Source organism: Bacteroidia bacterium (assembly GCA_026932145.1).
In the GTDB taxonomy this organism is placed as follows: domain Bacteria; phylum Bacteroidota; class Bacteroidia; order J057; family JAIXKT01; genus JAIXKT01.
On record JAIXKT010000039.1, the window covers coordinates 9,088 to 52,024 of the forward strand.

Genomic DNA, 42,937 nt, shown 5'->3' on the forward strand with positions numbered 1-42,937 from the left:
CTAGTTCATTTTTTTTGACATGGCTTTTGCGAGCTACTTTTACCTTTGTCCCAAAATGCTTTGTGGCATATTTAAGCACTGTGTTGTATTTAATATCCTTGTTAAACTCATTGGCTATCCATTCCTTGAGTTCAATATACCCTGCCAGTCCATTTTTAGGGTCATGCAGTTTCTCTTCCATTTTTTTATGCTCTTCCTTGGTGAACACTGATGGCTTTCCTGCTTTCCCTTTCCTACCATTATGTAGCAAGGTGTCCATACCTCCTTTTTTGTAGGCAGTGCGCCAATTGTGGATGCTTTGACTGCTGGCACCAATGGTATCCATCAACTCACGTTTAGAAATACCTTTACTGCCCGCCTCTTTCATCGCTACCAACATTTTGATGCGAGGTTGCATCATTAAAGACGATGATTTTAATGATTTTCTCAACTCAGTCAAACTTTCTGATACAGGAATATATAATGCAAATGACATAATGATTTATATTAAAGACCAAAAATAAAATAAAAAATCCAATATGCAAAATATTGGTCTTGTTTATTTTTCACTATCGTATAATAACACAAAATCGCTTGTAGAGTTCATAAAAGTAGAAGCCCCAAAAACAACTTGAAATATAGACTTTACAATCGTTTTGTGGACTTTTTTTGGTAGCAAAAATTTATGTAGGTTTGCCGATATGATTCACCGAGAGGGTTATTGGTACGTCTTTGTAAGTATTCTGGCAAGCGCAGCTATTATTTTCCTACTATTCAGGCAAACGACCGGTACGTCATACAAGTGGTTAGCATACCTTATTACATTGATTTGCTTGGTTCTGACGGGTTTGGTCCTGAATTTTTTCCGAAACCCTACTCGAACCGTTGTACAGAATCCTAAGCATATTTTAGCACCTTGCGATGGAAAAGTTGTTGTTCTTGAAGAGGTTATGGATAGTGTTTTTTTGAATCAGAAAGTTCGGCAAATCAGTATTTTTATGTCGCCGCTCAATGTGCACGTAAACCGTAACCCGATTAGCGGAGTAGTCAAATTTTTTCAGTATTACCCCGGAGAATACTTGGTTGCATGGCATCCTAAATCTTCCGAAAAAAATGAAAGGACGTATGCAGTTGTGGAAAATCAGCTCATGCAGGTTGCCTATAAGCAAATAGCCGGTGCCGTTGCCCGAAGAATCTGTTATTACATCAAAACCGGCGATACGGTACAACAAGGAGCAGAATTTGGGTTCATTAAATTTGGCTCCCGAATGGATATTTTAATCCCGCTACACGCAACCGTTAAGGTAAATCTAAACGAAAAAACAGTAGGCGGGCAAACTATTTTAGCAACAGTTGAATAATAAACTTACAATCAATTTATGAGTTTTCATTTTACCTCAGAGCAACTTAATCAGTATGATTTTTGGGAACTATCTACAACTTTTCAAGTTCCGATTTACCAAAGAGATTATATCTGGTCAGAAGGAAACCTTGACGATTTATTGTTTGGGTTTCTAAATAACACCGGTAATTCAAACTATTTAGGTGAAGTTTTATTGGAAAAAACGGAAGCTGGATTAACTATTTTGTATGGGCAACAAAAACTGATTTCTATTCAACTATTAGGTTGGGCTATTACCCAGTTATTAGAAGAATGGATTGAAGCTGGGCAGGATATTAGTAGCAATAAACAGCGTGTCGCTAAAATTCAGCATATCATCGGAACTCCGGAGCAACCTAAATTTAGATTTAACCAACATACGAATCCGTTTTATCATACCTACATTTGCAAAAAAGGGCATCCCGGCGCTTTAACCCGCTACAAACCGGTAGAGCAGTTATTATATCGTTTTTATGAGTATTTCTTAAAACGGTTAAAACTCCAAATCGTTAATAGCTCCCTGATGGATAGCCTTATTCAGCGAATACTGCATGAATCTTTTATTAGCATAACCGCTGTAAAAAGACAACGTGATGCTTACGACTTCCTGCTATCTCGCTTAGGAACAGAAGCGGATATTTCAGATTTATTAAAAAACCATTTATTAACTATTTTAGACCAATCTCGCCCTGATAGCTTAACTAAAGCAGACCAAATCTGGCAGCAGCTTTCCGGACAATTAAGTAATTTTGGTTTTACCGAATTTATTCGATTATATTGGTGTAGTTCAAGGAGTTACGTTCGGAAACAGCTGTTTTTTGATACTTTTTGCAGCCAAAGTTTATCTGCTGACCAAGTTTTGGAATTTTTGCAAGAGCTAAATATAGCTATGCAAAACTTTTCTTTTTATAGCTATAAAAAATCCACTAATGAAAAGGGATATTCTTTTTCTCATGCTTTTCGTACCTTAAAGCTATATCCTACGTTACCATTGTTATTAGCTGCTAAACAGCATCTTAACGAGGAAGAATTTGATAAATTAGCTAAAAATATTGTATCCATTGGGGTGCGTTATTGTATTATTTGCCATAGAAATCCCTATGAACTTGAGCAATCTTGTGCTGAAATTGCCTTAGATATTCGAAACGGTAAGCTTTCTAAAGCGTATGATGTTTTCCAATGCCTAAGACGTTTTTGGGTTCCGGACGAAATTTTTACCCATGATTTTGCCATCTGGACTATTGATACCCGAACCCACGCAGATATTGCAATATGGATACTTACTCAAATTGAGCTATACCTAAACCCAAATACTACTATCCAAAATGTTTATTTAGAGCATATCTTACCCGAAAATCCATCTTTTGTATGGAATTTACTATTTCAGCACCATACCGAAGAATGGATGTATCGTTTGGGAAATCTCTGCTTAACCGAAAAATATGATAGCTCTTGGAATGAACAAAATAGCTTTGAAGAAAAAGTAGAAACTTTCAAACAATCTAACTTCGTTTCTACCCAAAAAATTGGTGAGTATGAAGATTGGAAGCCCACAATCATCACTCACCGCCAACGTGAACTCGCCGAAACTGCCTGTCAAATATGGCGTAGTGGATACTAATCTTCATTCTAATAGCTGGAAAACAACATCTGTTGCTTAATTGCACTAAGTTATTTTGGGTACAACTGCCAACGGTAGCCAAGACCCACAGTAATTACATGGATAAATAAATTATCAGACCCAAAAAGCTGATACGTAGGAAACATTGGAAGCCTATAACCTGCATTAAATTCGATTGTATGGCGAGGCTGGTAAGTGTAACTAAAACTGGCTGATAAGTAAGAACTTATCAAAACAAATGTAGATTTATCCGGTATTTGTAGTTCTTTTACAGCATCCTTTCGGCCAAAGCCAATGCTGGTAAAAGCTGCATCATGGCTTAACAAGCGTCCAAGATAAATTCCCGTTCCAGCCTGTAATTGCCATTTTGGGAATATTGCAGCACAAATTCCCAAACCAGCAAAAAAAGATAGTTCATTGCGTGAAGCTGCAAATGCTCCTTTCAGAAAAGGATAGCCCATCTTTTGAGCTACTAAACTATCATTTTCTAAGGCAAAACGCAGATTGTTAACGCCTATTCCTGACTCCCAATAGGCCAATGAACCTATTTTTTGAAAAACTCCCACCGTAGTATTCCAGCCGAATTTAGGTGATTTAAGGTGATTTAAGCCTTGATTTTGGTAATGAGAAATACAACTATTCTGGGCCAAAGTTACCCGAAGCTGAATACTATTTTGGCCATAACAATAGCAACAAGTTAAATTGTAAATAAAATAGCCCCAAAAATAGTACTTTAAAAAAATCATTTTTATAACGGGCTTTTTTTAAATAGAATCGGCCACGTAAACGTGGCCGATTCTGCTGAATTGTATTTTTGTTAGTATTTAGCGATTCTTTGGGTGAATTTTTCAGTGCCGTTATTTATTTGGAGGAAATATACCCCTGCCGGAACTGTAGAAATATCTAACCCTAAAGATTGAACTCCTATTTCATTACCAGCCCAGCTTAGGTGCTCATGGCCAATCAAGTCCAAAAGCTGAATTTGGTAAACTCCATTGGAATTAAATTGTACGGTTAGGAAGTCATGCGCCGGATTGGGATATGCCAGAACAGCTACTTCGGTATTTTCTGTTTTAGAATTTGAGGTGCTAAATGTTGCTGTTTGTGTCCATAGGCTAATTTGGTTTTGGCAGAATTGGCGAATTGTGTATTCATAAGAACTATTTGGTTTTAAGCCAGTTAGGTTTAGGGTGTTGGAGTTTGTTCTGCCAAGGAGCCATAAACCGCCTGCTTTACGGTATCTTACATAAGCACTATCTGCAGCTGAAAAGTTTGTCCAAGAGATAGTAGCGGTGGTTGGGGTTATGTTAGAAACCTGCACTCCTTTAACGGGCTTACAAACAAATGTAGTGGTAAAATTCTGGCCATATACATCGGGCATTGCTGTTCCGCCACAAAAAACTCGCATACGCCAACGGTAAGTTGTGTTTTCAACCAAATTGTAAATCCGAATGGAATCTACATCAGTCCATTTTCTACGATACCACTGGCTTGTTCCATTTACTTGAAAATAGACATACACGCTATCCGGTGTCAGTGTTCCATTAGGGTAGTCCCAGTCTAAGGTAGCCGCAGTGGTGCCAATATTTCTTGTTGATAAATTGATTGCTGTTGGGCATACTGCTGCGGGGGTTCCGGTTACGGTAATTTCATCAACAGAAAAAGGAGAATCATCACCGTCAGAAGAACTAACGAACAAAAACCCAAAACGAAGATTCGGTTGGTTGTCTAAAGAAGCGTCTGTTAATGATTCTGATGTCCAATCTGTTACGCCATAATAATCAGCACTAAAAGGTAGCCATGAGTTTCCGTTATCTAAACTATAGTAAACTGCTGCTCGGGAATTAGCTGAACCATTATTCAGATACCAGAAATTCAGCGTAACGTTACTGTATCCTGTGGTGCTAATATCTGGAGTCGTTGCAAAATGCCAGCCTTCGGTTGCACAAAACATACCATCTACTGCCTGAAAATTCGCATTTTCAATGCCGTTAGAACTCGCTAAATCACTGGTAATGTGGAGGTAATTACTATTTGGGAAATTGGTTATTCCGGAAGGTTGGTCAGGAGTATCTGAAATCGTTACCGGAAAAAAACCGTATAGCAAAAACGTGCCTCCTTGAAATACATTGTTTACATAGAAAGAGTTGCAGTCTGTCCCTGTTGAATTTCCGTCCACAACTGTGGCAACATTCAAATCCATAGAGTTACCTGACTCAAAGTTTTCTTGGTATAAAACGGACTGCGCAAAAGCAAAATTTGTCAGCAAGGCTAACGTAGTAGCATAAAGTAATTTTCTCATAGTTTAATTTATTGCATTGCAAATATACTATCTTTTATGAGAAATAAAAGTAATTTGTGATTTTCAGGCCAGAAACTTAACTAATTAGATAATTTAGAACCCATCTTTGGATAAGTCTGTTTCACATTTGCCGAAGGGTTAAGCACACAAGATTGGGTTATTTGATAAATCGAATAAAACTCTTCTTCTGGAGTAAAGAAAAATGTTTTGGCTTGTATCGGAATTTTTATCCAAAGTTTTGCCTTTGAACTATCTGGTTTTAAGTAATATACAGATTCTGAGAAGGGGCCAGAGATGAACCAATCTCCAGAATTTAAGATAAAAGCCTGTTGGTGAGCTGCCATTGGCGGGTAAACTGGCAGTTGCCACAAGTAATCTTTCAGTCCTAAAACTAACTCTACTTCGCAGGTTACAATTTTGGGGTTATTATTGATAATCGCGGAACTATTGACTGAGTTAAATTTTTCATCCAAAAAATACTTGACTTTTGTATTACCGTAGCCCTCATAAAAATAGGACGCTGTCCAGTGTAAAATCATCGGAAGTGTTCGCTGAGAGATTATTAAAAAAACTGTAAGAAGTAGTACATATTTGATTATCCGGTTTTTATTTGATAGATAGTTTTTTAGAAACCGTAACCAAGGTGCTAAACCAATACTTGCTGCCGGCAATAACCACAATCCAAAACGGTCATAGCCTGCTGATAATAAGAACATTAATCCCAATAAAGTTTGTATTACAGCTAAATCCCGAATGATTATTTTGCGTTGTGCCCAATATTCTACCCATAATGCAGCCGTTCCAAAGATAAGTACCGGTTTAAACAATAAAAAATGTACAGAACTTAGAGAAAAAGTGTAAAATTCATCTTTATAGCCAAATTTATTTTGCCAGTATTCTAAAAAAGTAGCTATATCAGTTCCAAACAATCCTATATAAAAAACAATCCAAGCAATTATCCAAGAGGTGATTACCCATAGTTCACGATTGCTACGGCCTGAGCAAAATAGCCACCGAAAGAGTGCTAGGCCAAATAATGGAAACAAAAAATATTCTTTAGAAAATATTGATAAAACTCCCCAAATAGTCGCCGTCCAATATATTTTTTTAGGTTGAGAGAACGCCCAAACGGTTAATAAGAGGTAAGCTATGCCGGGAATTTCCCCTAAATAACGTGCTCCATAGTTTAAAAATTGAACGGAAAATAGCAGCACTGCAATCACCAAAACTACTATATCTAACTTAGAACGGCGGAATAGATATGCTACAAAAATAATCAGAAAACTATGTAAAGTAACCCATAGCCGAGCAGCTACAGCCGGTAAAAATCCTATCTTGATAAGAAATGCTACCGGAAAATGAAGTGTAGGACCTACGGTAACAAATAATGAATGGGGAATAACATTCAGCGGGGTTTCCGGAAAACCCCAAATACCCGTTTTAGATAGCGTTATAGCCGCCAGCAAATGCCCAGAATCATCATAACCCCAAGGCAAAATAATGGATAACCCTGCAAAAACAAGCAATATCCCGATTAAAGCTGTATGGTAATAACTAACTTTGCCCAATAAATATCTGATGTTTAACATCCATCCACATAAGCAATTTATCTGGATGTTATGCTTGGAAACAAGGTATCATCTCCCGGATAGCGTGCTAAGTGTTTCCAAATAACACTACCCTCTTTCAGCAAAAAAGTTCCAGATAATATGGAAGGGTCGGTTTGCTTTTTGGGAAAATAGCCTTTTAAGAAGAAAGAGATACCCGTCAGCCACATCTTGAAATTTAAAAATGAAGCCCAAGTTATTTTTTGTATTCCAAATAACTGATACAATTTTTGTTCTGTATCAGCGATATGTAATGAATTCGGAAAATGTTCTTGAAAAAAAGCCTGCCCGTTTGATACACTATCAAAGTGAACAAATAGCAATGGAGGTAAATTCTGCTTTTGCTGCGCAGTTTTGTACAATCTATCAACTAACCCTCGGCAGTAAATGCAGCCCAAATCTCTTAAAAAGTGAATGATTACTACTTGATGAACAGCCAAAGCCTGTTTTAAGGTAGCGCTTCCCGCCCAAGAAGTTTCCACTAAGATATTGCTATTATCAGAGATATTTTGGTTGACTTGCTGAATAGATATTGTGTTTTCGTTATTTTCCAAGACTATTATTGATTTTAGAAATGCTTAGGGTTTCTTCGTTCTTAGAGGTTTCCACGTAGTGCTTGTTCTCTTTCGATGGCTTCGAAGAGTGCCTTAAAATTTCCTTTTCCAAAAGATTTAGCGCCTTTTCGCTGAATAATTTCATAAAATAGTGTTGGACGGTCTTCTACGGGTTTTGTAAATAGCTGTAAAAGATAGCCTTCATCGTCTCTATCTACCAATATTTTCAGTTCACGTAGGATTTTAATATCTTCGTCAATATTTCCTACGCGGTCAATTAGGGAGTCATAATAAGAGGCGGGGACTTCCAGAAACTCTACTCCACGGCTTTTGAGTGCTTGAATAGTCGTTATGATGTTATCGGTAGCCAAAGCCAAATGTTGAACGCCCGACCCTCGATAAAACTCAATAAACTCTTCTATTTGGGATTTTTTCTTTCCTTCTGCCGGCTCATTGATGGGGAATTTAATTCTGCCATTGCCATTAGACATAACTTTACTCATCAGGGCGGTGTATTCTGTGGAAATATCTTTGTCGTCAAAAGAAATTATTTGGCTAAAGCCCATACATTGCGCATAGAAGTTAGCCCAGATATTCATTTCATTCCAGCCAACGTTACCTACGCAGTGATCTACATACAGTAAGCCAACGGAGGGCGGGTTATACGTTGGTTTCCAAGCGACAAAGCCGGGTAAAAATACTCCTTGGTAGTTTTTTCTTTCTACAAAATAGTGTAAGGTTTCTCCGTAGGTGTGGATTGCTGATAAAACCACTTCGCCGAAGTTATCAGTTTGTTTAGTAGGTGCAAGATATGGTTTTGCGCCGCGTTTTGTAGTCTGGTGAAAAGCGTCAGTAGCGTCATCAACCCACATTGCGATGGTTTTTACGCCGTCTCCATGTTCATGAATATGTTGGGCAATTTCGCTATCCGGGCTTAATGGAGTTGTTAAAACCAATGTTATTTTGCCCTGCCGAAGCACGTAAGATACCTTATCCCGATTTCCCGTTTCCGGGCCAAGATAGGCAATTGCCTGAAAACCAAAGGCTGAACGATAATAATATGATGCCTGCTTTGCATTTCCTACATAAAATTCAACGTAATCTGTTCCGTTTATAGGCAAAAAATCGTGATTAAGTGTATTTGAAGAATCTGGTCTAAGCGTTTCCATAGCGCAAAGTTACACACAAAAGCGATGTTATCTTTACAAGACCCCAACTTTGTTTAGTTCGATTCTAAATAGCAACTTTTTATTGTTTAAACGCACGGCAGTTCTTTAGTGTAATTTTGTGTAGGTTTGCAGATATGGAGTCGGAACGTTTGAGCCGAAATATTATCGCAATTATTATTGTAGCGGCATTGGGTTACTTCGTGGATATTTACGACTTAGTGTTATTTGCAATCGTTCGGGTAGAAAGCCTAAAAGCCATCGGAATAGCCGGTAAAGGATTAACGGATACAGGGATTCTGCTGATGGATGCGCAGATGATTGGATTATTATGCGGCGGGCTGCTCTGGGGTGTCTTAGGTGATAAAAGAGGAAGATTATCGGTTTTATTTGGCTCAATATTTCTATACTCGGTAGCTAATATTTTGAATGCTTTTGTGCAAAATGTGCCTCAATATGCGATTTTACGGTTTATTGCCGGCGTTGGGTTAGCCGGTGAGTTGGGTGCCGGAATCACACTGATAGCCGAAGTTATGCCGAAAGAACATCGCGGTTATGGCGCAACCATAGTAGCAACAGTTGGCTTGTTAGGCGCAATCTTAGCCGGATATATTGGTAATAATTACGATTTTAGAACTTGTTATGTCATCGGTGGCGTTATGGGCGTTATACTGCTGCTCTTACGAATCGGCGTAACTGAATCCAATATGTTCAAGAAAATACACCAGCATAACACTGTCCAAAAAGGAAGTATCCGATTACTTTTCTCTAATAAAGACCGTGTCAAACGGTATATAACTTGTATTTTGATTGGCTTACCTATTTGGTATGCCGTAGGAATTTTGGTAACGTTAAGTCCTGAGTTTGGGCATTTTATGGAAATTCAGGGGGAAGTCAAAACCGGCACTGCTATCATGTACACTTATTCCGGTTTAGCCCTTGGCGACCTTATCTGTGGCCTACTGAGCCAATTTCTTAAAAGCCGTAAAAAAGCTGTTTTGCTCTATATGCTGCTTTCAGTTTTAACAATAGCTTGGTTTTTAACCCTAAGAGGCGTAAGCAGTGATGCTTTTTATTGGATGTATTTTGTCATTGGCTTATGTGCCGGTTATTGGGCTATTTTCGTTACCATAGCTTCGGAACAATTTGGCACGAATCTGCGGGCTACTGTAACCACCTCCGTTCCCAACTTTGTGCGCGGTGCAGTTGTGCCTATCACACTGTTATTCAACTTATTTAGAAATACTTTACAATATGACTTGGTACTTTCTGCCCTTGGAGTAGCAATCGTTGTATTTGCATTATCGCTGTGGGCATTATCGCAGATGAGAGAAACCTTTGGAATAGACTTAAACTATCTTGAAGGTAATGATTCAGCTTTAACTGTTGATAAAAAGTAATACTTCCTTTTTTGAAATACTGCTAATTTCGGCAATGATTCAAACAATATACTCAAGCTCAGATTTCAGTTGGATAGATATTTTTAACCCACAAGATTCTGATTTAAAGGATATTGGTGGCCGATACAAAATTCATTCTCTACTGATAGAAGACATTTTAGCACCGCATCATCTTCCCAAGTTTGAGCGAACGGAGTCTTTGTTTTTTAGTATTTTTCGGGCTGTGGATGAAAATGCCCCTCATGATGCCTATACTGTTCAGTCTATTACCCGCAAAATAGTATTCATCTGGAATGACCAGTTTTTAATTACCGTTCGCCGGAGTAAGCAACCTTTTTTAGATAGCTTTATCGAAAGCTGGCAGAAAAAAAATGATATTACGTCTAAGGTTTCCCCTGAAAATATTTTATCAAGCATCTTTTTAGCTATTTTAGAAACCTATGAGCCTATTTTGAACCTTGCAGATACCTTTATAGAGGAAACTGAATCTTTAATTTTTCAATCCAAACAATCTCTGGCTGTCGTTGAAAAATTATATACATTTCGTTCCAGAATAAATGCTATCCGCAGAATTTTGCGCATGACAATGGACAGCCTCCACAAAATAAACACTCAATATCCCTTTCAATCAACAGTTTATAACAATTTAATAGAGGAAACCGATCATTTGCTTGCAAAATCTGATGAGCTAAAAGAAGATTCTATCCAGTTAGTTAATATGTATCTATCTATATCCAGCCACCATTCTAATGAAATCACGAAGGTCTTAACCCTTTTTTCTGCATTTTTTTTACCGGTAACTTTTATTGCGGGGATTTACGGTATGAACTTTGAATTTATGCCTGAACTCAAGCAACCTTGGGGTTATGGTTTTATTTGGTTCATCATGGTTTTAGTTACTGTAATCATTTTCAGTTGGTTTAAACGAAATAAATGGATTTAACAATGTATCCAGAATGGCATAATGACAACGAAACCGGCTGGATTGAAGTAATCTGCGGGAGTATGTTTTCCGGCAAAACGGAGGAGCTTATCCGTAGGATGCGCCGAGCACAGATAGCCAAACAGCCCGCTGTTTTGTTTAAACCGGCTATTGACATCCGCTATGATAAAGAAGACATCGTATCTCATAACAACAACCGCATACCCTCCAAGCCAGTTACCAGCGCCCAGCAAATTTGGATGCTCTCCGGTAACGCCAAAGTAATAGGCATAGACGAAGGCCAATTCTTTGATGAACAAATTGTGGATGTAGCTAACCGGTTGGCAAATAACGGAAAAAGAGTAATTATCGCCGGCTTAGACATGGACTATTTGGGTAAGCCCTTCGGGCAAATGCCGTACCTGATGGCTATAGCCGAATTTGTTACCAAAGTCCACGCAATTTGCCCCAAAACAGGCCAGCTCGCCCACTACTCCTTCCGAAAAACAGCCCTAAACGAACAAGTCGTCCTGGGAGAACAAGACATCTATGAACCACTCTCCCGAAAAGCCTACCTGAAAGAAATGGAAACGAAAAATAAATTGTAAAAACCAACTCTTTAAGCAGTATTTGGTTTTTTGCTAATAACAAAAAGTATTATCTTTGGAAAAATTAATTGTTAATGAAAATTAGCGATAAACTTCACGAAATGCTGAATGAGCAAATTGCAAATGAATTATATTCCTGCAATCTGTACTTATCAATGGCCTCCTACTTTTTAGATTTAGAACTCAACGGATTTGCAAACTTTTTCCTAGTTCAGGTAGAAGAAGAAAACTTTCATGCCATGAGACAATTTAAATACCTCCATGACGTAGATGGCAAACTCATCTTACGCGCCATAGAAGCTCCCCAAACCGGCTTTAAATCAATCAAAAACGTTTTTGAAATCACAATGGAGCATGAAAAAAAAGTAACAAAATCAATCAACAAAATGATTCAGCAAGCCGTAAAAGAGAACGATTTTGCCACACATACCTTTTTACAATGGTTTGTAACAGAGCAGGTTGAAGAAGAAGCTACGGTAAAAAATATCCTCAAAAAAATAGAAATGGTAGCCGATAATTCCAGTGCTTTATATTTGCTAAACGAAGAATTAAGTAGAAGAACTTTTCAAAAACCAGCCCTATGAGCTTAACAGAAAACCCGATTCCGCCTTCCGAGCTGATTATCAACCCGAACGGTAGCATTTATCACTTAGGATTAGTTCCTGACCAATTAGCTGACAAAATAATTTTGGTAGGAGACCCCGAAAGAGTACCCAAAGTTTCTAAGTTTTTCTCCTCCATTGAATTTAAAATGAGTAGGCGAGAGTTCGTTATCCATACCGGGATGTATCAAGGCCACCGAGTTACGGTACTTTCTACCGGAATGGGAACGGATAATATAGATATTGCTATTACAGAATTAGATGCGTTGGTAAATATAGATTTTCAAACTCGCTTGCTAAAATCGAATCATACACAATTAAAGATATTACGTTTAGGGACTTGCGGGGGTGTTCAGCCCGAAGTGCCGTTAGGCAGTTTTGTGCTTAGTGAATATGCTTGCGGCTTAGATGGTCTTGCTTATTACTATTGTCTTAACTCAGAATCAGATGAGCAGCAACTGAATGACAGCTTTCGGCAGTTTTTACAACAGCAGTTTCAGTTTGATTTTATAACGCCGTATTCTGTTCGGAAAACAGCACAATTTAGCATTGCCGGCGACCACTTCAAGGGGATTACGCTCACAGCAGACGGCTTCTATGGCCCTCAATCTCGCCAACTCCGCTTGAAACCACGCCTCGACGATATACCCAAAAATATATCCACGTTTCGTTTTGGGGAACTAAAATTTTTGAATATCGAAATGGAGACTGCCGGCATCTTATTGATGAGCAGACTTTTAGGGCATCAAGCAGCTTCGCTTTCCATGATATTAGCAAACCGGCAGCTAAAGCAATTCTTTCATGATTCAGCACCTACCATTGACCGCCTCATCGAAGTCGGCCTAAATTCAATCATCCAGTAATTACTTTAAATTAGTAATCCATACATTTTTTGCTAAAATTAAACTATTTTTTCAAAAAATGTATGGATTATTTTGTATTTTTGGAATATGGATACGTTTGATTACTCTAAGTTTCAGTCAAAGCCGGCCTTTTCATCACCAGCATTTTTGCCTATTCCGGTTGAAATGCCGCTCAAAATATCCCGCGACCGAACTCCCTTAAAAATAGGTGTTCCTAAAGAAACAGCGTTTCAAGAGATGCGGATTCCACTAACGCCGGGGTCTGTTGGGGTGCTTGTAGCAAATGGACACTTAGTTTATGTAGAGCATAATGCCGGAGTAGGCTCTAATTTTCCAGATAATGCCTACAGCGAAGTAGGAGCCGTCATTTGCTACACACAAGAACAGCTATATACTTCTGCAGATATTATCGTTAAAATAGAACCATTAACGAGCAAAGAAATAGAGTTTTTGCAGCCACGCAAAATCATAATCTCTGCCTTAAATATGGGCACAACTCAGCGAGAATATATCCAAGCACTGATTGACAAGAACATTACAGCCATCGCATTTGAGTTTATGCAAAGTGAGGATGGTAGTTTACCTATTGTACGTATGATTTCCGAAATAGCCGGCATTGCTTCTATCCAGATAGCGGCGGAGTTGCTATCGCGAAATACTCAAGGGAATGGACTACTACTTGGGGGAATTACCGGTGTACCTCCTGCCCGTGTAACTATCATTGGTGCCGGAAATGTTGGTATTAACGCTGCCCGCACTGCTTTGGGTATGGGCGCATTTGTGCGGGTCTTTGACTCAGAAGTACACATGCTACGCCGGTTAGAGCATGAACTCGGCCAAAAAGTATTTACCTGCATTACCCAACAAGATTATATTGCAGAAGCTATCAAAAACTCAGATGTTGTGATTGGAGCTATCCACAAAGGCGGCCAACGAACGCCGCATATCGTAACCGAAGAAATGGTGAGTTCTATGGATAACGGGTCAGTAATCATAGACGTTTCCATAGACCAAGGCGGTTGCATTGAAACCAGTGAACCCACTAACCACGCCAGACCTACTTTTATCAAACACGGAGTTATTCATTATTGTGTACCAAACATCACATCGCGTGTGGCCAGAACAGCTTCCGCAGCAATCAGTAATATTTTAGGCCCACTCATTCTAAAAATCGGAAATGCCGGAGGAATAACCCGAGTCATTGCTCAAGATTCCACCATAAGACGCGGCCTTTATATCTATCTTAGGCATATTACCCAGCGATCCTTAGCAACTCATATCGGCTCAGAATATAAAGACATTGACTTATTGATTGCAACCAACATATAGTTTCAGAATATATGGCATAATTTATGCCGTATAACATATAAAATAGAACTAAACACGTTTCTCGATTGTAGTATAGGTTGAAGATTAATTTAAACAAAAAATGTCATTTTCTTTATCGTCTTTACCGTATCAATACGATGCATTAGAACCTTATGTAGATGCACGTACAATGGAGATTCACCACAGCAAACATCATAATGCGTATATCACAAACTTAAATAACGCATTGGAGGCTCATCCGCAGCTTCAGCAACAGGATTTAGCAACCTTAGTTTCTGATATTCAGGCTTTACCGGAAAGTATTCGTACTGCTGTGCGAAATAATGGTGGAGGCCACTGGAATCATACATTTTTTTGGAGTATCCTAACTCCAACTTCTACTAAAAAACCCGTTGGTAAATTAGCCTCAGCTATTGACTATACATTTGGTTCTTTTGAAAGCCTTCAAGATAAATTCACCAAAGCTGCTATGGGTAGGTTCGGATCCGGCTGGGCTTGGCTAATTCGTAAACCTAATGGAGAGTTGGTAATAACATCTACCCCAAATCAAGATTCACCAATTATGAATATTGCAGAAGTAGGCGGAACCCCCATTCTTGGCTTAGATGTGTGGGAACACGCATATTATCTAAATTACCAAAATAGAAGGGCTGATTACGTCAATGCTTGGTGGAATATTGTGAATTGGGAGGCTGCGGAAAATCTCTTTGCTGCTAAATCTTAATAAAAGCACATTACTAAGCCTTTACCAAATCCGGGTACTGAATCCGCTTGTGGTGAATATTTAGAACTATCCTTAAAATTTCTTCTTTAACTTTGGAAAGTTCTTTAAATGTAATACTTGAATCAACTAATTGATTATCAGAAATTTTGTAAGACACAATTTTTTGGACTAACTCTTCAATTTGTTCAGCCGTAGGGTTGTTCATGGCGCGGGAGGCAGCTTCAACAGAATCGGCTATCATCAAGATAGCCATTTCCTTAGTAGTTGGTAGGGGACCTTTGTAGCGAAAAGAATATTCTGGAACTACGACCCCTGTGTCATTCTTGATGTAGTTACGATAAAAATATTCTACGCGGGAGGTTCCATGGTGTGTTTGGATAAATTCGATAATTTCGGTTGGCATATTATAGTCTTGGGCTATTTTTACGCCGTCAGCTATATGGCTGATAATAATTTCTGCACTCTCTTGCGGGCTTAAATAACTGTGCGGATTGTAGCCACCTTGTTGATTTTCACTAAAATACTCGGGATTATTCATTTTCCCAATATCGTGAAATAATGCGCCAACTTTTACCTTTAAGCTATTTGCACCGATGCAGCGAGCAGAAGCCTCCGCAATGTTAGCAACCTGCAAACTATGCTGATATGTGCCGGGAGCTTTAATAGCTAACTCTCTCAGTATGGGATGGTTCGTATCTAATAACTCTATGTATGTTAAATCTGATGTAAAACTAAATATTTTTTCAAAAAGATAAATTATAGGATAGGCTGTTTGGGTTAAAATAACATTTAAGGCAAAAACAACCAGATTTGAATAATTAATAGCTGAAAATCGTCCATGTATATAAAGTTCATATCCAAGGTAAGTAAGACAATAGACCAGAATCATCAAGAATGATAGGTTGAATAGCTGCGAACGTTTACTAAGTACCTTTAAATTATAAACTGCCACTGTTCCTACACAGGCTTGTATAAAAAAGAACTCAAAGCCGCCTGAAATAATAATTCCCCCCAATAGGGCGACAAAAGTATTCGCAAAAAAACCAATGCGCTCATCCAAAAAAATGGTAATCATAATGGGGGCTATACACAGCGGCGCAGCATAAAATAGATTGATGTTAAAGTCCTTAACAAAAACCTGTGTGAGCTGAGAAATCCCAATCAAGATTAAAGTCATTAGCAATAGCGTTGCATAGATAAAAATCAAGCGATTATTTTGATGATAAACCTCGTAACGACTTGTAAATAAAAACAATAACAAAAGGGATGTTAAAACTGTAACCAATATTAGATGCCCTAAAAAAGAAAGCCAAACGCTGTATGGGCCACTTCTATACTCTTGTTCGTTCTCCAGAGAACGCAATATGTATCCCATTTCTGCGGTTGTTCTTTGCCCATTAGCTACGATTAATTGTCCTTTATGAATTTTTCCCTCAAATTTAGATACTGCATTGATGGCTACTTGGCGCTCTTCTTCGTATAAAACTTGGTTATAGGAATAATTTGGCTGGCAATATTTACGTAAAAGTTCTTGGATAAATTGAGCAGCTCGCGAATTAATTGAGGTAATAGTGGTATTTATCTCTTTTTCGATTTTAAAATTATCATATAATAAAGCTATTTCTACAACTTTTTCGTGGGATTCTATGATTCGTAGGGATGCAAATAAGCCATTTAGTTCAGATTTTGGGACATCAATGTAGCCTACTTCGTATATATTATCAAAGAGTTCAAGGGATTTTTTTCGGAGAGAATCTAATAAGGATTCAGGGTTAGACGAAGCCGAAATAACCGTTTTAAAGTCATCAATATCAATAGTTGGTATGTTTAAATTTAGCCGTTTTTCAACCTCATGTTCTGATAGTCCTTGTTTTAAGTCTTTTTGTATCTGAATCAGTGCTTGGAAATAATGGTCTATTTGGGCTCGATTTTGCTCTATTTGTATTGGAATTTTAATAAATACCGGATAAACACTTTCTAAGGCTGCTTGTTTATCACGCTCATAGCTAGCATCGTCTTTTCGGATAGAGAAATCAAAGGGTGCAACTAAATCCGGAGATTGCCATACTTTGCCAATTTCAAAATGAAAAATATTTCTGCTGCCACGAGGTAATAACAGCGAAATAGTTAAGATAAAGATAATGGATAAAATCCACCTACCACGAACCTCGTGCTGGTTTAGTAAATCAACGATTTTGGTTATTCGGGATAAAATTTTCCGTAAGGAACTCACTATCTATAATATTCCACACAAAAGTAAGTAGTTTGGTTTAGATTTTCAATAAAAAGCTATGGGAATAGATTTTGAAAAAAAACAAATCGTTATTCTCCGGGATGATATTTTTTGACGGCGTTTTTCCAGATAGTTTCTTTATCTAAGGTCATGGGTTTGCGTTGGTTTCGGGAAAACAATGGTAATTGGTCGCTATAATGTGGGCTATCGGGATGCCAAGAACTCCCAAAAGGAAGTATTGAGCTGATTTCTGGGCCTTTTTCGGTAAATCTTACCAATTGAATGTAGGTTTCGCCGCCAATCACTTCATAAAATCCTTTGGGGTTTAGCTTGGTGTATGTTGCCTGAATGACTTCCGGTAATCCGGCAATAGCCTTAGTTTGGTCTCCGTGTTTTACCCTTTGCAGCATCCCAAATTCCGGTGTAAGTGTTTTAAAATGAGCTAAAAGCCATTTTTGGGCTTGACGCATACTATTGACAATTTCTGCTTCGGTAAGAATAGTTCCTTCTTCTACATCTTTGAAAACTAACTTTTTTTCTTTAAATAAAGGCGCAAATGTACACGTTACGATAGCCGCATTTTTGTTGTTTACATCACCACTCATATCCCAGCCTTGAGCTATTTCTATTGCATCGCGAATATCCGGGTATTTATTGGGGTCTAATTTCCGAATAACTTCAAAGGTTTTATCCATTCCTCCATTTTTGGGATATTTGGTGTCATACTTAATTCGTTCAAATTCTTGGAATGAAATTTTTTGGTTTGTCAATAATAGTTCTCTTGACCGTAAGTCTCTGTTATTCTGGTGATTCCAGTCCATAGAGCAGGTGTGGTCATAGCGGGTAGAATCCGGGTTAGATTCTGGGCAGGTTACGTGAAATGGGGAGTTGTTGGTGTTGTAAATCAGTCCACAAGGAGGGTTTTCTACCGTAGGAAGTTCGTCAATAGAGTAATAATCAAGCCATTTTGTAGCCGAAGTATCACCGGGTAAAGCCTTTACCCAGTTGTAGTTAGGGTTTCTTTTGGGAAGTAATCCGTTAAATTTATAGAAGATATTGCCGGCTTTATCCGCATAGATGAAGTTAAACAGCGGGATTCCTTGTAGCGTTAGGGCTTTTTTGAACTCAGATAGATTTTTTGCTTTTCCCATTTCATACCATTGCTGGCTGGATAATATAATTCTACCGTGTGGAAAACGGAGGGCAAAGATTCCTTTTTTGTTGTTAATTGCGGGGCCGTACTCACACCAGTAGGCTTTTTTGTGAACTTTTATGGTAACTCCGGCTATTTTTACTTTTAAGGGTATTTTTCTAACCTCAAAATCTTTCCAAACGCCGTCATATTTGTACTGGTTTTTGTTTTTCGGGTTAATTACCATTCGATAAATATCTACGTAATCCGGCCAGTTAAAGGTAGTAGCCCAGCCTAAGTTGGGGTTAGTTCCTAATCCGGGGGTTACTGCACCCGGGAAAACGCCACCTAAGATATTCAACCCCTCATCGCTCATCAGGTGAGTTTCATGCCAAACGAAAGGGCCATCTACCGGAATATGCGGATTGATAGCCAGATAAGTAGCTCCATCTGTCGTTTTATTTTGATTTACGGCGAAGCCGTTTGAGCCTAACTGAGGGGAAAAAACAAAGTCATCCGGCTTGTTTTTCAAAATACATTGCAATGCACTACCAGTGCCGACCATACCTACCAGTACAGCGTAAGTTCCTGTTAAAATGTCTTCTTCTTCTATCGGAAAGAGTTTGGGTAATAGCCATTCTTTGGGGTGCTTTTGGGCATAGTCATTTACTCCGGCGGTGTAGGCTGCTAATAATTTTTCGTATTCCGGTGATAATAAATTTCTATATTCCCGAACGGTTTCTCGGGCTTTTATAAAGGCAACGAAGAAATCAAAACCTGCTCCTTCTTTGCCTTCTAAGATTCCGAGTTTTCCTTTTGCCAAAGCAACCATGTGCTGAATCCGGTTAAAGTCATCTTCACAATGAGTCCAAGCATGGCCGTATGCAGCACCGGCATCCGTAGGCGCATGAATATGCGGAACGCCAAAACTATCCCGAACTATGGTTATACTCTTAACATCAATAGATTGTGAATAGCTATAATAACTAACTGAATAAAAAGCTATTGTAAGGAAAAATAAGTAAATTGGTTTCACATGCCAAACTTACATAAAAAATATTGTTTCTTCAAAGCACTTAGGCTTTTGGAATACAAAAGGCTACTTTGTAGGTGCTAACAGCGATTTAATCAACCCAGTATAATCCCAATTGCCACCGTACCAACAACCATCATAAGAAAAAATCAACTTTAAATTATAGACAATAAAAATAAAAAGTAATGAATATAATAGAATCCTATACCGGTGGTTAGAAAGTTTATCCATAAAAATCCCGAATGGAAGTGAAAAAAGAGCGTAATATTCTACGTAAGGCCGGCAACCATAAGAACAGCCGTAGGTCCAGTCATGCCACGAAGCAAAAATGTAGGATAGCAGCAAAAAGTACCCCGCCATTAATAAAGACAGTTTTAAACGTAACTTCCAAATTCCAATAACCCCAATTACAAGCAAAATCACCATCGGATTAAAGATAAACAGTCCATTATTCGTTGAAAACCAGAGATTCAGTAGCTTGGGATTATATTTATTGATAAAACTTTCTGCTTCATAAGAATACACCAAATAATGACCATAGGCATATTTCCAGTAAATAAATTGAGGAATCAAGACAAACAAACCTGCTATAAAAGCAATTATGAAGCGATTTAAGTATAGCTTAAAATCACGTAATTGAACGTTAGTTACGATAAAATAACAAGGTAAAAAAATAATATTCATTGGCCTAACGGCAACAATTAAACCCGAAACTAAGCCAAATAATATAGCAGATGTTGTTTTTTTCTTTGGCTCAAAAATATCTCTTGATAAATTTAAAAATGCTGCAAATAAGAAAAAAGAATAAATATGCGACATTCCGGTATCTATTACTGAGTAATACAAAATATTGGTTCCCAAATAGGTACATAATATTGATAAAAATGCAGTGCGGATTTTTACGTAGTTAGTTAGAAAATTAAACAGAAGTATAAGAGCGCAAAATGAATAAAATACCGCAGCTATGTCAATTGCTTTCTGATAAATCAGGGAAAATCCATCCGGCGAGTGATGTAATAATTTTGCCAGAATATGGCTGCCTATAAAAAAAGGGAGTTGCATCAAGGCTACTCCATAGCTATATTTTGTTTTAATTTTTCCTTGTTGAACCAAAAATCCTTTACCGGTTTTGGCTTCAATTTCCGCAGGTAGTTTTTCTGCCTGAAAGTCATAGATAAAAAATGCCGGTAAATAAATGTAGTATCCTGCCTTATCTGCCCAAATTTCACTGTGGTAGGTAAAAACCTCAGCCTTATTATGCCTATTTAAGGTCAAAAAGACTAAGGAGGCAAATAGCAATAGTAAACTGATTATAGTGGTAATATTTTTGGATACTAATTTCATAGCCACGAAAGTACTGGTTTTAGAGAAACCAAATTGTGTAAATTAGTCAATTTCACTATTATACAAAATTATCGTTTATAGCATCTGCTATAAATGCCGTAAGCCAGATGCCTCTTTTGGGTTTAAGATAAAAATTTGGGGTTTAGAAAAACTTATTTAAGGATTGAAGTAGATTCTTCAATTTTTGTAATCAGTTGTTCTTTTATCCAAGGTTTTTTTAGGTAAACATATAGATTAGCATAGTCAAAGGCGTTTTGGACGGCAGCGTCATCAACTTGGCCGGAGAGTAAAATTTTGGCAGTTTGGGGATATCTTTCGTGTATATTGATCAAAAACTCATCTCCTTTTATTCCGGGCATTAGCCAATCAGAAATCACAAGATGAAGGTTTAAGCCACTTTCTTTCAGATAATCAATTACTTCCCATGCTTCATCAACGCTTTCGGCTACTTCATATACAAAATTATCTCCAAAAGCTTCGTACATTTGGTCAAGTAAGGTATCTAAGATAATTTTTTCATCATCAACACACAGGATTACTTTCTTTGCCATTAGCTTAGGTTAATTTAGTATTGGTAAAACAATTTGGAAAGAGGTATTTCCGGGTTGTGAGGTTACGTTAATAGTTCCGTTATGTCTATGGATAATTTTGGAGCAAATGCTTAGCCCTAATCCTGTTCCTTCGCCTTGCTGTTTAGTTGTAAAGAACGGGTCAAATATGCGATTGATAATTTCTGGTGAAATTCCGGGGCCGTTATCTGAAAATGAAATATAGATATTTTCATTTTCTTGCTTCGTAGAAATGGCTATTTTACCCTTGTTTTGCATTGCTTGTAAAGAGTTGTGCAGCAAATTTGTCCAGACTTGGCTGAGTTCGTCAGGATAACCACTTAATTTAGGAACTTGGTGGTTAAAATCAATAGAAACTGCTACTCCTTGCCTTAGTTGGCTTTGATAAATAGTGAGTACATTTTCAATATTTTCTTGAATACTAAATTCGGTTGGGATGTCTGCGTCTATTGTTTTGTAGGAGTAGCTTTTTAAGGCATATACAATTTTCTGGGTTTTGGCTACGGCAACTTCTATATTGTGGATATTTGCATAAACTCTACCGAGGTTAGTTGCGTATTCTGCGAGTATTAGGGTATTTTGGGATAGTAAAAGCGGTTTTACCTGAGCTACTTCATCAATCGTGATTCTTGACCGAACAAACCTTGGAGCTAAGGTTGTAGCTTCGGCGATGTTCCATTCTTGAAAGAGTTTCGTCATTTCTTGTATCTGGGCTCTTTCTTCACGGGTAGAAACGGGTATCCAATCTTTACTGCAAAAAGATAATAATTTTTCAAAGTAAGGTTCGATTTCTGGCGTTAATGCTTCAAAGATTGCTTTTTGGCTACTTACAATTTCTGGAATTGCACGGGATAGAAAATTAGCTACTCCTTTTACTGCGCCAATAGGAGTATTGATTTCGTGCGCAATTCCGGCAACCAAATTCCCTAATGTAGCCATCTTTTCAATATGAATTAGTTGATTTTGAGTGGTTTTTAATTCTTCATAGGCGTTTTCTAACTCAATTTTTTGGGTAACTAAGGTTTGGTTAGCATCTGTTAGTTCTTTGCCACTGATTTCCATAGAACGCTCTAAGCGTTCTTGGGTTTCTTCATAATGCTGATATGTCTCGCTAATTGCTTCAAAAAGAGGCTCATATTTCTGCGCAACTTTGGGAGAGTCCCCTAAATTCTTTTTTATTTGTCTCTGTAAAAGCTTGTGAAGCAACATATTCTTTAAGTGGGCAAAAATAACTAAGTTTAAAATGCTTTCCTATGTTATTTCTGTAAATAATTTATTTTAAAAAAAATAGTCGTAGCTTAAAAACTATTGAAACAAAATCAGAAACTACCGTAAAAACATCGGTTGTACAAAGGATTTAGCAAGGAGTATGAATATTTATTTTGAAAAGCAGCAAACTGCGTTCAAGTAATAATTATGATTACGTCATTTGTTTGGGTGATATTTTCTATTGTTTAGCTTTCAAGTATTTGTAATTTAGCCAAATGAATCAGGAAACGGCTTTTGAGGCTGATATTTCGCCTGAGTTGCAGCCTACTCGGCAAGCGGATAGGACGTGGCGTTGGTGGAGTTTGGCAGCATTATGGGTTGGAATGTCCGTTTGTATTCCAACGTACTTATTGGGTTCTTATATGATTCAGGGAGGGCTTTTGTGGTGGGAGTCCTTGTTAATCATTGCGTTGGCTAATATTGTTATTGCATTTCCGATGACCTTGAATGCCCATGCAGGTACTCGGTTTGGGATTTCGTTTCCGGTAGCGGCACGGGCAGCTTTTGGCTATCGGGGCGTTCATCTACCGGCACTCTTGCGGGCTTTGGTAGCCTGCGGCTGGTTCGGTGTCCAAACATGGGTTGGCGGATTAGCCATAGACTCAATCATTACCACTATACTTGGATTACCCACTGAAAGCAGCCTAACCATTTCTAAATTCATCTCCTTTGGGATTTTCTGGTGTATGAATGTTTATTTTATCTGGAAAGGAACAGAAAGTATTAAGTGGTTAGAAATCATCTCGGCACCGGTTCTGTTGGTGTTAGGAATGGTCTTAATCGGCTGGGGCTGGCAACATGCCGGAGGCTTCTCTAAGGTGTTAGATGCTGGCTATCTTTTTCAAAAACAGCCTATTGCAAAATTAACAGATTCAACATTGCAGTTAAATTTGCTCAAAAATGAATCTGGTAAAAACCGGGCTACCCAGTTTAGGGTTCAATATCAACAGGATAATTATCAACAAACAACTCTTTGGCAGCCGATTGCCGAAAATGCCCAAATCACGTTACCGGCTGAACGTTTTCAGCATGAAATTGCCGTTCAAGTCTGCGGCTACGATACTACCCGCCAAAGTTCATGGTTTACGATCCAAAAGACCAATACAATATCTACGCAAACTTCGGTTTGGGAATATCTGATGTGGCTAAACGCAATGATTGGATTTTGGGCAACTATGGCACTGAGTATCAGCGATATTTCAAGATTTGCATATTCTCAAAAAGACCAATTTTATGGCCAAATAGCCGGTTTACCGACCACCATGACCTTGTATTCTTTTGTTGGAATTTTTGTAACCTATGCGGCAGTGCTTATTTTTCAGGATATATTTTTTGCCCAAGATGCTCCTTGGGATCCCGTCTCATTGATAGCTAAGATTAACTCTCCGGTTGTTATCATCGTTGCACAAATATTGATTTTGATAGCTACTTTAAGTACCAATATTGCAGCAAACATCATCGCACCGGCTAATGCAATTGCTAATTTTTGGGGTAGAAAAATGCCTATTCGAAAAGCGGGGCTGATAGCCGCTATCTTGGGAATCTTAGCCTGCCCTTGGTGGTTGATTTCTGAAATCAGCAGTATCTTACTGATAATCAGCGCAGCACTTGGCCCCGCATTGGGAATCTTACTCTGTGATTATTGGATTATTCGCAAAACAAACCTGCAAATAGACGCACTATACCAAAAACAAGGTCAATATTGGTACCAAAATGGCTGGAATATTGCCGCCTTAAAGGCAAATATGATTGGAGTCTTCATCGCTCTGATAGGATATTGGTTTGCTCCGTTGCAAGTATTATATCAAGTTTCTTGGTTCAGCGGCAGCATCAGCGCAGCAGTTATTTACTGGTGGCTTATGCAGAAGACAATTCAGCAACCGAAAACATGAAACGGCTAAAATACTGCTTCCAAATATTTTTTATATCAGTAATATCTTGTTTTTCATATAGTTGTAAAAATACTACGAATCAAGATGAGCGGGTATTTCGGTTTAATATGCCGTATAATCTGCCGTCTTTAGACCCGGCTTACGCCCGCGACCAAGCCACAACATGGATGACCACCCAGTTATTTTCCGGCTTAGTAGAGTTAGATTCCAGTCTGCAAATAGTTCCGCTATTAGCTAAACGGTGGGAAATTTTGGATAATGGACTTAGGTATAAATTTATATTACGCTCCGATGTCTTTTTTCATGAACACGCCATTTGGCAAGGCACTCCTCCAAAACTAACTGCCCACGATGTAGTATATTCTTTTACCCGAATATGTAACCCCAAAACTGCTTCTCCCGGACTTTGGATATTTCAGGATAAAATTCAGGGGTTTTCAGCATATTATCAAGGTAAAGAAAATATTATTAGCGGCTTCCGTGCAGATAACGACACTACATTTATCATTGAATTAGTAAAGCCTTTTCCACCGTTATTATCTTTATTAGCAATGCCTTATGCTTACATCGTTCCTAAAGCTGCGGTAGAAAAATTTGGTAAAGATTTTAGAATTAACCCAATAGGGACAGGCCCATTTTGCTTCAAATATTGGGAAGAAAGCAGACAATTAATCTTATTGCGCAATGAACATTATTTTGAGGTTGAGCAGAATCAGCGAATCCCCTATCTATCAGCCATAGAAGTCCGGTTTATCCCAAGCCGACTAACTGCTTTTCATGAGTTTTGCCGAGGTAATTTTGACTTTCATAACGGCTTAGACCCATCATTCAAAGATGAACTACTGAGCAGCAACGGCGAGATTCAGCCTGCATTTAAAAACCGGTTTCAGATAACCATATCCCCACAATTAAACACAGAATACTTGGCAATATTGCAAAACGATACCTCCAAAAATACCGAATTACAAAATGTTTTGGTACGAAAAGCAATTTCATATTCTATTGATAGAGAGGGAATTGTGCGGTATTTATTGAATGGAATCGGGACTCCGGCTCATGCTGGTTTTTTGCCCTTGGGAATGCCGGGCTTTGATAGCAGCACCGTCGTTGGATACCGATACAACCCAGAAAAATCAAAGGAATTATTGCAAGAAGCAGGCTATCCGGAGGGAAAAGGATTACCGGTTTTTCCGATTGCGACCAACCCAAACTACTTGGCAATGGCAGAGTTTATCCAACGAAACTTAGCCGACATCGGAATCCGAACTACTATCAACTTATTAGAAAGTGCTACCCTGCGGGAACAACTGGGGAAACAGCAGGTTCCTATGTGGCGCGCCAGTTGGATTGCAGATTATCCCGACCCAGAAAACTATTTAGCATTATTTTACTCCCCAAACTTTGCCCCCAAAGGCCCAAATACAACCCACTTTAAAGACCCAAACCTTGATTCCCTGTATCAGCAAGCATTAAACGAAACATCGTTTGAAAAAAGAATCAAATTATACCAACAGCAGGAAAAAATTATTATAGAAAACTGCCCTGCAATATTTCTCTATTATGACAAAATCCTGAGATTAACCCAACCCAATATTACCGGATTATCTGTAAATCCAATCAATTTACTTGTTTTAAAAAAAGTACGCAAGCAAAAACCAATAAAAAGATGATTGGCTATGGTTTAGAAAAAATGAAAGTGAAGCGATTTAAACTTTTTTACTTTCTACTACTTGAAAAATAACCCGACCCAAAAATTTAGGTTGTGGTTCAGAAAGTATGATGAAGTTTTGGGGAATAAGGACTAACTCTATCGCTTATGCCGAAAGTCAAACTAAGGGTTACTTGCCCTTATTGTTGAAACACAAAAATATCTAAAAAACAAATATAAATAACTCATTACGACCCCAGAAACAGAAGATTTATCAGGAGGGCTACTTGCTTTTCCAAGAAAACAGAAAACTATGATACTATGATTGTAATAATGATTCACCAATGAAATCATAGCTTTCATACTTTCTGAGTTATAACCAATAGTATCCCCAGAAATTAAACTATACTAAATATTTTAGAGACATTTTATTACAGGGAAATTTCTATTTTTGCGGCAAATAGAAATATGTATTGGACATTAGAATTAGCCTCTCATTTAGAAGATGCACCTTGGCCGGCAACTAAAGAAGAATTGGTTGATTATGCCGTGCGTACAGGCGCTCCATTAGAAGTTATCGAAAACTTAAACGAACTGGCTGATGAAGATATGCCCTATGAAAGCATAGAAGAAATTTGGCCGGATTACCCAACAAAAGAAGACTTTCTCTTTAATGACGACGAATATTGATATTCTAAAAATAGTTTAATAACTATTGGGTTATATCTTCTTGCTAAGTAGGAAAAACTATTCGGTAAGTCTTTTGTTTTTGTACTGTTTTGGAGGATTGTTTTCTGTAAAAGCCCAGACATCTTTTCAGAATTTTTTCGTAAAAAACAGCCAATATCTTTTAGAGACCGCTCTTACAGTACGGCCTTATAGCCGTGATAGTTTGTGGGTTGTGGTGGGTTTTCCATTAGCAGACTCTTTAAAATTACTCCCCGATGAGCAGAAAGTAGCTTTACATTTAACAGTTTATTTGCAGTCAAATAATAAACATCCATTTAGAGAGTATTCTTTTTCGTTTAATCAATACGTTGGTGCTGAATCTATTGGCGGAAATTGGGGGAGTGTAGCGAGCAAAATACCTATTCCACCGGAATATTTTACAATAGAATCTGAGTTAACTATTTTAAAATTAAAAGGATATAATAGATTTTATTCGGCACATCCGGCTTCATTTCGCTGGAACTTATCAGTAGTTACCCCCCAAAACCAACCACTCTCTTTTTACAATGACTCTATACGAATAGATAATTCAGGTAAACAAGTGTTGGTTGATGAATATATGATTATTAATAAGTTACCGAATCCGCCTTACTATGTTTTTAGAAGGAAAAATATAGTTTTGCAGCCCGTAATCCGTAATAAGGTGCTTCCTACCCCAATCAAATACTTTCCCAATAATGCCGGAGGTGTTATTTTAAAAAACAATACCGCTGATACCTTAAACTGTCTGTTGTTTTTTGGGAATGCAGATTTTCCCGAACCAACTACTCTTTTTGGGCTAATAAATCCATTGGGTTATATTTGTTCTTCTGCTGAGATGCGTTACTTTCGGGAAGATCCTTCTAAGAGAAAATTAGATGAATTTTGGTTAGATGTTGGGGGAAATGCGGCACGCGCACGTGAACGTATTTCCATTTTTTATGAACAAGTAGCTATGAGTAATCGCTTGTTTACGGATTTTAGACCCGGATATTTAACCGATAGAGGTATGATTAGGTGCGTCTTTGGCCGCCCTGATGCTATTATTTATCAACCGAATAAGGAAGTTTGGATATACGAGGCTATACCCGGCCAAACCAACTCTACCAAATTCACCTTTATCCGATACCCGCACCAGCTAACCGCAAACTACTTTGAAGTCGTGCGAGACCCAAGTTATGAAACACTCTGGTTCCAAACTATCAATAACTTACGAAATGGAATTATCAAAAAATAGCCTACTTTTAATTGGGTTTCAGGCAGTTTATGAAGCGATTGCAGCCGGAAAAACAATCGAAAAACTCTGGATAAAAAATGATTTAGCCAGTGAACACTGGAAAAATCTAAAACCGCTATTGCAGGAGCACCAAATCCGTTGGCAGGCCGTTCCTATAGAAAAGTTGAATCAACTTACCCGAAAGGCTTCTCATCAAGGAATTGTAGCCCTAATTAGCCAAATTACGTATGTTTCTTTTGAGGATACAATTCAAAATCTGCTTGAGGCAAAAAAAAATCCATTTATAGCTTTATTAGACGGTATTACTGACGTGCGGAATGTGGGAGCTATTGCCAGAACCTGTTTAGGATTGGGAGTAGATTTATTGGTATTGCCTCAGCAGTATGCTGTTACCATCACATCAGATGCCATAAAAACTTCTTCCGGAGCGTTATTGCATTTACCCATAGCGCGGGTTTCCCATATCCTTGACGCAGTATATTATCTAAAACAAACCGGAATTCAGGTCGTAGCTATATCCGAAAAAGGTAAAAATCAATACTTTGACCAAAGTTATACTGTGCCTACAGCGATTATTTTGGGATCTGAAGAAAAAGGAATTTCTGGGCGAGTTTTGGCAGAATCGAATTTAGTTGTCAAAATTCCCATGAACCACAAAATAGCCTCCTTAAACGTTTCGGTTGCAGCCGGTATCATAATTGCAGAAATATCCCGACAAAGAATAACTATTCAATCTGAATTTTAACTAAATTGTATAGTTTTTAACCCCAAAATAATCACTATAATTCATTGATAATCAGCTAAAAAATATAATTTTCAACATATAGTAAAAAAACACTTTTGTTTCGCATAAATTATAATAAAATGTTAATTTCGCGAAAAATTTAGCTATGCGGGCATTGCACCAACTTGTTCAATCTTTATCCAAGGAGGAAAAACGCCTTTATACAGTCCATGGCCGTCAGTCCAATATCCGTAAGATATATCAAAACTATCTGAAGATGGAGGAGTTTTCTCGCACCACAGATAAGCAGATATATGAAGAGGACTTCTCAAACTTCTCAAAGGCATACTATTCTCTGTTAAAACGAGATTTATTAGATGATGTATTAGCTGTGTTGTTAGAATATTCTAACCAAGATAATCCTGATTACAAATTCATTCGGCTGTATTCAAAAACCCGACTATTGGTTTTGAGAGGGCACGGAGAAGCCGTAGAAATGTACATAGAAGAATTAACAACCTTAGCCGAAGAACTAAATGTACCCGAATTTCAGCTTTTAATAGCGCATTTACAAAGAGAGTTGGTGCTATTTAATCCCAAAATGACTTTGGAGCGCTGGGAAAAAATCGTTACCGAAGAAGATAAATCTAAGGCTACTTTAAGCCAAATCAACCCAATCTCACGGATAGAAATTGCATTTAAACTATTACAAAATAACCCGGAAGGGAACGAGCCGGAAGTCATTCGCTCTCAGGCACAAAGCTATCATAATCAGCTAAAAACGATAATCAGCCAGTCAAAAGATAGTGAACAACTGTTTGATTGTACCGAGCTTGAGCTACTGTATCTACAAATAACCCGGCAGTATGAGGTGCTGCACCAAAGAGCATTATCTTTATACAAAGAATGGGAAAAACATTCATTATCAGATATTCACCGTATTCGTGCCTTATCTTGGTTAATGCAAGCATCTTTGCGGGTAGGAGATTTTTTGCAACTGCAAGGCCTTATTTACAAAATATCCAGAGAGCTTTCCCAACTTGATGCCGAAACATTACCTTACCTTAACGAATACCGCGAAATAGCGGCATTGTATTATTTCTACGAAAACGAATTAACCGCTGCCACTAAAGAATTAGAGGCTATCTTAAGCCAACCCAAACTATCTTCAAGCAGTTTACAGCGTATTCTCATTTACTACGCAGTTGTTACCCTAACGGCGAGTTTACCCAATCTCGCAGAACAAGCTATACAGCGTTTTCGCCAAGAATTTCCGGAAACCCACCTACATTGGTTATTAGCCATCTTTGAAGTTCTGATTAAAATTGACCAAAATACCAGTAAAGAAAAAATCACCAAAATGGTTGATACCATTCAGGTACGGCTAAAACAAGTAGATAACCAAAAAAATACCCGAAGCTATCGGGCTTCCATTAAATTGATAGGTTTATTTTTAGATAAAAAAAATCTACCTGTTACCAAGCCCATTTCAGTTTTACCGGAAGATTGGGAACCTATTATCCGTGTAGATCTCTGGATATTAGCCAAAAAGAAGAATAAGTTTTATCACGAACTTATCTCACAGACATGGCAACAGCGCAAAAAGGTTTATTAGCCGTTTTAGTTAGTATTTTATTGCTAACGGCGTGTGTTGGTTCTCGAAATGTAACCGGCTACCGTCCGCAATTACTCAATATTTCTGGATATACAGCCACAGATTCCGCTATTGTTGCAATCATAGCTCCGTATCACGCCCAATTATCTACCCAGATGAGCCGAGTTATTGGTGAAAGTGCTAAAGAAATGGCCAGAGAAAAAGTAGAATCTGCACTCGGTAACTTTGTCGCAGATTTATTTCTGCAAGAAGCCTCTCAAACTTTCCATATATCAGCAGATGCCAGTTTGCTCACTATTGGCGGCTTACGTGCTCCTTTGCCTAAAGGAAAAATTACCGTAGGAGACATATTCGAACTTTCTCCTTTTGAAAACGAAATGGTGTTGCTTTCCATCAACGGAAAAATATTGCAGCAGATTTTAGATATTCTGGCTACAGACCAAAAAGCCGCAGTAGGAAACATCCGCTTCATAATCCAAAACCAGCGAGCAGTCAATATCACCGTTAATGGCTTTCCGTTAGAAGAACAGCAAACTTACCAAATTATTACCTACGACTACCTTGCTAACGGCGGCGATAAATTATCACCGCTCATAGAAGCCGAAAAACGTCAAAACTTAGGAATTACAGTACGCGACTTAATAATCCGCCACATCGAAAGACTACAGCAGGAAGGAAAAAAAATTGATGCTAACTTAGACGGTCGTGTACAAATCCGATAAATTAAGCCAGTATTTATACTGAATAATTCCTAAAAAATCTACCCTATAAAACCAACTCACCCAAGCCCAATTTTACTTAAACTTGCGAAATCAATTTGTATTAAATCTAAATGAGTTTAGTTGTTGTTGGTTCTGTAGCCTTTGACGCTATTGAGACACCTTACGGTAAAACCGATAAAATCATCGGTGGAGCTGCTACGTTTATTTGTTTTTCTGCCTCAACGTTTTTGCGCCCAATTGGTTTAGTAAGCGTTGTAGGGGGAGATTATCCTCAAAGTGCCTTAGATATGTTTCGAGAAAAAGGCGTTGATTTAGTAGGCTTAGAAATTAAACCACAAGAAAAATCTTTTTTTTGGTCAGGAAAATATAATACTGACCTAAACACCCGCGAAACCTTAGCTACTGAACTAAACGTCTTAGCTACATTTCAGCCTAAAGTTCCTGAAACTCACCAGAATAGCGATTTTTTGATGCTGGGAAACCTCACACCGGATATACAACGCAGCGTTATTCATCAGATGAAAAAACGCCCCAAGCTAATTGTGATGGATACAATGAACTTTTGGATGGATATTGCCTTAGATTCTCTGCTCCAAACGATACGAGAAGTGGATGTATTGACGATTAATGATGAAGAGGCGCGCCAACTTTCCGGTGAATATTCATTAAAAAAGGCAGCCCGTAAGATATTATCTATGGGTCCTAAATATCTGATTATCAAGAAGGGAGAGCACGGCGCATTGTTGTTTCATGAAAACGGCTTATTTTATGCTCCGGCACTTCCGATAGAAGACGTTTTTGACCCAACCGGTGCTGGGGATACTTTTGCCGGCGGCTTTATCGGGTGGTTAGCCAAAACGGGAGATTTGAGCTTTGAAAACTTCAAGCGTGCGGTTATCTATGGTTCTGCCCTCGCAAGTTTCTGTGTAGAACAATTTGGTACTCAGCGGTTAGAAACCCTAACCCAGCCGGAAGTCGTGCAACGTGCCCAAGAATTTGCAAACCTCGTTCAGTTTAATCTATAAAAATGCCAAAATCACTCGAAAAAATCGAAACAAAGGCACCCAAAGACCTCAACAAAGCGGAAACTAAGGCCGAAACAACCAAGTTAGCGCAGGAATTAGGAGAGCTCCAAGCGGTTTTGTATGCTATGCAAAAACATAGCTTACTCATTGTGCTGCAAGGCTTAGATGCCTCCGGAAAAGACGGTGCCGTTAAAGAAGTATTTGCCGGAATAAACCCAATGGGCTGCTTAGTTACACCATTTAAAAAACCAACCGAAGAAGAACTAAGCCACGACTTCCTATGGCGCGTACATAAACACACACCGGCACGCGGTATGATTCAAATTTTCAATAGATCGCATTATGAAGATGTACTCATAACCCGTGTTCATGGCTGGATTGACAACGAAACTACCAAAAAGAGGTTTCAATACATCAATTCTTTTGAAGAACTTTTGCAGGAAAGAGATACGCATATTTTGAAGTTTTATCTACATATCTCTCACGAAGAGCAGGCGCAGCGCTTTGAAGAACGCTTAGTAAACCCCGAAAAACGCTGGAAATACCGCCCCGAAGACCTCCTTGAATCCAAACATTGGGATAAATACCGAGAATGCTACGAAGAGATTTTTGAAAAATGCTCTCCGGAGATTCCGTGGCATATCGTACCTTCAGACCAAAATTGGTATAAAGAATACTATATCGCTAAAACAATCGTAGAGAAGCTACGGTCGTTGAAGTTAGAATACCCTGTGATGTAGCTTAGCTCTTGGGCTTACGCTTGTATTGGCAGCAAGTGTGTAAGTTCTTGTAGCTTTCTTCATCTCCATAATACAGTTCTGTGTCGTATCCGGATTTTGCAACTGCTTGTTGTACTTTTTCCGGTGAGGTTACAGAATTGTGGTAAATTACGTGCATTTTGTGCGTTCCTTTATTCCATACGGCAGACTTTACACCCTCTATTCGTGCAGCCTTTTCGATGGTTTTTTTACACATATTACAGTTTCCCCAAACCTCAAATGTCGTTTCCGACCGGTCAGCGTTCTTGGACTGCTTGTCCTTTTGAGCAAACGTAGCCAAGACCACCGAAAAACTTAATAGCATTGAAATAAGTAGTTTCATAATTTTTCTAAAATCAGTACAAAAATACACATTTAAAAGTTGCATAAGTTCTAAACCTCAAAGGCTTAGTATAAATTTTATCCTTTTAAAAATAAGTTTAGTTACCTTTGCGGCGGCAAGCTACATTTTGCAGTAGCTTCAAAAATAGCTGTGGAAATTGTTAAAGAATTAAGTCAGGAAAGGACTTCGGATATTCCTGAGAATAATGTAATTCACCAGCGGTCTATGTTTGCTTATGAGCACGCGAAGTCGCTGATAGCGGGCAAAGATGCGCTGGATTTAGGTTGTGGCCTTGCTTATGGAACATCTTTAATGGCTGAAAATGCCAAAACCTTAATCGGCTTAGATTATGATTCCGAAGTAGTTCGGCATAATTCAGCCAAATATGCTTCTATATCGCAGCTTTCATTTAAAGCTGCACCGGTTCCGCCAATACCTTTTCCGGATAATACCTTTGATTTTGTAACTTCATTTCAGTTTATAGAGCATTTACATGAAAGACTAAAATTGATACAAGAAATAAAACGGGTCTTAAAACCGGGTGGCATGATGATGCTGACAACGCCCAACATTCTAAAAAGCAATGCTCGAAACCCGTTTCATGTGCATGAATATACCTTTGCAGAAATGAGACAAGAAGTGGCTTCTGTATTTAATGAATTTACACTCAAAGGATTAAAAGGAAATGAAAAAATAAATCGTTATATGGAAGAAAATGGCAAATGGGTTCGTCAGATTTTACAATTTGATATTTTGGGTTTGCATAAGCGGATTCCTGCTTCATGGCTCATTGTCCCCTACAACTTTATGACCCGGCTTATGCGTAAAAAACTGGCTACTCAAAATACAGATACAGCCCAAATCACAACAGCCGATTATTTTCTTAGTGAAAACCAATTAGATACCGCTTACGATATTTACGTTTTTGCAAGCAAATGAGCCAACTTATAGAAAATATCATCTTTGATTTAGGGGGCGTATTATATGCCGTAGATTACCAGCGTACCCGCGATTACTTCGCTCCGTATGCGTTATATACCCAAACTGCTCAATCTCCAGTTTTTGACCTCTTTGAAACCGGACAATTATCTGAAAATGAATTTACTAAGAGGCTACAGCAGGAGTATAACTTACCCTTTTCTGCCGATAAAATTATTGACGGCTGGAATGCAATGCTGCTTGGGCTAATCCCTGAAAGAATTGATATTATAAAGAAATTACGGCAGAAATACCGGCTCTTTTTGCTCAGTAACACCAACGAAATCCATTATCGGTTCATTTTTGAGGAATGTAACCCGCTGTTTAACTTATTTGAACGGTGTTATTTTTCCCACCATCTTCAGCTCCGAAAGCCAAATGCTGAAATTTTTGAGTATGTTTTGCAGGAGAATAATTTATCGAGAAGCAACACGCTGTTTATTGATGATTCTCCGCAGCATATCGAGGCAGCTCGCACCTTAAATTTGCATACACATTTTTTTCAACAAGAATCTGATTTTCTGGCACTTATGAATCAGCTTAATACAGCCAAAAACATCGTTACTTAGCGTTTAGCAGTTTTGTATTTACCAAGAAACTACGGTCGTAAACAGAAATTTTATTAAGGGCTTCTAAGGGCAGCAAAATAGTTTGCTTGGCAGGCGTTGGGAAAATCCGTTTAACGTGGTCTGTTCCCCAAGAAATATCTACCGGCATATCAAATTCAGAAACGTCTGCTATCCAATAAAAGGTTAGTTCACAATAGTCTTTTTTCTTTTTAGTACCGTATGCCAAAACCGGCAAGTATTTGTATTTGAGAAATTGGCTGAAAACTTTGGTTAAGTCTTTTTTTAATTGGTTATTAAAAAAACGGATAACTTGTTCTGTGTTTGTGTTTGAGTATTTGAATTGTTCGCAAAATAGTTTGATGGTTGCAAACCAGAGAGAATCATTTTTGATAATGTTTCGGATGGTATGCAGCATCCAAGCTCCTTTGTAATACATATCAGCACTTTTCCATGCGTCGTAGTTAATGCCGGGCGGCCCTAAGATAGGTTCTGTATTTTCAATCATTAGCCGTTCACTCAGTAGGTAATCAACTGATTCCTCATAACCTTTGGTGCATTCCATAAATAAAGCCTCGCTATAAGTAGTAAAGGATTCGTGTATCCACATATCACAATTATCCTGCATAGAGATGCTATTTCCGAACCATTCGTGGCCGCTTTCATGGATTATGATATAGTCAAAGCCCCAATAGTTATTTTTAAATTTATTTCCATAGGCGATAGCTGTTTGATGCTCCATTCCCCAGTAGGGTGTTTCTACGAGGCAATATCCGTCTCGCCAAAATGGATATTCGCCAAAATACTTTTCAAAGCAACGAAGCATCGTCTTAACTTGCTGGAAGTGATTTTTAGCTTTTTCTAAATTTTCAGGAAGCACGTAGTAATCAAGTTGTTTAACCCCAGATGTATTCCAAAAAGTATCTGAAAAATGTTCATAATAAGCGATATTCAGGCTTACGCTATAGCTATTAATTGGGTAACTTACAAACCATTCAAATTCGGTTAGGTTATTTTCTACATACAAGACAGAGCGTAGCACACCATTAGAAACAGCCGTTATTCCGTTTGGGACACGTATTGTAATTCTTTGGCTATCAGGCTCATCAGACAAATGGTCTTTTAGTGGCCACCAAGAGCTTGCGCCGAAACCTTGACAGGCAACGGTAATCCAAGGCTTACCTTGTTTATCTTTTTTCCGGACGAAGCCGCCGTCCCACGGTGGATTTTTAGCTTCATTGGGTTCTCCATGATAATACACAACTACCTTATCAGTAGATTTTTGCGTTAAAACAACCGGAAAATGTACCCACACAGCACCGTACTTACGCCCATAGGTTAATAGCTGATTGTTCCAAACAATACTATCTATGACTAACTGAGGAAATAAATCTATTTGCAACCATTCAAAATTTTCAACAACCGAAAAATAAATTTCATTTTTACCTATAATATCTTTTCCTTCAATATTGGGTTGAATGGTAAGGTCGTAGAAATGAACGTCATAGCAAGTTCTATATGGAGTTAATGTTCCACGTAAAGAATCTGGATTTTGAAGAATGTTAGGGGGAAAATGTGTTTGGGCAATAATCTCTTTGGTATCTAAGCAACATAAGCAACTTAAAAACCATATTGTAAAAATTCTATTCTTCATGTTGCTGCACTAAGGCATTCACTTTTGTTTGTAAGTGATTGATTATTACATGGCTTGCAGTAGCACAACTTTCATTATTCGGGATGATAAAATCACAGAAATGTTTAACCGGCTCAATATATTGGCGATACATTGGGTAAACGTGTTTTACATACTGGCTTAAGGTATTTTCTATAGAATATCCCCGTTCGTGCAGGTCTCGCTGGGCACGGCGGAAAATCTTAATCGGCTCTTCTGCCTCCACAAATATTTTTAAATCAACTAAATTTCTGGTTTGTGGAAGGTACATGACAAATAAACCTTCTACGATAATGATAGGTGCCGGATGATATTCTACTGTACTCGGTGCTTTTTGGGGATTATTAAAATGATATTCTCGAATTTTAACGCTTTGACCTTCAATGAGTAGTTTTAAATGGTCATGAAAAAGGTCTAAGTTTAAGGCATTAGGGTGGTCAAAGTTAATGGTTCCGTCTTCGTGTACTGTTTGTTGGTTTCTATCTTTATAATAGTTATCCTGCGAAACGAGCGTAAGTTCTTCGGAAGAAAACGCTGAACGCAATGATTTTAGTAGAAAAGTTTTTCCGCTGGCACTGCCGCCGGAAATGCCCACAAGATAAGGTTTAAAGTACATGATAATTAGATAACTGACTAATAAATAGATTAATAGCTTTTTTTCGATGTGATATTTGGTTTTTTTGTTCCGGGTTAAGTTCTGCTAATGTTTGTTGTATATTGGTAGGGATAAATATTGGGTCATAGCCGAAGCCGAATTTTCCGGCAGATTTTTCAGCAATTGTTCCGGTTAAGATTCCTTCTACCCAAAATTCGGTCTGTTTTGAGGGGTGGTAAAATGCAATAACTGTTTTAAACTGTGCTGTTCGGTTTGTTTTGTGCAGCATTTCGGTTAGTACTTTTTGGGTATTCGCCTCTGAGGTAGCTTCAGCAGAATATCTGGCAGAATAAACGCCGGGTTTACCATCTAAGGCACTTATTTCAAGGCCGGTATCATCAGCGAAGCACGGAAAACCGGTTTGTATTGCATAGCTTTTAGCCTTCAGCAGCGCATTCTCTACTAAAGTGCTTCCGGTTTCTGCCACCTCCAAAATACCTTGAAAGGAACTTAAACCTAAAACTTCAACATCGGGCAGCATTGCCGAAATCTCCGCTAACTTGTGTGCGTTATAGCTCCCAAAAACAAGTTTCATTTTTGATTCTTGGAAGGTGCTATTTTAAAATCAAGGACTAAGTTTTTTCTCCCCAATAACATTCTGCGAACTTTGCCGGCTTCATCTATCTGAAAAATCAAACCCGCTTGAATACTGCCTATTGTCATGATTGTATCTGAAACCATTTTGGGGATGTTTAAATCATAGTTGGTATTTGGAATTTTACTTTTTTCGGATGCAGGAATATTGATTTTTCGGTTAATCCCGTGCTCTGTTCCCAGCATTAAAAATATTCCGGCCATTTGATACTGAAATTTTTGTGAAGTATCCGTAGGCATCCATTGAATTTTGATTTTACTTACCGGCGGCAATAATTTTCCCGGTTGCCAAAGAGAATCATTTACAAAAAATTGCATTTTGCCCGAGAGTGGGTCTTCTTTTGCATATTTTTCAAATTCTGCTTTTGACGACTGGGCGAATGCACAAAGTTGCGCCCAAAACAGCCCACAAACAACCAGAAAACGCATATCTAATTTTACCACGAAATTAACAAAATTCGGCTTTATTTCGTGAATTATTCAAAAATTTAACCAGTTGTTTTCCGTTGAAAAGATGCGGCTGATTACGGTTAAATAATGATTCTTTTGTATCTTTGCTTTCTATGCAGAAAACGACTCTTTTTCTAATCCTAACCTTTCTGGTTATCTTTACTTTTTCTGAATCAGTTGCGTATGCACAGTCTTCGGTTTGTGGAACAGATGACCCCTATGAGTATTATCGGGGAACGAATACTACTTGGAACCCGGAAACTGACCCTAATGAAATCTTTTATCGGGCGTTTATAGATAGAAATTCTGAATTGTTAAACCCCTCATTTAAAGTAAATGCCGCTAATGCCAGAGTAATTCCGGTTGTTGTTCATGTTATTCATGATGAAGTTGCTGATGTTCCTTTTGATGAAAAAATTGGAGTAGAGCAGATTTTGAGTCAGTTTGATATATTAAATCAGGATTATCGCCGGATGCCCGGCAGCCGCGGCTTTGGTTCCGGAGCAGATATGGGCATTGAGTTCCAATTAGCAACAAAAGACCCGCAGGGAAATCCGCATTCAGGAATTAACTACCTAAGCTCACCCCTAACAGCTCATTCCAAAAATAATGATGCGAACCTTAAAAACCTGATTAAGTGGGATCAGACTAAATATCTGAATGTGTGGTTAGTAAAAAGTATGGAACCTGCCGGATATGCAACATTTCCTACTACGATATTCAACCCCAATGACGGAGTTGTAATCCTATCAACCCATTGGGGAGTAACCGGCTCTGGGACGGCACCGGGTAGGTCTGGTAGAACAGCCCCCCACGAATTTGGCCACTGGCTGAGTTTATTTCATAACTTCCAAGGCGGCTGCGGAACAAGTAACTGCAACACTTCCGGCGATAATGTGTGCGACACACCTCCTACCATAGAAAAAAGCGAAATTAAGGGTTCTAATCCCCGCCAAAACTCTTGTATTACCGATAACCCCGATCTTCCAGATAATTCCCGTAACTATATGGACTATTCCGGTGATGATTATGTAGATATGTTTACCGCCGGCCAGCGCACCCGCGCTATAGCTACACTAAATAACCCCGGTATGCCTCAACGCTACCAAATGACCACAGATGCAAACCACGAAGCAACCGGTATCGGCAAATATGCAAAACCAAAAGCATTGTTTTGGGTCTCTAACCAAAATCCCTGCATAAATACCGAAATTAAGTTTACAGACTATTCACAAGGGTATCCTGACCATTGGGAGTGGAGTTTCCCCGGAGGTACTCCGACTACCAGCAACGTTCAAGAACCTACGGTTTATTATACCCAACCCGGAACTTATGAAGTCAGCTTACGTGTAGCTAACATCACAGATACATCTACATTGTTTGTGCGTACCGGTTTCATAACGGTTTCTGATACAAGCTATACGCTGCCTTTTACAGAAGACTTTGAGGCGGCAGTGTTTCCGCCACGTCATTGGAAGTTAGATAATCCTGATTTTGCTTGGCCGGGTTCTGTTAAGTGGGACCGCTGGACATACGAAAGCGGCTTTAACCAAAGTACGGCTTGTGTACGTATGGCTTGCGCCAACTATCCGTCAATGGGACAACGAGACGGATTAATAACTCCTTCACTAAACTTTACGGGAGTAGCCCACCCAAAACTCTCCTTCAGCCTCGCCTATAACACAATGTACTTTGAACGCTTAGCTGCAAGCGGTTCAGACCCAATATCTTATTTTTATGACTATAACGATACCTTAGCCGTTTATGCCTCAGAAGACTGCGGCCAAACTTATCAAAGAGTATTTTACAAAGGCGGAACAGACCTAAAAACTACCAGTAGAAACTCTTATAACGGACTTATATTCAGCCAACTAGCACAAGATGAATGGAAAAAATTTGAAATTGACTTAACTCCCTTTGCCAATAAAACGAATGTCCAATTTCGGATAGAAACTATTAACGGATACGGTAACCATGTTTACTTAGATGACCTACACATTTTTGCAGACACAGCATCAGTATCCCGTGAATCTGCTATGAACCAACTAACTGCTCAAGTATTTCCAAACCCGAATAACGGCCTGATGTATATAACTACCGAAACCCAAAGTCAAGAAGAAATAACGGTTTCTGTTTGGGATGTACACGGCAAAAATCTTAAAACCATTCAATATAAGCCGGTATCAAAGCAGACCGTTTCTCTCAATCTCCATGAAGAAAACCTTATCCCGGGCATTTATCTACTTAAAATTCAACAAAGAGAACGTGTTTTTAGCCAAAAAATTCTCATACAATAATGAACACACTAAAACTCAGCCTTAAATAAGCTCTTAGGCATTAAACCTTTGCCAAAAAATAGTAACTTTGCACCTAATTTTAAGGTGTATTTTCGACTAACTCTTTCAAGATTTTATTTTTTAAACCGCAGAATAAGTATGTTGATCATACTTGTTTTGCTGTCTGCTTGCCATGATAAGTCAAATAACCTATCAATAGTGATAGCAAAATACAAGGATAAAGAACTTACCAACGGAGACATTCTGAATCAATTGCCGGCTAACGTTGATTCAACAGACAGTATTCGCTACACAAAACTATACGCATCTCAATGGATTCAGGAACAGGTTCTTACAGATAAAGCCTTTGAAATTGTTGGTGATCTAAAAAACCAAATACTCCCAAAAGTTGAAGACTATAAGAGAAAGTTAGCTATCCTCGCGCTGAATAGATTTTTAATTGATAAACAATTAGATACCATCATAACGCCTCAACAAATAACGGAATATTACGATGCACACAAAAGTGAATACGTAAACAAAACCACTTTGTATCAATATTCCTATGTAAGGACTTCAAACCAAGATACACCAGAACTTAGATTGCGCCTTGTTTCTGAAGACCCCAAAGACAAAACCATCGTGTTAGAATGGTGTAAGAAAAATGCTATTGACTATAAATTAGACGAAAGTTGGGTGGACGAGCTAACCCTCAGTAAATTACCGGCTGCTGCCGGCTGTAATCCAGCTTTTTTTATCCCCAATAAACAAGTGTGTTATTACACGCAACAAGTTTCTGGAAAGCAAGTTCTGATTTTTTTTACCGTAATTAGAATCTTAAAAGTAGGAGAAGCACTACCTATAAAAATGATTCAAGATAAAATAAAGAACCAAATTTTAGAACTACGCAAACAAACGCTCTTAAAACAGTACCAAGAAAATGCACTCAAAGAGGCTCTTGCTAACCAAGATATTCAACAAAACATTTAGTTTTATTCGACTAACCATCGTTTGCTCATTCATCCTTTCCCAAAACTTATTAGGGCAAACTGCAGATAAGATTATCGCTATCATAGACGATGATATTATTTTAGAATCTGAACTGCAAAGCCAGTATCAATATTTTATTAAAAATGGACAAACAGATGATGGTACTTTAATGTGTTCTGTTTTTGAAAACTTATTGATTAGTAAGCTATTACTCTCAAAAGCTCGAATGGATAGCTTAAAAGTATCAGCAGACCAAATTGAAAATGAGCTTAATAGAAGGATAGCTATGTTTGTTCACCAGTTTGGTTCAGAAGAGGAACTTGAAAAATTCAACAAAAAATCAATGATTGAATTTCGATTAGAGTTACGTCCCAAGATACGGGAGCAACTTTTGATTGACCAAATGAAATCGAAAATCACCGAAGGCGTAGCCGTAACCCCCAAAGAAATTCGGGATTTTTTTAATAGCCAGCCCAAAGACAGTTTGCCATACCTGCCCGCTGAGGTCGAAATCAGCCATATCTTAATCAAGCTGAAACCTTCTATTGCCAAAGTTCAAGAAACAATAGACCAACTAAAAGAAATCCGCAGCCAAATCGTTTTAGGGAAAATGAGATTTGAAGAAATGGCTACCTATTATTCCGAAGATCCCGGCAGCAAACGTGAAGGTGGAATGCTCGGAGAGTTCGGAAGAGGGCAAATGGTACCAGAATTTGAAGACATTGCCTATAACTTACATGAAGGCGAAATCTCAGAACCATTTTCAACAGCCTTTGGCTATCACATCATCAAATTACATAAAAAAATTGGCGATAGAGTTGTAGCAAGCCATATCCTCATAAAACCCAGATTAGACGAAGAAGCCGAAGAACGCGCTATCGCAAAACTTGACTCTATTAGAAAATTAATCTTGCAAGATTCTTTAACATTTGAAAACGCAGCTTCTCGGTTTTCAGATGATAGAGTTTCCAAAGATAATGGCGGTTTCTTAACAAATACAGCCGGCGAAACCAAAATCCCAATAGACCAGCTCGATGCCGATTTATACCTAAAAATAGATAAACTGAAAATTAAAGAACTATCAGAACCATTAGAGTACTATTACCAAGAAAATGGGGAGTCTGTCAAAGCCTATCATATTGTTAAATTAAGGGCAAAATATCCTCCACATAGAGCTAATTTAAAAGACGATTATACCAAATTTCAGCAAGCTGCTCTCCAAGCTAAACAAGCTGCTGAACTCGAAAAATGGTTTCAAACGGCTAAACAACAAGTGTTTATCGAAATCAAAGATGGGCCTTGCAAGCAGGCTTTACAAGGCTGGTACTGATAGCTGATATTATCATATAAAAAGAGGGCGGGAGCAAAATTTGCTCCCGCCCTCTTTTTATATACTTTGAGCCTGTTGCACGACAAAAAGAATAAAAATATTTAACTATTTGATTT

At 38.3% G+C, this 42,937-nt stretch carries 39 protein-coding genes; 23 read left to right on the top strand and 16 right to left on the bottom strand.

Annotation, left to right across the window (positions count from 1 at the left end; genetic code table 11):
* On the bottom strand, positions 1–475 hold a 475-nt coding region (locus LC115_08900; protein ID MCZ2356786.1), incomplete at its 3' end, for a hypothetical protein.
* Between the two features lie 205 nt (positions 476–680).
* On the opposite strand from LC115_08900, the gene LC115_08905 reads away from it, so the two are divergent.
* Together LC115_08905 and LC115_08910 are read left to right on the top strand one after the other, a co-directional pair.
* The gene (locus LC115_08905; GenBank protein MCZ2356787.1) at positions 681–1,340 is read left to right on the top strand and encodes a phosphatidylserine decarboxylase family protein; all 660 of its coding nucleotides are present in this window, start codon (positions 681–683) and stop codon (positions 1,338–1,340) included.
* An 18-nt stretch (positions 1,341–1,358) separates the two neighbouring features.
* The gene (locus LC115_08910; GenBank protein ID MCZ2356788.1) at positions 1,359–2,981 is read left to right on the top strand and encodes a DUF1524 domain-containing protein; all 1,623 of its coding nucleotides are present in this window, start codon (positions 1,359–1,361) and stop codon (positions 2,979–2,981) included.
* 50 nt (positions 2,982–3,031) lie between these two features.
* On the opposite strand, the gene LC115_08915 is transcribed toward LC115_08910, so the two are convergent.
* From LC115_08915 to hppD, 5 genes are all read right to left on the bottom strand, one after another.
* Positions 3,032–3,631, bottom strand: a complete 600-nt coding sequence (locus tag LC115_08915) for a hypothetical protein (protein MCZ2356789.1) — start codon at positions 3,629–3,631, stop codon at positions 3,032–3,034.
* 167 nt (positions 3,632–3,798) lie between these two features.
* A complete protein-coding gene (locus LC115_08920) occupies positions 3,799–5,283 on the bottom strand; it encodes a T9SS type A sorting domain-containing protein (GenBank protein MCZ2356790.1) in 1,485 nt (494 codons plus the stop codon).
* A gap of 80 nt (positions 5,284–5,363) precedes the next feature.
* A complete protein-coding gene (locus tag LC115_08925; GenBank protein MCZ2356791.1) occupies positions 5,364–6,872 on the bottom strand; it encodes a glycosyltransferase family 39 protein in 1,509 nt (502 codons plus the stop codon).
* 17 nt (positions 6,873–6,889) lie between these two features.
* Positions 6,890–7,444, bottom strand: a complete 555-nt coding sequence (locus LC115_08930; protein MCZ2356792.1) for a hypothetical protein — start codon at positions 7,442–7,444, stop codon at positions 6,890–6,892.
* Between the two features lie 41 nt (positions 7,445–7,485).
* Positions 7,486–8,613, bottom strand: a complete 1,128-nt coding sequence (gene hppD, locus LC115_08935) for a 4-hydroxyphenylpyruvate dioxygenase (protein MCZ2356793.1) — start codon at positions 8,611–8,613, stop codon at positions 7,486–7,488.
* Positions 8,614–8,747: 134 nt separating this feature from the next.
* On the opposite strand from hppD, the gene LC115_08940 reads away from it, so the two are divergent.
* From LC115_08940 to LC115_08970, 7 genes are all read left to right on the top strand, one after another.
* Complete coding sequence (locus tag LC115_08940) at positions 8,748–10,010, top strand: MFS transporter (protein ID MCZ2356794.1); 1,263 nt, start codon at positions 8,748–8,750, stop codon at positions 10,008–10,010.
* 34 nt (positions 10,011–10,044) lie between these two features.
* A complete protein-coding gene (locus LC115_08945) occupies positions 10,045–10,953 on the top strand; it encodes a hypothetical protein (protein ID MCZ2356795.1) in 909 nt (302 codons plus the stop codon).
* 2 nt (positions 10,954–10,955) lie between these two features.
* A complete protein-coding gene (locus tag LC115_08950; protein MCZ2356796.1) occupies positions 10,956–11,540 on the top strand; it encodes a thymidine kinase in 585 nt (194 codons plus the stop codon).
* 74 nt (positions 11,541–11,614) lie between these two features.
* Positions 11,615–12,124, top strand: a complete 510-nt coding sequence (locus tag LC115_08955; protein ID MCZ2356797.1) for a ferritin — start codon at positions 11,615–11,617, stop codon at positions 12,122–12,124.
* The gene (locus LC115_08960; GenBank protein MCZ2356798.1) at positions 12,121–13,005 is read left to right on the top strand and encodes a nucleoside phosphorylase; all 885 of its coding nucleotides are present in this window, start codon (positions 12,121–12,123) and stop codon (positions 13,003–13,005) included. The genes LC115_08955 and LC115_08960 overlap by 4 nt, the downstream gene beginning before the upstream one ends.
* Before the next feature lie 87 nt (positions 13,006–13,092).
* Positions 13,093–14,334, top strand: a complete 1,242-nt coding sequence (locus LC115_08965; GenBank protein MCZ2356799.1) for an alanine dehydrogenase — start codon at positions 13,093–13,095, stop codon at positions 14,332–14,334.
* A gap of 100 nt (positions 14,335–14,434) precedes the next feature.
* Positions 14,435–15,058, top strand: a complete 624-nt coding sequence (locus LC115_08970) for a superoxide dismutase (protein MCZ2356800.1) — start codon at positions 14,435–14,437, stop codon at positions 15,056–15,058.
* 13 nt (positions 15,059–15,071) lie between these two features.
* On the opposite strand, the gene LC115_08975 is transcribed toward LC115_08970, so the two are convergent.
* The 5 genes from LC115_08975 to LC115_08995 form a co-directional block, all read right to left on the bottom strand.
* Positions 15,072–17,291: an HDIG domain-containing protein gene (locus LC115_08975; protein MCZ2356801.1), complete on the bottom strand. Its 2,220-nt coding sequence runs from the start codon at positions 17,289–17,291 to the stop codon at positions 15,072–15,074.
* 89 nt (positions 17,292–17,380) lie between these two features.
* Positions 17,381–19,459: a penicillin acylase family protein gene (locus LC115_08980; GenBank protein ID MCZ2356802.1), complete on the bottom strand. Its 2,079-nt coding sequence runs from the start codon at positions 19,457–19,459 to the stop codon at positions 17,381–17,383.
* A 63-nt stretch (positions 19,460–19,522) separates the two neighbouring features.
* On the bottom strand, positions 19,523–20,800 hold the full coding sequence (locus LC115_08985) for a hypothetical protein (protein ID MCZ2356803.1): 1,278 nt from the start codon (positions 20,798–20,800) through the stop codon (positions 19,523–19,525).
* 152 nt (positions 20,801–20,952) lie between these two features.
* Entirely contained in the window at positions 20,953–21,351 is a 399-nt protein-coding gene (locus tag LC115_08990; GenBank protein ID MCZ2356804.1) for a response regulator, read from the bottom strand.
* A gap of 9 nt (positions 21,352–21,360) precedes the next feature.
* Positions 21,361–22,578 (bottom strand): GHKL domain-containing protein, encoded by a 1,218-nt coding sequence (locus LC115_08995; GenBank protein ID MCZ2356805.1) that lies wholly within the window; start codon positions 22,576–22,578, stop codon positions 21,361–21,363.
* 275 nt (positions 22,579–22,853) lie between these two features.
* Between LC115_08995 and LC115_09000 the strand changes: the two genes are divergently transcribed.
* The 9 genes from LC115_09000 (at position 22,854) to LC115_09040 (ending at position 32,949) form a co-directional block, all read left to right on the top strand.
* Positions 22,854–24,530, top strand: a complete 1,677-nt coding sequence (locus tag LC115_09000) for a cytosine permease (GenBank protein MCZ2356806.1) — start codon at positions 22,854–22,856, stop codon at positions 24,528–24,530.
* 107 nt (positions 24,531–24,637) lie between these two features.
* Positions 24,638–26,200, top strand: a complete 1,563-nt coding sequence (locus LC115_09005) for an ABC transporter substrate-binding protein (protein ID MCZ2356807.1) — start codon at positions 24,638–24,640, stop codon at positions 26,198–26,200.
* A gap of 446 nt (positions 26,201–26,646) precedes the next feature.
* Positions 26,647–26,868 carry a DUF2795 domain-containing protein gene (locus LC115_09010; protein ID MCZ2356808.1) on the top strand — a complete coding sequence of 74 codons (222 nt, stop codon included), beginning with the start codon at positions 26,647–26,649 and terminating at the stop codon, positions 26,866–26,868.
* Positions 26,869–26,965: 97 nt separating this feature from the next.
* A complete protein-coding gene (locus tag LC115_09015; GenBank protein MCZ2356809.1) occupies positions 26,966–28,123 on the top strand; it encodes a GWxTD domain-containing protein in 1,158 nt (385 codons plus the stop codon).
* Positions 28,104–28,868, top strand: a complete 765-nt coding sequence (gene rlmB, locus LC115_09020) for a 23S rRNA (guanosine(2251)-2'-O)-methyltransferase RlmB (protein ID MCZ2356810.1) — start codon at positions 28,104–28,106, stop codon at positions 28,866–28,868. Before LC115_09015 ends, rlmB begins: the two co-directional genes overlap by 20 nt.
* Before the next feature lie 145 nt (positions 28,869–29,013).
* Positions 29,014–30,462, top strand: coding sequence for a hypothetical protein (locus LC115_09025; protein ID MCZ2356811.1), 1,449 nt, complete (start codon positions 29,014–29,016; stop codon positions 30,460–30,462).
* Entirely contained in the window at positions 30,435–31,184 is a 750-nt protein-coding gene (locus tag LC115_09030) for a 5'-nucleotidase C-terminal domain-containing protein (protein MCZ2356812.1), read from the top strand. The genes LC115_09025 and LC115_09030 overlap by 28 nt, the downstream gene beginning before the upstream one ends.
* Before the next feature lie 110 nt (positions 31,185–31,294).
* Positions 31,295–32,209: a PfkB family carbohydrate kinase gene (locus LC115_09035; protein MCZ2356813.1), complete on the top strand. Its 915-nt coding sequence runs from the start codon at positions 31,295–31,297 to the stop codon at positions 32,207–32,209.
* Positions 32,210–32,211: 2 nt separating this feature from the next.
* Positions 32,212–32,949 (top strand): polyphosphate kinase, encoded by a 738-nt coding sequence (locus LC115_09040; protein MCZ2356814.1) that lies wholly within the window; start codon positions 32,212–32,214, stop codon positions 32,947–32,949.
* 1 nt (position 32,950) lies between these two features.
* Here the strand turns inward: LC115_09040 and LC115_09045 are convergent, their stop codons facing one another.
* Positions 32,951–33,310, bottom strand: coding sequence for a cation transporter (locus LC115_09045; protein MCZ2356815.1), 360 nt, complete (start codon positions 33,308–33,310; stop codon positions 32,951–32,953).
* Between the two features lie 150 nt (positions 33,311–33,460).
* On the opposite strand from LC115_09045, the gene LC115_09050 reads away from it, so the two are divergent.
* Both LC115_09050 and LC115_09055 read left to right on the top strand, forming a co-directional pair.
* Positions 33,461–34,249: a class I SAM-dependent methyltransferase gene (locus LC115_09050; GenBank protein MCZ2356816.1), complete on the top strand. Its 789-nt coding sequence runs from the start codon at positions 33,461–33,463 to the stop codon at positions 34,247–34,249.
* Positions 34,246–34,857: an HAD family phosphatase gene (locus LC115_09055; GenBank protein ID MCZ2356817.1), complete on the top strand. Its 612-nt coding sequence runs from the start codon at positions 34,246–34,248 to the stop codon at positions 34,855–34,857. Before LC115_09050 ends, LC115_09055 begins: the two co-directional genes overlap by 4 nt.
* On the opposite strand, the gene LC115_09060 is transcribed toward LC115_09055, so the two are convergent.
* Genes LC115_09060 through LC115_09075 form a run of 4 tightly spaced genes read right to left on the bottom strand, consistent with a single transcriptional unit; the run spans position 34,850 to position 38,204 of the window.
* Positions 34,850–36,508 carry a M1 family metallopeptidase gene (locus tag LC115_09060; GenBank protein MCZ2356818.1) on the bottom strand — a complete coding sequence of 553 codons (1,659 nt, stop codon included), beginning with the start codon at positions 36,506–36,508 and terminating at the stop codon, positions 34,850–34,852. The two genes, LC115_09055 and LC115_09060, sit on opposite strands and share 8 nt — an antisense overlap.
* Positions 36,498–37,142: a uridine kinase gene (udk, locus tag LC115_09065; GenBank protein MCZ2356819.1), complete on the bottom strand. Its 645-nt coding sequence runs from the start codon at positions 37,140–37,142 to the stop codon at positions 36,498–36,500. The genes LC115_09060 and udk overlap by 11 nt, the downstream gene beginning before the upstream one ends.
* Positions 37,132–37,716 carry an RdgB/HAM1 family non-canonical purine NTP pyrophosphatase gene (gene rdgB / locus LC115_09070; GenBank protein ID MCZ2356820.1) on the bottom strand — a complete coding sequence of 195 codons (585 nt, stop codon included), beginning with the start codon at positions 37,714–37,716 and terminating at the stop codon, positions 37,132–37,134. The genes udk and rdgB overlap by 11 nt, the downstream gene beginning before the upstream one ends.
* Complete coding sequence (locus LC115_09075) at positions 37,713–38,204, bottom strand: hypothetical protein (GenBank protein ID MCZ2356821.1); 492 nt, start codon at positions 38,202–38,204, stop codon at positions 37,713–37,715. Before LC115_09075 ends, rdgB begins: the two co-directional genes overlap by 4 nt.
* Positions 38,205–38,338: 134 nt before the next feature.
* On the opposite strand from LC115_09075, the gene LC115_09080 reads away from it, so the two are divergent.
* From LC115_09080 to LC115_09090, 3 genes are all read left to right on the top strand, one after another.
* Positions 38,339–40,522 (top strand): T9SS type A sorting domain-containing protein, encoded by a 2,184-nt coding sequence (locus LC115_09080; GenBank protein ID MCZ2356822.1) that lies wholly within the window; start codon positions 38,339–38,341, stop codon positions 40,520–40,522.
* 138 nt (positions 40,523–40,660) lie between these two features.
* Positions 40,661–41,491 carry a hypothetical protein gene (locus LC115_09085; protein MCZ2356823.1) on the top strand — a complete coding sequence of 277 codons (831 nt, stop codon included), beginning with the start codon at positions 40,661–40,663 and terminating at the stop codon, positions 41,489–41,491.
* The gene (locus LC115_09090; GenBank protein MCZ2356824.1) at positions 41,442–42,821 is read left to right on the top strand and encodes a peptidylprolyl isomerase; all 1,380 of its coding nucleotides are present in this window, start codon (positions 41,442–41,444) and stop codon (positions 42,819–42,821) included. The genes LC115_09085 and LC115_09090 overlap by 50 nt, the downstream gene beginning before the upstream one ends.
* Positions 42,822–42,937 lie beyond the last annotated feature (116 nt).

Coding starts and splice junctions, on each gene's coding strand:
- LC115_08990 (MCZ2356804.1), bottom strand. CDS start 21,351: ATGGCAAAGAAAGTAATCCTGTGTGTTGATGATGAAAAAATTATCTTA.
- LC115_08950 (MCZ2356796.1), top strand. CDS start 10,956: ATGTATCCAGAATGGCATAATGACAACGAAACCGGCTGGATTGAAGTA.
- LC115_09005 (MCZ2356807.1), top strand. CDS start 24,638: ATGCCGTATAATCTGCCGTCTTTAGACCCGGCTTACGCCCGCGACCAA.
- LC115_08905 (MCZ2356787.1), top strand. CDS start 681: ATGATTCACCGAGAGGGTTATTGGTACGTCTTTGTAAGTATTCTGGCA.
- LC115_09000 (MCZ2356806.1), top strand. CDS start 22,854: ATGAATCAGGAAACGGCTTTTGAGGCTGATATTTCGCCTGAGTTGCAG.
- rlmB (MCZ2356810.1), top strand. CDS start 28,104: ATGGAATTATCAAAAAATAGCCTACTTTTAATTGGGTTTCAGGCAGTT.
- LC115_09040 (MCZ2356814.1), top strand. CDS start 32,212: ATGCCAAAATCACTCGAAAAAATCGAAACAAAGGCACCCAAAGACCTC.
- LC115_09060 (MCZ2356818.1), bottom strand. CDS start 36,508: ATGAAGAATAGAATTTTTACAATATGGTTTTTAAGTTGCTTATGTTGC.
- LC115_09045 (MCZ2356815.1), bottom strand. CDS start 33,310: ATGAAACTACTTATTTCAATGCTATTAAGTTTTTCGGTGGTCTTGGCT.
- LC115_08965 (MCZ2356799.1), top strand. CDS start 13,093: ATGGATACGTTTGATTACTCTAAGTTTCAGTCAAAGCCGGCCTTTTCA.
- LC115_09055 (MCZ2356817.1), top strand. CDS start 34,246: ATGAGCCAACTTATAGAAAATATCATCTTTGATTTAGGGGGCGTATTA.
- LC115_09080 (MCZ2356822.1), top strand. CDS start 38,339: ATGCAGAAAACGACTCTTTTTCTAATCCTAACCTTTCTGGTTATCTTT.
- LC115_08925 (MCZ2356791.1), bottom strand. CDS start 6,872: ATGTTAAACATCAGATATTTATTGGGCAAAGTTAGTTATTACCATACA.
- LC115_08940 (MCZ2356794.1), top strand. CDS start 8,748: ATGGAGTCGGAACGTTTGAGCCGAAATATTATCGCAATTATTATTGTA.
- rdgB (MCZ2356820.1), bottom strand. CDS start 37,716: ATGAAACTTGTTTTTGGGAGCTATAACGCACACAAGTTAGCGGAGATT.
- LC115_08910 (MCZ2356788.1), top strand. CDS start 1,359: ATGAGTTTTCATTTTACCTCAGAGCAACTTAATCAGTATGATTTTTGG.
- LC115_09010 (MCZ2356808.1), top strand. CDS start 26,647: ATGTATTGGACATTAGAATTAGCCTCTCATTTAGAAGATGCACCTTGG.
- LC115_09090 (MCZ2356824.1), top strand. CDS start 41,442: ATGCACTCAAAGAGGCTCTTGCTAACCAAGATATTCAACAAAACATTT.
- LC115_08955 (MCZ2356797.1), top strand. CDS start 11,615: ATGAAAATTAGCGATAAACTTCACGAAATGCTGAATGAGCAAATTGCA.
- LC115_09085 (MCZ2356823.1), top strand. CDS start 40,661: ATGTTGATCATACTTGTTTTGCTGTCTGCTTGCCATGATAAGTCAAAT.
- udk (MCZ2356819.1), bottom strand. CDS start 37,142: ATGTACTTTAAACCTTATCTTGTGGGCATTTCCGGCGGCAGTGCCAGC.
- hppD (MCZ2356793.1), bottom strand. CDS start 8,613: ATGGAAACGCTTAGACCAGATTCTTCAAATACACTTAATCACGATTTT.
- LC115_08985 (MCZ2356803.1), bottom strand. CDS start 20,800: ATGAAATTAGTATCCAAAAATATTACCACTATAATCAGTTTACTATTG.
- LC115_09035 (MCZ2356813.1), top strand. CDS start 31,295: ATGAGTTTAGTTGTTGTTGGTTCTGTAGCCTTTGACGCTATTGAGACA.
- LC115_08945 (MCZ2356795.1), top strand. CDS start 10,045: ATGATTCAAACAATATACTCAAGCTCAGATTTCAGTTGGATAGATATT.
- LC115_08960 (MCZ2356798.1), top strand. CDS start 12,121: ATGAGCTTAACAGAAAACCCGATTCCGCCTTCCGAGCTGATTATCAAC.
- LC115_09075 (MCZ2356821.1), bottom strand. CDS start 38,204: ATGCGTTTTCTGGTTGTTTGTGGGCTGTTTTGGGCGCAACTTTGTGCA.
- LC115_09025 (MCZ2356811.1), top strand. CDS start 29,014: ATGCGGGCATTGCACCAACTTGTTCAATCTTTATCCAAGGAGGAAAAA.
- LC115_08995 (MCZ2356805.1), bottom strand. CDS start 22,578: ATGTTGCTTCACAAGCTTTTACAGAGACAAATAAAAAAGAATTTAGGG.
- LC115_09030 (MCZ2356812.1), top strand. CDS start 30,435: ATGGCAACAGCGCAAAAAGGTTTATTAGCCGTTTTAGTTAGTATTTTA.
- LC115_08970 (MCZ2356800.1), top strand. CDS start 14,435: ATGTCATTTTCTTTATCGTCTTTACCGTATCAATACGATGCATTAGAA.
- LC115_08920 (MCZ2356790.1), bottom strand. CDS start 5,283: ATGAGAAAATTACTTTATGCTACTACGTTAGCCTTGCTGACAAATTTT.